The 56251-nt window shown below is 69.4% G+C and carries 55 protein-coding genes, 1 tRNA gene and 7 pseudogenes (1 of these 63 only partly in view); 39 read left to right on the top strand and 24 right to left on the bottom strand.

The genetic code is table 11. The annotated features are described in order from the left end of the window. A protein-coding gene (locus AC07FA_RS18155; RefSeq protein WP_362433804.1) for a hypothetical protein crosses the window boundary here: on the bottom strand, positions 1-242 show its 5' portion. The gene continues 148 nt to the left of window position 1, outside the view; only the first 242 of its 390 coding nucleotides appear in the window; the start codon lies at positions 240-242; the stop codon falls past the left edge of the window. Positions 243-686: 444 nt separating this feature from the next. On the opposite strand from AC07FA_RS18155, the gene AC07FA_RS18150 reads away from it, so the two are divergent. The 6 genes from AC07FA_RS18150 to AC07FA_RS18125 all read left to right on the top strand — a co-directional run bounded on the left by AC07FA_RS18150 (position 687) and on the right by AC07FA_RS18125 (position 11227). After that, positions 687-2057, top strand: coding sequence for a Wadjet anti-phage system protein JetD domain-containing protein (locus tag AC07FA_RS18150; RefSeq protein ID WP_479076556.1), 1371 nt, complete (start codon positions 687-689; stop codon positions 2055-2057). Then, the gene (locus AC07FA_RS18145) at positions 2050-3330 is read left to right on the top strand and encodes a hypothetical protein (RefSeq protein WP_479076555.1); all 1281 of its coding nucleotides are present in this window, start codon (positions 2050-2052) and stop codon (positions 3328-3330) included. Before AC07FA_RS18150 ends, AC07FA_RS18145 begins: the two co-directional genes overlap by 8 nt. Then, entirely contained in the window at positions 3320-4597 is a 1278-nt protein-coding gene (locus tag AC07FA_RS18140; RefSeq protein WP_479076554.1) for a hypothetical protein, read from the top strand. The genes AC07FA_RS18145 and AC07FA_RS18140 overlap by 11 nt, the downstream gene beginning before the upstream one ends. Beyond that, positions 4594-7746, top strand: coding sequence for a hypothetical protein (locus AC07FA_RS18135; protein WP_398147313.1), 3153 nt, complete (start codon positions 4594-4596; stop codon positions 7744-7746). Before AC07FA_RS18140 ends, AC07FA_RS18135 begins: the two co-directional genes overlap by 4 nt. 438 nt (positions 7747-8184) lie before the next feature. Further along, positions 8185-9426, top strand: coding sequence for a hypothetical protein (locus AC07FA_RS18130; RefSeq protein ID WP_479076552.1), 1242 nt, complete (start codon positions 8185-8187; stop codon positions 9424-9426). Between the two features lie 823 nt (positions 9427-10249). After that, positions 10250-11227 (top strand): hypothetical protein, encoded by a 978-nt coding sequence (locus tag AC07FA_RS18125; protein WP_479076551.1) that lies wholly within the window; start codon positions 10250-10252, stop codon positions 11225-11227. A 135-nt stretch (positions 11228-11362) separates the two neighbouring features. Here AC07FA_RS18125 and AC07FA_RS18120 read toward each other — a convergent pair whose 3' ends face one another. The 4 genes from AC07FA_RS18120 to AC07FA_RS18105 form a co-directional block, all read right to left on the bottom strand. Then, positions 11363-11575 (bottom strand): LexA family protein, encoded by a 213-nt coding sequence (locus AC07FA_RS18120; RefSeq protein WP_479076549.1) that lies wholly within the window; start codon positions 11573-11575, stop codon positions 11363-11365. A gap of 469 nt (positions 11576-12044) precedes the next feature. Further along, positions 12045-12578 (bottom strand): hypothetical protein, encoded by a 534-nt coding sequence (locus AC07FA_RS18115; RefSeq protein WP_479076547.1) that lies wholly within the window; start codon positions 12576-12578, stop codon positions 12045-12047. Beyond that, on the bottom strand, positions 12575-13264 hold the full coding sequence (locus AC07FA_RS18110; protein WP_479076546.1) for a hypothetical protein: 690 nt from the start codon (positions 13262-13264) through the stop codon (positions 12575-12577). Before AC07FA_RS18110 ends, AC07FA_RS18115 begins: the two co-directional genes overlap by 4 nt. Further along, the gene (locus tag AC07FA_RS18105) at positions 13261-14196 is read right to left on the bottom strand and encodes a hypothetical protein (RefSeq protein ID WP_479076545.1); all 936 of its coding nucleotides are present in this window, start codon (positions 14194-14196) and stop codon (positions 13261-13263) included. Before AC07FA_RS18105 ends, AC07FA_RS18110 begins: the two co-directional genes overlap by 4 nt. A 467-nt stretch (positions 14197-14663) precedes the next feature. On the opposite strand from AC07FA_RS18105, the gene AC07FA_RS18100 reads away from it, so the two are divergent. Then, positions 14664-15089: a hypothetical protein gene (locus tag AC07FA_RS18100; protein WP_479076543.1), complete on the top strand. Its 426-nt coding sequence runs from the start codon at positions 14664-14666 to the stop codon at positions 15087-15089. Here the strand turns inward: AC07FA_RS18100 and AC07FA_RS18095 are convergent. The 8 genes and pseudogenes from AC07FA_RS18095 to AC07FA_RS18060 all read right to left on the bottom strand — a co-directional run bounded on the left by AC07FA_RS18095 (position 15050) and on the right by AC07FA_RS18060 (position 20625). Beyond that, positions 15050-15506, bottom strand: a pseudogene (locus tag AC07FA_RS18095) (DUF6415 family natural product biosynthesis protein). The gene AC07FA_RS18100 and the pseudogene AC07FA_RS18095 overlap by 40 nt on opposite strands. A gap of 44 nt (positions 15507-15550) precedes the next feature. After that, entirely contained in the window at positions 15551-15784 is a 234-nt protein-coding gene (locus AC07FA_RS18090) for a hypothetical protein (protein ID WP_479076541.1), read from the bottom strand. Positions 15785-15828: 44 nt separating this feature from the next. Further along, entirely contained in the window at positions 15829-16680 is an 852-nt protein-coding gene (locus AC07FA_RS18085) for a helix-turn-helix domain-containing protein (protein ID WP_479076539.1), read from the bottom strand. A gap of 25 nt (positions 16681-16705) precedes the next feature. Continuing rightward, positions 16706-17233: a DUF6879 family protein gene (locus AC07FA_RS18080; RefSeq protein WP_479076537.1), complete on the bottom strand. Its 528-nt coding sequence runs from the start codon at positions 17231-17233 to the stop codon at positions 16706-16708. After that, a complete protein-coding gene (locus AC07FA_RS18075) occupies positions 17202-17456 on the bottom strand; it encodes a hypothetical protein (RefSeq protein WP_479076535.1) in 255 nt (84 codons plus the stop codon). Before AC07FA_RS18075 ends, AC07FA_RS18080 begins: the two co-directional genes overlap by 32 nt. Positions 17457-17587: 131 nt before the next feature. Continuing rightward, positions 17588-18550 carry a hypothetical protein gene (locus AC07FA_RS18070; protein ID WP_479076534.1) on the bottom strand — a complete coding sequence of 321 codons (963 nt, stop codon included), beginning with the start codon at positions 18548-18550 and terminating at the stop codon, positions 17588-17590. Between the two features lie 253 nt (positions 18551-18803). Further along, complete coding sequence (locus tag AC07FA_RS18065) at positions 18804-19271, bottom strand: hypothetical protein (protein WP_479076533.1); 468 nt, start codon at positions 19269-19271, stop codon at positions 18804-18806. A 154-nt stretch (positions 19272-19425) separates the two neighbouring features. After that, the gene (locus AC07FA_RS18060; protein ID WP_479076616.1) at positions 19426-20625 is read right to left on the bottom strand and encodes a replication-relaxation family protein; all 1200 of its coding nucleotides are present in this window, start codon (positions 20623-20625) and stop codon (positions 19426-19428) included. A 609-nt stretch (positions 20626-21234) separates the two neighbouring features. Here AC07FA_RS18060 and AC07FA_RS18055 point away from each other — a divergent pair. Beyond that, positions 21235-21510: pseudogene (locus AC07FA_RS18055) on the top strand (short chain dehydrogenase); the annotation flags it as partial. Positions 21511-21794: 284 nt separating this feature from the next. On the opposite strand, the gene AC07FA_RS18050 reads toward AC07FA_RS18055, so the two are convergent. Next, positions 21795-22334, bottom strand: a complete 540-nt coding sequence (locus AC07FA_RS18050) for a MarR family winged helix-turn-helix transcriptional regulator (RefSeq protein ID WP_479076531.1) — start codon at positions 22332-22334, stop codon at positions 21795-21797. Positions 22335-22421: 87 nt separating this feature from the next. On the opposite strand from AC07FA_RS18050, the gene AC07FA_RS18045 reads away from it, so the two are divergent. The 4 genes and pseudogenes from AC07FA_RS18045 to istB all read left to right on the top strand — a co-directional run bounded on the left by AC07FA_RS18045 (position 22422) and on the right by istB (position 25518). Beyond that, entirely contained in the window at positions 22422-23057 is a 636-nt protein-coding gene (locus AC07FA_RS18045) for an FMN-dependent NADH-azoreductase (protein ID WP_479076529.1), read from the top strand. A 44-nt stretch (positions 23058-23101) separates the two neighbouring features. Then, entirely contained in the window at positions 23102-24541 is a 1440-nt protein-coding gene (locus tag AC07FA_RS18040; protein ID WP_479076527.1) for an FAD-binding oxidoreductase, read from the top strand. Beyond that, positions 24538-24714: pseudogene (locus tag AC07FA_RS18035) on the top strand (LLM class flavin-dependent oxidoreductase); the annotation flags it as partial. The gene AC07FA_RS18040 and the pseudogene AC07FA_RS18035, both read left to right, overlap by 4 nt. Positions 24715-24741: 27 nt before the next feature. Continuing rightward, positions 24742-25518: an IS21-like element helper ATPase IstB gene (istB, locus tag AC07FA_RS18030; protein WP_479076615.1), complete on the top strand. Its 777-nt coding sequence runs from the start codon at positions 24742-24744 to the stop codon at positions 25516-25518. Positions 25519-25598: 80 nt separating this feature from the next. On the opposite strand, the gene AC07FA_RS18025 is transcribed toward istB, so the two are convergent. Beyond that, positions 25599-25964, bottom strand: a complete 366-nt coding sequence (locus AC07FA_RS18025; RefSeq protein ID WP_479076525.1) for a nuclear transport factor 2 family protein — start codon at positions 25962-25964, stop codon at positions 25599-25601. 164 nt (positions 25965-26128) lie between these two features. Between AC07FA_RS18025 and AC07FA_RS18020 the strand changes: the two are divergent. The 7 genes and pseudogenes from AC07FA_RS18020 to AC07FA_RS17990 form a co-directional block, all read left to right on the top strand. Continuing rightward, positions 26129-26902 (top strand): annotated as a pseudogene (locus AC07FA_RS18020) (MBL fold metallo-hydrolase); the annotation flags it as partial. A gap of 186 nt (positions 26903-27088) precedes the next feature. Continuing rightward, entirely contained in the window at positions 27089-27400 is a 312-nt protein-coding gene (locus tag AC07FA_RS18015; protein WP_479076523.1) for a hypothetical protein, read from the top strand. 414 nt (positions 27401-27814) lie between these two features. Next, entirely contained in the window at positions 27815-28249 is a 435-nt protein-coding gene (locus tag AC07FA_RS18010) for a DUF8189 domain-containing protein (RefSeq protein ID WP_125516029.1), read from the top strand. 521 nt (positions 28250-28770) lie between these two features. After that, the gene (locus tag AC07FA_RS18005) at positions 28771-29091 is read left to right on the top strand and encodes a hypothetical protein (RefSeq protein WP_479076521.1); all 321 of its coding nucleotides are present in this window, start codon (positions 28771-28773) and stop codon (positions 29089-29091) included. Continuing rightward, on the top strand, positions 29092-29307 hold the full coding sequence (locus AC07FA_RS18000; protein ID WP_479076520.1) for a hypothetical protein: 216 nt from the start codon (positions 29092-29094) through the stop codon (positions 29305-29307). Between the two features lie 26 nt (positions 29308-29333). Next, entirely contained in the window at positions 29334-30011 is a 678-nt protein-coding gene (locus AC07FA_RS17995) for an NUDIX hydrolase (RefSeq protein WP_479076518.1), read from the top strand. After that, entirely contained in the window at positions 30008-30247 is a 240-nt protein-coding gene (locus AC07FA_RS17990) for a hypothetical protein (RefSeq protein ID WP_479076516.1), read from the top strand. Before AC07FA_RS17995 ends, AC07FA_RS17990 begins: the two co-directional genes overlap by 4 nt. A gap of 15 nt (positions 30248-30262) precedes the next feature. On the opposite strand, the gene AC07FA_RS17985 is transcribed toward AC07FA_RS17990, so the two are convergent. From AC07FA_RS17985 to AC07FA_RS17970, 4 genes are all read right to left on the bottom strand, one after another. Beyond that, positions 30263-30403, bottom strand: coding sequence for a hypothetical protein (locus tag AC07FA_RS17985; RefSeq protein WP_479076514.1), 141 nt, complete (start codon positions 30401-30403; stop codon positions 30263-30265). 547 nt (positions 30404-30950) lie between these two features. After that, positions 30951-31775 (bottom strand): DUF1173 family protein, encoded by an 825-nt coding sequence (locus tag AC07FA_RS17980; protein WP_479076512.1) that lies wholly within the window; start codon positions 31773-31775, stop codon positions 30951-30953. A 168-nt stretch (positions 31776-31943) separates the two neighbouring features. Next, positions 31944-33557, bottom strand: coding sequence for a transposase (locus AC07FA_RS17975; RefSeq protein WP_479076613.1), 1614 nt, complete (start codon positions 33555-33557; stop codon positions 31944-31946). A gap of 221 nt (positions 33558-33778) precedes the next feature. Beyond that, entirely contained in the window at positions 33779-34345 is a 567-nt protein-coding gene (locus AC07FA_RS17970) for an AAA family ATPase (protein ID WP_479076510.1), read from the bottom strand. A gap of 1244 nt (positions 34346-35589) precedes the next feature. Between AC07FA_RS17970 and AC07FA_RS17965 the strand changes: the two are divergent. The 4 genes and pseudogenes from AC07FA_RS17965 to AC07FA_RS17950 all read left to right on the top strand — a co-directional run. Then, positions 35590-35880, top strand: a pseudogene (locus AC07FA_RS17965) (MerR family transcriptional regulator); the annotation flags it as partial. A 371-nt stretch (positions 35881-36251) separates the two neighbouring features. Continuing rightward, complete coding sequence (locus AC07FA_RS17960) at positions 36252-37880, top strand: bifunctional phosphatase PAP2/diacylglycerol kinase family protein (protein ID WP_479076509.1); 1629 nt, start codon at positions 36252-36254, stop codon at positions 37878-37880. Position 37881: 1 nt separating this feature from the next. Continuing rightward, positions 37882-38835: a YihY/virulence factor BrkB family protein gene (locus tag AC07FA_RS17955; protein ID WP_479076507.1), complete on the top strand. Its 954-nt coding sequence runs from the start codon at positions 37882-37884 to the stop codon at positions 38833-38835. After that, a complete protein-coding gene (locus AC07FA_RS17950) occupies positions 38836-39627 on the top strand; it encodes a phosphatase PAP2 family protein (RefSeq protein ID WP_479076506.1) in 792 nt (263 codons plus the stop codon). 9 nt (positions 39628-39636) lie between these two features. Here the strand turns inward: AC07FA_RS17950 and AC07FA_RS17945 are convergent, their stop codons facing one another. The 3 genes and pseudogenes from AC07FA_RS17945 to AC07FA_RS17935 form a co-directional block, all read right to left on the bottom strand. Continuing rightward, on the bottom strand, positions 39637-39795 hold the full coding sequence (locus tag AC07FA_RS17945) for a LexA family protein (protein ID WP_479076612.1): 159 nt from the start codon (positions 39793-39795) through the stop codon (positions 39637-39639). Between the two features lie 59 nt (positions 39796-39854). After that, positions 39855-40046 (bottom strand): hypothetical protein, encoded by a 192-nt coding sequence (locus tag AC07FA_RS17940; RefSeq protein ID WP_479076504.1) that lies wholly within the window; start codon positions 40044-40046, stop codon positions 39855-39857. A 106-nt stretch (positions 40047-40152) separates the two neighbouring features. Next, a pseudogene (locus AC07FA_RS17935) lies at positions 40153-40584 on the bottom strand (transposase); the annotation flags it as partial. 44 nt (positions 40585-40628) lie between these two features. Here AC07FA_RS17935 and AC07FA_RS17930 point away from each other — a divergent pair. The 3 genes and pseudogenes from AC07FA_RS17930 to AC07FA_RS17920 form a co-directional block, all read left to right on the top strand. After that, a pseudogene (locus tag AC07FA_RS17930) lies at positions 40629-41145 on the top strand (transposase); the annotation flags it as partial. 728 nt (positions 41146-41873) lie between these two features. After that, entirely contained in the window at positions 41874-42245 is a 372-nt protein-coding gene (locus AC07FA_RS17925; protein ID WP_479076502.1) for a hypothetical protein, read from the top strand. Between the two features lie 85 nt (positions 42246-42330). Next, positions 42331-42606: a hypothetical protein gene (locus tag AC07FA_RS17920; protein ID WP_479076501.1), complete on the top strand. Its 276-nt coding sequence runs from the start codon at positions 42331-42333 to the stop codon at positions 42604-42606. Between the two features lie 12 nt (positions 42607-42618). On the opposite strand, the gene AC07FA_RS17915 is transcribed toward AC07FA_RS17920, so the two are convergent. Next, entirely contained in the window at positions 42619-42828 is a 210-nt protein-coding gene (locus AC07FA_RS17915) for a hypothetical protein (protein WP_479076500.1), read from the bottom strand. Between the two features lie 784 nt (positions 42829-43612). Between AC07FA_RS17915 and AC07FA_RS17910 the strand changes: the two genes are divergently transcribed. From AC07FA_RS17910 to AC07FA_RS17870, 9 genes are all read left to right on the top strand, one after another. Then, positions 43613-44314, top strand: coding sequence for a hypothetical protein (locus AC07FA_RS17910; RefSeq protein ID WP_479076499.1), 702 nt, complete (start codon positions 43613-43615; stop codon positions 44312-44314). 7 nt (positions 44315-44321) lie between these two features. Next, positions 44322-44906, top strand: a complete 585-nt coding sequence (locus tag AC07FA_RS17905) for a MauE/DoxX family redox-associated membrane protein (RefSeq protein ID WP_479076498.1) — start codon at positions 44322-44324, stop codon at positions 44904-44906. Beyond that, the gene (locus AC07FA_RS17900) at positions 44882-45472 is read left to right on the top strand and encodes a hypothetical protein (protein WP_479076496.1); all 591 of its coding nucleotides are present in this window, start codon (positions 44882-44884) and stop codon (positions 45470-45472) included. Before AC07FA_RS17905 ends, AC07FA_RS17900 begins: the two co-directional genes overlap by 25 nt. After that, on the top strand, positions 45469-46386 hold the full coding sequence (locus AC07FA_RS17895) for a peptidoglycan-binding domain-containing protein (RefSeq protein ID WP_479076495.1): 918 nt from the start codon (positions 45469-45471) through the stop codon (positions 46384-46386). The genes AC07FA_RS17900 and AC07FA_RS17895 overlap by 4 nt, the downstream gene beginning before the upstream one ends. A 39-nt stretch (positions 46387-46425) precedes the next feature. Next, positions 46426-46575: a hypothetical protein gene (locus tag AC07FA_RS17890; RefSeq protein ID WP_479076493.1), complete on the top strand. Its 150-nt coding sequence runs from the start codon at positions 46426-46428 to the stop codon at positions 46573-46575. 60 nt (positions 46576-46635) lie between these two features. Then, positions 46636-47151, top strand: a complete 516-nt coding sequence (locus AC07FA_RS17885) for a hypothetical protein (protein WP_479076492.1) — start codon at positions 46636-46638, stop codon at positions 47149-47151. Positions 47152-47440: 289 nt separating this feature from the next. Next, entirely contained in the window at positions 47441-48175 is a 735-nt protein-coding gene (locus tag AC07FA_RS17880) for a D-Ala-D-Ala carboxypeptidase family metallohydrolase (protein ID WP_479076491.1), read from the top strand. A gap of 185 nt (positions 48176-48360) precedes the next feature. Further along, complete coding sequence (locus tag AC07FA_RS17875) at positions 48361-50106, top strand: glycoside hydrolase domain-containing protein (protein ID WP_479076490.1); 1746 nt, start codon at positions 48361-48363, stop codon at positions 50104-50106. Between the two features lie 34 nt (positions 50107-50140). Continuing rightward, a complete protein-coding gene (locus tag AC07FA_RS17870) occupies positions 50141-51079 on the top strand; it encodes a peptidoglycan-binding domain-containing protein (protein ID WP_479076489.1) in 939 nt (312 codons plus the stop codon). Between the two features lie 56 nt (positions 51080-51135). Here the strand turns inward: AC07FA_RS17870 and selD are convergent, their stop codons facing one another. Then, positions 51136-52176, bottom strand: a complete 1041-nt coding sequence (selD, locus tag AC07FA_RS17865) for a selenide, water dikinase SelD (protein ID WP_479076488.1) — start codon at positions 52174-52176, stop codon at positions 51136-51138. Positions 52177-52231: 55 nt separating this feature from the next. On the opposite strand from selD, the gene AC07FA_RS17860 reads away from it, so the two are divergent. From AC07FA_RS17860 to AC07FA_RS17845, 4 genes are all read left to right on the top strand, one after another. Further along, a tRNA-Sec gene (locus AC07FA_RS17860) sits at positions 52232-52325 on the top strand. Positions 52326-52348: 23 nt separating this feature from the next. Further along, positions 52349-53668, top strand: a complete 1320-nt coding sequence (selA, locus tag AC07FA_RS17855; protein WP_479076487.1) for an L-seryl-tRNA(Sec) selenium transferase — start codon at positions 52349-52351, stop codon at positions 53666-53668. 2 nt (positions 53669-53670) lie between these two features. Then, the gene (gene selB / locus AC07FA_RS17850; RefSeq protein ID WP_479076486.1) at positions 53671-55428 is read left to right on the top strand and encodes a selenocysteine-specific translation elongation factor; all 1758 of its coding nucleotides are present in this window, start codon (positions 53671-53673) and stop codon (positions 55426-55428) included. Beyond that, a complete protein-coding gene (locus tag AC07FA_RS17845; protein WP_479076485.1) occupies positions 55425-55628 on the top strand; it encodes an SDR family NAD(P)-dependent oxidoreductase in 204 nt (67 codons plus the stop codon). Before selB ends, AC07FA_RS17845 begins: the two co-directional genes overlap by 4 nt. The last annotated feature ends 623 nt before the right edge of the window (positions 55629-56251 follow it).

Raw genomic sequence — 56251 nt, 5'->3', positions numbered from 1 at the left:
GTCTGGAGCTCCTCGTGCTCTTCTTGAAGCCCCTTGTACTTCCAGGTGAGGACCCCGATGGTGGTGGCGGCCAGAACGCTGGCGCCGACCTTAACCGCGACCCTGGCTTTGCCGGACTTACCTCCCGCTGGCCCGGCACTGTCCTTGCCGATGCAAAGGTGGCCCGTCTGGTGCGAGTGCTGTTGAGCCTCGCCGAGATGGTCGCTCTGATACGAGCACGATCCGCATTGGTAACGGGTCATCAGTCGTTCCTCTCCCCCAGGGAGATGAGCTTGCCACAGGTCACGTGCATCAGGCGGCCACTTGGTCATCCTCCGTACACCCCACCGACGCTGAGGGAAGGACGCGCACCTGCACGGGCGGCGCGCCCCTGGTTGTGGGCTATGCCGTCAACAGTCCCAGGAGGGCGCATGGCGCGCCACGGGTAGCTCGTTCAGGTCTCTGGCGAGCGGGATGCGTCGATTCCACAGCGTCGATGCTCCTCGCGGGCCGTCTGTGAAGTCAGAGGTAATAACAGGTGACGGTACGTCACTGTGCCTACTTTGGATTAGTGTTGAATTGAACTCACTTTGTCTGTTTGTGGGGCGCAAGAGGCTTTGTGTATGCCTTCCTGACAGAGTGGATCTGCCTGGGTCCAAGGTCCGATGTGTCTCTGGGGAGGGCATGTGAGTGCCGGGGCGGGCGCTATGGCCCTGTTGTTCAGTGAAGCGGAAGGCCGCATCCGGGTATCGCTGGCTGAAGTGCCGGAGGGCACACATGCTCTGTCCGTGCCGGTACGTCGTGAGGGGATGAACCGCGCACCGCGTAATCGCCGGGGCTTGCTGCGCATTCGGGAAGTCGACCTGGTGACTGCGCGGGAGCAGCCAGCCTATGAACCTCCGGAGACTTTGGATAGTCGGCATCTGGTGTGGGCGCTCTCGGCGCAGCGGCGCTCTTGGGCCACGGTGGAGTCCCGTTTCGGAGACAGGGCGTGGGATGTAGCTCTGGCGCTGGTGCGGTGCGGAGGTGTGGTTCTGCGTTGCGCGGTTGATGACGATCTCGAGGTCGCCGGTCCGTTGGCATGGCGCCTGTCTCATTCCTGGGCATTGCAGGCGGATGAGCTGTTGCAGGAGCTGCGCGGATGGCGGGATCCCGATGAGGTACGCAAGGAACTGCTTGCATTGATGGCGCCGATACCGGAGTTGGAGCGGGAGCAGGTGCTGCTGGATACCTGTCCGGCGGGTTCGCCGCTGAGGGTGCCGCAGGACAGTGCGGTCGCGACCGAGGCGTGGACTGCCTATGAGGCGGCGGTGCGCGCGGCGTCTGTGTGGTGGCCGGCGCACCGGAACGGGGAGCGGTTGTCCGCCAAGGAGTTGGCTGGCCTTGCGTTGAGAGGGTCGAAGAAGTGGACCCCTCCACGGCAGGCGGCTTTCGAGAACCTGGTCGGGATGAGCTTTGACCTGGCGCTCGATGAGGCTGATGTCGATATTCGGGTGCGGGGGCCTTTGCGGTGGCGGGTGGGGTCGGTGGCTGCAGACGCTGCGGTGGCCAAGCCGTGGATCGCTCTGCCTGCTGGCGCTCTGCGGCTGGTGGGGGAAGTCGAGCACGGCGGGCGGGGCGTCTTCTTGGTTGAGAACTCCGACACATTTGAACGCGTGTGCGCGATCCCGGAGGTCACGTCGCAGTGGCTGTGCATCTGGGGCAAGGGGTACGTCACCAACAAGCTTGTTGCCCTGCTGGAGTGGATGCGTCCGGAGCGGATGGCCATTTGGGGAGACCTGGATGCCGATGGGATTGCCATCATCGATGATCTGTCCCGGCGCTTGGACCGCAAGGTGCATCCGGTGGGGATGGAAGTGGAGATGTGGCGTGCCGGCCCCTACCGGGATCAGGAGCCGGAGCAGTATCCGAAAGCGCGCGCGCTGGCGGAGAGGATGGCGGCGGAGGGGCCGGTGGAGCTGCGGGCCCTGGCGGCGGAGATCGCGGTCTCGGGCGAATCGTGTGAGCAGGAGCCGTTGCACCGGAAGGTGCTGCCTCGCTTGGTTGGGCTGTTGGAGGCGGTGCCGGCCGGTGGGTGAACAGCTCGCGTTCGGGGACGGCGATCGGGAGGATCTGGCGGCGGTTGTTCAGTTGGCCAACTGGCGGGCGTTCATGGCTCCCGTTGCTGAGGATGCTGGTGCTGTGGCGCAGCACCCGGAGGTGGCGCGGGTGGCGCTTGCGATCCTGAAAGTGTTTGCCGAGCATGCCGGGGCGCACGGGCTGTCGAAGGCTGAGGTCGTGCAGGCATTGAAGGTCAATCCTTCGGGGTGGCCGGAGGAGCTGATCGATCGCCGTTTGGCTGTCCTGATCCGGCTGGGGTTCCTTGAGCCCTATCTTCTGAAGTCCCATCAGGACCGGTATGTCGTGCGGCCTGCAGGGCTGGCGGGTGCTTTGGCGGCTGAACGGCTGGCGGAGCACGGGGGTGTTGATGAGTTGATCTTGCTGTTGGATCGGGCGAGGGCGGTGTTCGATCGCAGCAATCCCGACCCCGAGGCGGCTCTGGACTATCTGGTGTCGTGCCGGAACGCGCTGCGGGTTTTCGCTCTGGATTTGCAGCGGCAGATCGCTACCGGCACGACGGCCGAGTTGATGGAGTCCCATCGACAGCATGATCATCAGGGGTTCACGCGCCAGGTGAAGGAATTGAACAAGCTGGTCACGGACCGGTTCAGTGGTGACTGGGCGCTGGAGGAAGCTGGTTCGGCTCTGATCGAGGCGGAGCAGTTCTACCGTCTGCAGGTCATGGCCGCCGCGGACAAAGTGCTTGAGCAGGGCGGCGGCAGTCTGAACTTTGACGTGCTGACCGTGAAGGAGTACGACCACGCCGCGGTCCAGGGTGACGTCGGGCTGCTGTCGCAGGTGGGTACGGCACTGGTCGCCGACGTGCCGGCAGTGTGGATCGAGCCGGCTCAGCTTCTGGAGACAGTGGAGGGGTTCGCCCCGCGCTCGCGGGCACGCGTGCGGCCTCTCGTGGTCGAGGGCGACGACGAGGATGAGGACGATCCTTTGCAGTGGGCCGAGGATGCACACGCGCATCTACGGGAGCGGCGTCGGCTGCGGGCCGATGAGTTGTTGGCGGCAGACGAGGAAGTCGATCTCACTCAGGCGCTGTACGAAGCGGGATGGCCTGCGGCTGCTTCGATCATCACCGATGTGCTGGCGCTGAGTGCCGATCCTGACGAGCCCTATACGGTCGTGGTGGAGGACGGTTTGCTAGCCGATCCGGAGGCCTCCGTCACCTATCTGCATCCCCTGCGTCTTCGGCGTCAGAATGTGGCTCAGAGGTCCGATGGGGGTTTGGGTGGCTTCTGAACAGGACGCCATCCGTGAGGCGGATGAGGACAGAGCGTTTCAAGCAGCCTTGCTTCTGGGGCGGTTGCGGGCCGCTGGAGTGACGTCGGCCGAGACGACCGGTCCCGTGGCGGTTGCCGCTGCGGCCGCGGCCGCCCGAATCGGACGCCGGGTGATCCGCGTGCACGGGGTGGGCCAGCTGGCTGATGTGCTGGTCTTGGGGTGGGACGGTGAGACGGCACCGGCTGCTGGCCTGGCGCCGGCGCTCCGGATTGGTTTGTCGCCGGTGCCGACCCTGGTGTGGGCGGCCTGCCTGCGCGCGGCGTGGCCGCGGCCTGAGCGCGCGCCGTTTCCGGGCGGGCCGTTTAGGCGTGCCGCCATTGTGGCGTTGTGTTCTCAACTGGGCGCGGACCGCGAAGCGGTGGAGCGGGCACTCGAGCGGACCTTGCCAGAGGCCGGCCTGATCTCCGTGGACGGGGACGAACTGCGGCTGGGGGCAGCCGTTGCGGCGTTTCCTGCTGTGGTGGTGGAGGGCCTGCGCCGCGGACACCATCTGCTGCCGGCTCCCGGGGCGGATGAGCAGGCGAGCGGGGAGCCGGATTCGGCGGTGCCGCCGCATGAGGTCCGGGCCGATGCCGAAACGGCGCTTGAGATGTCCGACGGATATGTGGTGCGATCAGTGATCGCCACACTGGAGACGGCTCGTCGGCCGGTGCCCCGGGGTGAGCTGCCGATGCTGGCTGATCCGGCGATACGGGCCGCGGTGGATCAGGCATTGCTGCCGTGCGGGCGGCAACTGCTGCAGACAGCGGAGGGCAACTGGGTCACCGGGTTTTGTGACCCGCTCGCCGACGCCCTGGTAACCGAGGAGGTCGGGACCCTCGCCGCGGTGGACCGGGCCGTGCTGGCCCTGGTCCTGTTGCACACAGTGGCGATTCCGAGAGCTCGGGGGCGGCACCGGCACAACCGTTGGACGGGGGAAGCCCACACCGTCACCCTGGCGGAGCTCGCCTCCAACCGGCGGATCTCCAAGGCCGCGATGAGAACGGCGCTGCGCAGGCTGCGGGCGGCGGGCATGGTCGCTGAGACCACCACGGGCCGTTACCTGCCCGGCCCTGCGCTGGAGCGCATGAGCGAGGCCCGCAGCAACCTGCTCTGGGAGGACCTGATCCTGGTCGGTCGGCCCGGCGGGCAGCTGGCCGCCGCCATCCGCCGGCGGCGTGGCCTCGAAGACCCCGAGTCTCGCGGCGAGTTATCTGAGATCCCCACAGAAACGGACCGCATGTGAGTCAGCAGATCCCCAGTGCACGTGGCAAGCGGGGAGTGATCGGCACCCGTCAGCTGGTCGCTGTCCAGACGTTCTCCATTGCCCGTCTGACCTCCCACCCGGTGGCGATCGTCCCCGGCACATTCGTCGCGGTGACCGGGCGGGGGCCAAAGGACTCCAATGAGTCGGGAAAGACCAGCTTCCTGTCTGCCCTGGCCCTCTTGCTGGGAGACCCGGAATGGCGCATGACGGGCGGTGGCTCCGTGCACGCACCCAAGCTGCTGTTCGAGCCCGTCACCGCCGGCGCATCGCCAGAGGTGAACGAGGCCGCCTCGATCGGCTATGTGGTGGGCGTCTTCGCCGAACCCGAGGATCCGCTGGGCAGCGCACACACCGTGTGGCTGCAGGTATCGGCCAAGTCACCGCACATCGAGGTACGGCACAAGGAAGGGGTGCACCTTCTGCTCAGCGGAGACGATCGCACCCAGCACGAGCTGGCTCCGGGGTTCTTCCGCGCCCTCGGTGGTAAACCCCTGGGGGCCACGGACTACGCGGAGGTCCTCTACGGCCGCGCCCCGCGTCTGCTGGCCTACATCATCAGCCGCGGCGGCATGCGGTCGCGGCCCTCTTTGCTGAAGCTGGATGCGGGCACCTTCACTCCCGTGCAGATCGGGGAGGCGCTGCTCGATCTCACCGGCAAGGCCGGCATGCTCGCCACGGACGTACAGGCCCGCAAGGATCTGGCCAGGACGCAGAAGAACCTGGCCGACAAACTGGCCGATGCCGAGAAGTCCTGGCACGAAGAGGAAATCATCCTTCACTCTGTCGAAACCCGACAGCGGGCCCGGGTGGAGGCCGGCCGGGCTCAGCTCTTCTGGCGACTGGCATCGGCACGCGCCGCCCTTGATGCCGTCGTCTACGAGCGCCGGATCGGCAGCAGCCTCGCCCGTGTCGAGGATGATCTGGCAGCTCTGGCTGCGCGGCATGATGCAGTGCAGGGCCAGCTCACCAAAGCCCGCGACATCGGCCAGCTCCGGCAATCGGCCCGTTCCGCACAGTTGCGCAGCGACGAGCATCAGCGGGAGGTGGAGGAGGCCAACGAGAAGGTGGGACTGCTTCGAGGCGACTTGAAGCGGGCGCAGCAGGATCACCGCCAGGCGCGGCAGCAGGCCGAGGACTACGCCGGCCCCTCCCCCACCGAGCTCGCCCAGCACGTCAGCGACCAGGAGGCGCGTCAGCTCGAGGTAAAGGCGGAACTCCTGCTGGCCGAGGAACGTGTCAGGGCGCTGGAAGGAGAGCTCGCCGAGGCCCGGGAGGGGCGCACCGGCCAGGCGGGGGCGGCGTTGCGGGCCCTGGAGGGGGCAACGTCCCACCGGAGGGTGGGGCTTATGGCCACCACTCGCGTCCGTCCTGAGGCGCGGTCCCAGTGGGAGGCCCGCCTGGCGCCGTGGAGGGAGTCGGTGTGTGTCGCCTCCGATGCCCTGGAGGATGCCAGCCGTGCGGTGAGCACTCTGCCCGGGACCATCCTCATCTGCGGGCCGTCGAGCGAACCGGAAGCGGCAGGTTCCGGCGCCCCGGATGGCTTGCCCGAGGGCATCTTGGACGCCGATCCCCTGGCGGTGCCGTTCCTGCATGCCCTGGCCGATGCCACGGAGGTGACGGTTCCTCCGCATGCCTGGCTGTCTGGGCTGGGGGTCCGCGTCATCGGAGGCTTCGAGAAGCCGATCGCTGGCCAAGAAGACATCTGCGCCCACCTTGAAGGGCAGCGGGACCAGGCCCGGGCCCAGTGCGCTGCACTGGAGACCGCAGCCGACCTGCACCGTCGCCGGATCGCCGAACTGCGCCGGGACATCAAACGGGCCGAGGCCCAAGAGCTCGCACAGCGGCTCGTTCCCAAGATCCGCGACCTCGAGGACACACACGCCCAGTGCGTTGCCGCGCTGCCTGGGCTGCGTACGTTGGCCAAAGAGGCAAGCGAGACAGCGCATGAGGCCCAGATGGCGTTCCGCACGGCGAAGGAGCGCGCAGACAAGCTCGAGGGCGAACTGCGGAAGCTGAAGGACGACAGGGCGCAGGCGACGCGGAGGAAGGAGAAGCTGGAGGAGCTCCGCAGGGGGTCAAGCACCGACCGGGCACGGATGATCTGGACGGGCTCTGAGGAGGAGGCTTTGGAGGAGCTCAACTGGAGCTGCCTGCCCGAGGATGAGCCCGGCGCGGAGCCAGCCGACGGCATCAACTCCTACGCCGTCGTATCGCGAGACACCGAGCGCCCGCCCGAGGTCCGCACCTGTGCGGACCTTCGCAGCGAGAGCCGGTCCCGGCTGACGGCGGCGCTGACGAGGCTCGCCGCAGACACGGCAACCACCGGTGTGGCCACCGTGGAGATCGCCGACGCCCTGCACCATCACGAGGCCCACACCCACGATCCGCACGACATCATCTTCCGTAACTCGCTGACCGCGATGAAGACGTGGCTGGACGAGTACGAGGAGCGGGACGCAGGAGCTCGGGAGCAGGTGGAGGTGAAAAGACGGGAGCGGGAGGACGAACAGAGCTACCTCCACGACCTCGTCGAGGAGTCACGCCAGGCCCTCGAAGAAACCCAGGAGTCCATCAAGGAACGCGTGCACAGTGCGCTGGACCGCATCAGCAACCAGCTCAACCTACTGCACAAAAAGGAGGGGTACGCAGCCGACCTGCTCTACAGCGTAAGCGCGCCGGACAGCGCCGAGGACCAGTGGATCTGCCATGTCGTGCCCCGGTGGCAGCGCAACCCCGGCGGCTCCTTGCTGGCCTACGATGCGCCCACCAACACCGCCCAGGAGAAGCTGTTCTCCATCCATCTCGTCCTGGCCGCCCTGCTGGCCGCACCCGACGCGCGGGGCCGCGTCCTCATCCTCGACGAACTCGGTGACTCACTCGGCGCGGAGCACCGTCGCGAAGTGATCGCCGCACTGCGTGACGCCGCCCTGGAACACGGCATCACCGTGTTGGCCACCTGCCAGGACGGCCTGATGGCGGACGTGGGGCCGATGTGTGGCCAGGTACTGCAGTTCCGCTACTACTCGAAATCCGACCCCTTGAACCGGCCCACTGCCATGTACGGCTTCGACACCAACCGGCGCCGCGTCAAGCTCACCTTGAATGATCTCGTGGTCAGCCGATCCTGAACGACGTGTGCGTATCCGCCGACGGCCGTTGGCCCGACCTCGGCACCCGCAGCCGGAACACGGCTCTCGTCGCCGTCTTCGTCCTTCCACCCCTCGTCACCCGTCATCAGTGTCCTCGAAGTCGTACAGCACCGTGAAATGCCAGTGACCGTATGCACTGCAACCAGACTAGATCGACTGGGAGTTCACCGCGGATGCGTCAGATCGCCATCGCTCCCTTCAAGCCGGGGCGGGGTGGGCAACCGCACAAACGCCACCGCCGCCGCGAACTGTGCCGGGTCGTCACGCGCTTCACGCTGGCCGGGGCGGTCTGTGACGGCTGTATTGAGTGGCGTCCCTCTGGACACAAACGGGACGATGGCCTTGATCGTGGGACGTTGAGGTCCTGGCAGCTGTGGCCAGCGAACCTCGACGTCGTCGAAGCGGCTGGAGGCCAGCATGTGGGAACAGAGCATCGGGACCTTCCCCGTGGACTTCACCGAGCATGGCAACGAGTGGGCCCACCACCTTGGGAACGCCATGGGCGGAGGGTTTCGCCGCGTCAGCGGCACTGACAGTCACGGTGGCGCGGTGGAAATGGGGCCGCCCCTCGACGACTCCATGACGAGCATCCTGCGCGTCCACCCTCACCCCGACGGCATCAGCTGCACGGTCGTCGGCGACGTCGGCACCCCGTCCGCGGACCAGGTAGACCCCTGGCGGACTGGCGCGCGGAAGGCCGTGGACGAGATTGGGCACCACCAGCGGACTCACGTATGGGATGCGCTTGTTGGGGTCAGCCCGTCCGCTGTACAGGGATTTCACCCCTTGGGGCAGATCAGGGCGACAGACGTAGGGCCGCTGGCCCTCGCCCCCGGTGGTGTCCACATGCGCGAATTCCGAGGGCAGGACCGAGTCGACTCGCAGTTCATCACGATCTGCCGCAGCTTCCCCGTCGTCGTCACCGGCCAGGTCGAGACGTACCACTGGGACCCCGTTGTCCCTGTCGCTCAGGCGCAGTTGCGTCGGCTCTGCGCTCTCCTGACGCTGCACCGGAGGCAGCTGTGGGAGCCCCGGACGCTCCCCTGGCCTCAGGGCCCCGACGGGTCGGTTCTGAAGATCCCGACTTCGGTCGGTCCCGAATTCCCGAGCCCGCACGGGGAGGAGTGGACCGGGGAGGTCCCTCCGGGGACAGGAAACTGGAGGCTGCCGCTGTGGGTGCTTGGGGCATGGGAGAGGCTGGACGGCGACCCCGAACTGGAGACCGCGCTCAGCGCGTACTACGAGGCCGTACGCCTGGGGAGACGTCATCCGTCGCTCTCGCTGCTCACCTTCGTAGCCGCGATCGAGGGCGTCGGTATGAGGTCCGTCCCAGACTCTATGTGCGACTGCCATCCCGAGTGCAAGCATCGCAAGGGAGTGGCCGAGAAGCGGTTCCGGAAAGCACTCAAGACCGTGCTGACGCAGAAGCAGGTGAAGGAGCTAGCGGGCCCGCTGTACGACCAGCGCTCGCATACGGGGCACCGAGGGACGCTGTTCGGATCGGAGCAGGTCCTCGGCTACGGCGGCAACGCGGGGCCGTTCCAGGCCAACCCGTACTTCCAGTTCGAGGCGGTGCAGCTTGGCCGACTGGCGCAGGTCGCCAATGCCGTTCTGGTCAAGGTGTTGAGTGAGCCAGCAGTGGACCCGGGCCATAGCTGACTGAATCGGACCTCGCTCACCCACGTAGAGAAGAAGGAAGAGGAATCTGCATGGCGACCTGCGGAACATGCCGTCATCCGGGCTCGCACGCATCCGTTCGGCCCTCCAACTCAACAAAGCGACCGACTAGCCCTGAACCAGGGCAAACCTACCGATCCTAGCCGGGCAGCCATAACCAAATCCTGCAACGATCACCACAATCCGAAACGATCACTACACTCGCAGGTCAGTCGATCCCCCTAGCACCTTTACCAGACAAATGCCCCGTTCAAGGCAACGTCACGCCGTGGCACAGCATCCCGAAACGATCACTACATTCACAGGCCCAGGCCACTGTCAACTCAGTGATCAACAGCGTATTTGTCACACGAGGCGATCGGCCTCGGGTCGGAGTTTCTCGATCCGGGCATCGATCTTCTGCGCCGCCGCCAGCCACTGTGCGGGTGATCCCTCGTTCATCCGCCTAGTGTGACAACCAGGTCCGACAAGCGAGACGGATTTTCGGTCCGCCCTCAGTCCAGGGTCTCTCCGCAGCCGCAGTTGGCTGCCATACGGCGCCAGATACGCGGGCTCGGGAGAGCACTCGCGGGCGCCGCCCTGCTGGACGATCCGGCATCGGCCGTGAGCCGGGGGAGGCCGAGCGCCGCCAGGCATCGGCCGTGAGTCAAGCCAGAATCACTGAGGCGAACAGCCCACGGGCCGCGCTCGCGAAAGGCGGTGGCCCGGAGCGCTTCTTCGGGTCGCAATCTGCGGCGACACCGTCTCGGTCGCTGCTTTCGCCTACGCACTGCCGTGGCGTGTGCTTGGTCTGCATGATGGCGGGATGAACTTGCCGTCCGGAGTGCCAGTGTTCAAACTGCGGGATGCCATCGCGGAGGCCTTGTGGGGTCACGTCAAGGCCAACCGACTTGCCGCGGTTTGTGAGTACCTGGGGCTCGCCCCGCAGGGCGCGGACGAGGATCCGTACAACAGCAAGAGGGGCTACGTTCTGGCTCGGCTGGAGGACAAGTCGCTCCCGGATCTGATGGAGATAGCTCGTCGCGTGATCGAGGAGTACGGCGATGACGACCTACAGCAGTTACTGGCTCAGCTGGGCCTGCAGGGCGTCTCCGGAGAGCTGAAGAACCTCATCTTTGCCGCCGACGGCCCCAAGCCGCAGATCGTCCTGCCGGACTCCATCAGCAACACCATCCGCATCGTCAAGAACGAGCAGTACTGCCTGGTGTATGACCAGCCATTGGAGGGCCGTGGGCTGAGCTGGCAGGACTTGGTCACTTGGTGGGTTCGCCAGCACCCTGAGTACGCGGGCGATCCGACACAGGCACGGATCTCTCTATGGGACCGGTTGCGGCGCTCCCTCGGTGACAACGGTGCTGAGCTCCTGGTGTTCGACACCTATGTCAAGCTCGGCTTTGACCTTCCGGCGCTCATCCCTCAGGTCTATCTCCATTACGACCCTTACAGCATGAGCGAGTTGGGCGGGGTCAGACGCCTTGCCCGCCAGCGGATGGACTTTCTGCTGCTCATGAGCCATCGCACCCGCGCGGTCATCGAGATCGACGGCATCCAGCACTACGCCCGCCCCGTCGGCCGCGCCGCCGCGCAGCGTTCTGACGCCGACTGGCTCCCCGACCCTGCGCGCTACGCCTCGATGGTGGCGGAAGATCGCGAGCTCACGCTCCAAGGCTACGAGGTCTACCGCATCGGCGGCCACGAACTGTGCGATAACGCGGCTCCCGAGATGCTCACTGACTTCTTCGAACGACTTCTGCGCCGGCACGACCACACCGGCTCGAGCTGACGGATCAGTCTCGGTCTGGCTGCCATCGAAAGCTGGTGTATCTGAGATGCCCGCTGCCGGCGGTCATAGCGAACGACTGGCTCTCCCCGCTTCACAGATTGGCGACAGGCCGGGTGCTGCCTCCCTCCTCACGGTTCAGGTGCCGAGGTGGCGGGAGTGCCAACGGCGCCCGGTGCGGCTGATCAGTCCAAGGTCTTCCAGGCGACCGAGTTGGTAGGCGACCGAGCTGGTGCTGGACAGGCCAACCTGTTCTCCGATCTGGCGGATCGAGGGCCCTTCGCCGTGGTCCGCGATCCAGTTTCTGATCACTCGCAGAATCTGGGCATGCTGATCGGTCGGGGCGTCCACCCTCATGCCGCCCTCGCTGCGCGACGGTCGCCGCGGGCCTGGCGGCGCAACTCGGTCCGGTCTGCCGGCCTGCCGGGCGGTCGGGTGTTCCAGAAGGGGTGCCACCAGATGCGGGCGGACAGGAGGAGCAGGCGGCGCAGTGCGGTGTTGCCGTGCTGGCGGGGTGCTGCGAGGGCGTCGTACGTGCGTTGAGGTCGCGCTGGGCCTGGACCAGGTCGGCGGGGAAGGTGGGGGTATTGTTCGATTTTCGAAGACACCGTCTCCGGGAACCCCGCCTACGGTGACATCTCCGTCGCCGCGGCACCACTAGGACGAATGTGCCAACGCCTCCTACGAGGGCGGCACGTGCACTTGCGACCTCATCGAGGAGTACGGGCCGCCGTCCGGGCGCGACGACTAGGGACCGCACCCGCACCAGACCGGGCCTTGGATCTCTGGCCCGGGAAGCCCGGTCTGGTGGATGGTCGTGCTAGGCGACTGCCGCGGTGAGTTTCACCGACGGGATGCCGCACTCTTCACGAAGCTCGGCAAGGGGATGGCGAGGAAGGCCGGAGACGATCCACATCCGCATGGTGTCGTGGGTGACCAGTTGGCCGGAGCCCGTTCCGTCCTCGTTGAGGACGTCGACCTTCAGCAGCATCCGTTGCCCGGATTCCCCAAGCGTCCAGAGGTCCAGGAAGCACGGGCGCCGGCACGTACGGAGGTTGCGGCGCTGGTTCTTCCACCGGAAGCTCACGATGCCGTCTGCGAAGGCGGTCAGTGAGAGGGCACCGGAGGCGTAGACCGAGCGGCCGTCCCAGATCCACACCATGTGGCCGTGGTCCAGTTCGCGTCCCATGATCTTCGTCGGGGACATGCTCGCGTGCTGGATCTCCACCACGCATCCGTCGGCCGCGACCACATCGGCGATGTGGCTTCCTCGGCGCTGTTCGCGCTGGGTCGCCGGCACCATGGTCTTCCAGTAGTCGTGCCACTGGATCGAGGAGTAGGGAAGGCTGTTCATACCGCTCCCGCCAGGGCCACCAGGTCGGCGTCGCTCATGCCGAGTTCCGCGGCGCCGATGCCCAGGGCGGCCAACGCGTCCAGCCCGATCTCCGGGTTTTCCTTGAGGCGCTCCTGCGCCCGCCGGAGGGCGCGGAGCTGGGTTTCCAGCTCCGCGTACTGCCCGTCGAGGAGCTTGCGGAACGCCCGGCTGTCCTTCTCCTGCTCGCGCAAGTGCTTCTGGTTGGCCTTGATGGCGAGGAGCTGTTTGGTCACCTCTACGATGCGGGCGTGGACCAGGTCGGCGGGCAGGAAGGAGCGCTGGCCGGGGATGGTGATCCCCCGGTCAATCCCAGTGCCGCATCCGCCCGGAGCGGGCCCGGGGGATGTCCCGCCGTTTCCAAGACCGGGGATCGGCGGTGTCGTGCCGCCTTCCGTCCCCGGCCCTGCGAGCGGCGGTGTCTCGGTGCCGCTGTGCGCGAAGCGGACCATCAGGTCGTGGTCCAGCGCACCCAGGACGGGGCCGAGGACGACCTTGAAGTACTCGATCGCCGGCAGCTCGCCCGCCTGGATCCCGTCGATCATGACGTCCATGAACTCGCCGGTCCGCCGGTTCTTGTCAGCGTGCTGGGCGAACAGCGGGCCGTAGTTGTCCGTGATCCACTGCCGGGTCGCAGCGGACGAGGATGTGTAGCGTGAGGCGGTCACCGCACACCCGCCTTTCCGCCGGCGCGGACCGAGTGCAGGCGTTGTGCCCAGTGCACCACGCCCTCACAGGCCTTCTCCAGGTCGTTGAGCATGGCCTCGTCGGCGATGTTGATGATCTGCTCGGGGTGCATCTCGACCAGGCCGTGGAGCAGGTTCACCCGGCGCCGGAATTGCAGGACGAGCCGGTCGTCGTCGGTCTCCTCGGGAGCAGAGGTGCTTTCCCTGGTGCTGGTGACCTGGGTGACCTGGGCGAGGCTGTCGCGGATCTTGAGCTCCGCCATGGGATCGGCCTCGAACGCCTCTACGAGGAACGCCGGTTCCATCACGCTCGCCAGGACTGCGGACCTGATGTCGGGGCGGTCGAGCTGTTCCACGATCTTCTCGGCGGTCATCGCGGAGGCCGAGTTCGGGATCGGCCGCGCGCCGATCGCTTCGCGGAACTCCTGCGCCGTCACACGTCGGCGGCCTGGCTCCTGCAACATCCGCAGCAGGATCTCCCAGCGATCCTGGCGCCGACGCTCACGGTCCGCCTTTGCCAGAGCCTTCTCAGCCTCCCGGCTCTCCTTCGGCAGGGAGAACCCCAGTGCGGCCTCGCGGACGACCGAGTAGGACACGGTGACGTCGGACTCGGCCAGCACCTTCCTGAGTGCGCTGTCGCAGCCTGCGGACACACCCCGGTACTCACGGGCCATACCGGCGGTCATGCCGATGTCTGCGGCAAACGCCCTGATCACCTCGTTGGAGGCGTTGGTGGTCTTGTCGGTGTCCATCGGCGCGACTGCCAGCAGGAGATCTCCGATCTCCAGGCGCGTCCGCTGCTTCTCGCCCGTCAGGAGATCATCGCGAGCTACGAGCTTCCGGCCGAGTTCCACCTGCTCGGAGGAGTAGGCCGGTTCTGTTTCACGAGCACAGGGCTCGATCCAATCGGTCATGGCCCGGAACGTAGGGCGGCCCACTGACAATTCCGGGGGCCGCAGAACACGAATGGTCTAACCGGTCACCCGTGGTGCTGAAGAAGTCGCACCGAACGGGTTGCGCAGCCGGTATCGAGTGGACGCCGCCGGGGAGCGGAATCACCGCCGCCCGGGCCGAGGTTCACCCAGGTCAGAGGCACAACGCGGCTTCCGTCCCACTCGCACTTCTTCTGGGTCGCTTTTCAGTCCGGCGTCCGGTCCGTGCCTGGCCGCCCCGCCGGGCACGGACCGGCCGGGCGCAGCGCGGAGCGGGCGGCTGGAACCGAAGGGCGGTCTCCCAGCAGGGGTGCCACCACAGCGTGGTCGGCCTCATGATCGGGTCCCGGACGCCTTGCGCGGAAGCGGGCTCGTTCGTGGTCTGCGTCGGCTATACCGGGATGGATCCGACCACCTCGCCCGCCGTAGTCGAAGGAGTCCACTGCCTCATGACCGACGCCGCGAACGCTGCCTCCGCCACCCGTGCCAGCCGCGTGATCTCGATCGCGGCTGTCGTCATCGGCCTTGCCTTCACCGGCTTATGGTCCTTCATCTCCATCCCTCAGCTCATGGACTTCATCGGTGACCGGGACATCACCGCGCCGCTGTTCCTGGCCGTGGCGGTCCTTGCCGGTCCCGCCTTGTTCTGGGCCTTCATCGGTCTCGGCATCGGGATGAGCGCGCTGGGCTGGGCTGCCGGGCTCGCCACCACTGGCATCTTCATCAGCCTCACCTGCGGGTCCCTCGTCGCCGCCTCCGACGGCCACGGCTTCTCCTACTGGCTGTTCATCGCTCTGCTCGTCGCCTGCAACATCGCCGCCTTCTGCGTGACTCCTTACGTCCTCGTCCGCGGCGCGGTCGGGCGCCGCCGTTGACCCGTCGGCCCCGGAGCGGGCGCTGTGACCGGAAGCCCGGTCGCGGCCTCCAGGCGGTCCAGACGTTCGTAGAGGGCGCGCACGAGACGGGCGCGGTTCTGGGCGCAGCGGACGGTGCCCTCCAGGGCGACGGACAGCCGGCCTTCTGCTTCGCGCAGGACGACGTCGGCGAGCGCTTTTGGGTCCGCTGTCCTTGGGCAGGTGTTCGGCGCGGCGGCGGACGTGGGCGGCGACGGCGCGGGCGTGGCCGGTGAGCTGGAGGGCGATCTGCTCCAGGTCGCGGGTGGTGAGCGTGTCCTCGCCGTTCCATGCGAGGACGGCCGTGACGAGGCACGCGTATGGTTCGCGGTCGAGCGGGAGCTCGGCTTCGATCTGGCCGTCGGGGTCGTGCAGGAGAGTGTGGGTGCTGGTGTGCATGGCGGGCCTCGATGCCGGGAGCGTCGTGTGCGGGTGGCCGGTGGTCACCGCTGGGGGCCCTCGCTGCTGTCGGCACCGTCGTCCTGGTCCTCGCTGTGCTGACCGAGGAACCGGGTGAAGCCGCGGTCGGCGCGGGCCAGCAGGGCCGGGGAGGGGACGCCGTAGGCGGGCGGCTGGAGGCCGCGGCCCTCCGGGGCCGGGGCGGTGGAGTCGGTGTGCGCGCGCAAGGGGCCCGCCTCTCCGGCTGGTGGTCCGTCGATGTCGTCGACGCTACGCACCCACAGTCCGCGCTCTCAACGAAGTTGCGGAGAATTGCGGAAGTTCAGTCCAGGGCGTCGATCGCGGCATGGATGAGGGCGCGGGCGGCGTCGCCGTAGACGGCCATCTCCGTGAGGCCGGCGAACGCCCGCGCGTAGTCGGTGAGCTCGCGCGGCTGCGTCACCTTGATCTCCGCAGTCAGCGTCTCCACCACGGCCATGGTGTCGTCATGGACGTAGAACGATTCCAGCGGCCACACGGTGCGCTGCGCGGTGAACGGGATGATCCCCAGCGAGACGGAGGCGAGGGGCATCACGGCCAGGAGGTGGCGCAGTTGCCCGCGCATCGCTTCGGGGTCGGCGGTGCGGAAGCGCAGGACGGATTCCTCCAGGAGGACGACGTAGCGGTGTCCGCCCTCGTAGAGGAACCGGGAACGGGCGACGCGGGCGGCGACGGCTTCGGCGACGTCGTCGGGGGTGCCCTGGAAGCGGGTGATCTGGGTGAGGAGGGCGGTGGCGAACGCCGGTGTCTGGAGGAAGCCGGGCGGCACGTTGGAGAGGTAGACGCGGCAGTGGCGGGTCTGCTCGTGGAGGGCGAGCCAGTCCTCCTGTACTTGGCGCATGCCGCCCTGGTGCAGGCGGCGCCACTCCATGTACATCGAGTCGACCGCGCGGGCGGTGGCGATGAGGTCTTCGGCCTGGTCATCGGCGCCGCACGCCGCACACCACGTGCGGATGTCGGTGTCCGAGGGTGCGGCCGCACCTTTTTGGATGCGGGTGGTTTTGGCGGGGTGCCAGCCGCACCGGGCGGAGAGGTCCTTCCCGGTGAGGCCGGCGTCCTTGCGCAGGTGAGAGAGCCGGACGGCGAGCGCCTCGCGGGCCGACTGGGCGCTGGACGATGGAGAGGCGGTCGTCATGTGGCGGCCTTTGGCTGTGCGTCGGTCAGATGCGGTAGTCGGCGTGCTCGGTGGCCAGGTCCCACACCGTACGGAACGCCTCCACGCACAGCTTGACCGCGTGTGGGTCTTCGGTGTGGTCGGGCTCGAGGGCCTGGCCGTCGCCGGAGAACAGGTTCCAGCGCACGAGCCGGTCGTCGACGAGCCAGAAGTCGTTGCCGGGCAGGGCGAGGGTGGAGGCGCGGCAGCGGGGCAGCCAGCGGACCTGTTCGCCGGCGCGGAGGTTGGCGTCGGTGATGGCGTACTCGAAGCGGATGTAGTCGGTGACGGGCTCGGACACGATCCGGGCCCGCAGGACCTTCACCCCGCGGGCGACGGTCCGCTCCACCAGCGGCAGCCACCCGCCCCAGAACTCCGAGTCGTCCGCAGGCACGCTCCCGTCCCGCAGGAACGCCTCCAGGACCTCCTGCTCCTCCCCCACGGCATAGACGTCGCGGAGCTCCAGGTGCAGGGCGCGCCGTTGGGCGGAGTCGAGCAGGTCCTCAAAGCTGGGTGCCGGCGGCTTCTGCGGCATCGCATGCCTTCCTGATCTGGTCGACCATCCGCACCGGGAGCCGGATGACTCCCTCGTCATCCGCCGACGGGCTGTCCTGGCTGCACGCGGCCCGGATCTCCGCGTCGGCGAACTTGCCCTGCAGAACCAGTTCCGGCCCCTCGGCGGCCTCGGTGTCCACCCACACCGCCGGGCAGTTCCCTCCGCCCGAGTTCGGGTCCGTGCCGAAGAAAAGTAACGCCATGATCGCCTCCGGAGAAAGCCAGTTGCGGGTTGTTGCGCACCGACCGTCCCTCAGCACGGAGAGCCGGTCAAGAGGACCGGGGACGTCGGAAGGCCAGCCCACGCGTCGCGGGGCGGGCCAGCCCTCCGAGGTCAGCTCCTGTCGGCAGGGCGGGTGCCCAGCGCCGTACGCAGGCGCCGCGCGATGGCCTGGTACGGCTGGACGAAGTCGGGGTCCTTCAGCTGGTCGGGCTCGGGCAGCTGCTTGCGCGGGTCAGACCGGCACTGCCCGGCGAGCGACCAGCCCAAGGGACGCAGTCCGGCACGGTCCATGTCCCGGTCGACTCCCGCCAGGTAGTCCGCGTCGACGGGCAGCTCCCAGTTCGACTGCCAGATCACCCCGGCCAGGGCGATGGGGAGGTGCGGGAATCCGAAGAGGAAGCCCAGACAGCGCTCGCGCAGCACTGCCGCGCTCTGCTCGGGGCTCAGCGGGACGCCCTTCTCTTCGCCCCCAGGGCCGGGGAGTGCGGTCCTGCAGTCGGTGTCGGGGAAGATGTCGATCTCCCCGATCACGACGTGCGCCGTTGCGTTCTCACGGTCGGGGTAGGACCAGTGCTTCGGCACAAGGACGATCACGTCGTAGGTGCCGAGAGCGCCGGCCACCGCCGCCGCGAGCGGGCTGCGGTCGGTGCGCGGCAAGCCGCGGTCGCTCTCCTGCGAGGCGTGGCGGACCTGCCACATGCAGGTGTGGCGGGTCAGAAGGCCGGGGCCGTCCGGCGAAGCCCACAGGGTGCTGGTCGTCGGCTCCGGCAGGGTGGCCGGCTCGATCTCTTTCTTGCGGCGGCTCCGGCCGCGACCCACGTTGCTCATGCTCCAGTGCCAGTAGTCCTCGGCTTCCTCGAGGAGCAGGACCCGCTGTCCGCTGTATGCCCAGGCTGCCGCGATCCCGCCGACCAGGTAGTAGAGGTTCCCTGAGCGCTCCGCCAGGAACCGCAGGACATGCGGTGCGTGCGGCGTATCGCCGGTCCCCGCGCCGCGAAGGGCCTCGGTGTACTTGGCCCCGCTCCGGCTCGCCCTGCGGGCTGTCTGCGCGGCGGTGGACTGGTTCTTCGGCATGACGTACTCCTCTGCCGGACCGGGCCACGCCCCCGGGACCGGCTCGTACGACTGCCGTGGACACGACGGAACGCAGAACGGGAAGGAGCGGGCCCCGCAGGACCTTGGCCCCCGCGTCCGGCGGCGTGGCTCCGGAGGCGGCGATCGGCAGTACGCACTAGCCGGGCAGGATGCTAACCGGCGCGACCGCACATGCCGAAGCCACAAGCCGCCGTTTCCCCCGAACGGGCGAGGTCTGCGTCGGCTGTGCCACTCAGGCTTGCCCGGCTGCCGGCTCCCACAGCGGGCGGGCGCGCCCGGTCCCGTCGCAGTGGAAGCACCGGCCGCCCCCGGGCGTACTGCGAGCCCAGATGGTGTCGGCGGCGTCCCGGAAGAGCTGGGTGAGGCCGGTGGTGTGCGCCGCGTGGATCGGGAGTTCCTGCCGCCTGCTGAGCGTGACCTCCAGGGCGACGCCGGGGCCGGTGAAGTGGGCATGGGGGAGGTCGCCGGTCATCGCACGGAGCGTCTCGTTCACCTGGCGCATCGTCTCGGCGCCGGTCAGCTGCACCCGGGCCGCGAGGATGGTGTCGGCGGCCGCGGTGAAGGACAGCAGCCCGGCCGGACGGGCGAGCGGCCCGACGCGGCCCACCGCGTCGGGATGGGTGTGCTGGAGCTGGGCCAGGGCATGCCACAGGTCACCCGGCAGGTCTTGGGGCGCGGTCTCTTCTCTGCTGCGTCTCATGAGACCTGTCTAGATCCTGGCACCGGCGTACGACCGGGTTCGGCCTCTCCCTCCCGTACGGCGACGCCGCGACTTCGCGGGCCGTCCCGCCGGGCGGGCGGTCACGCCCGGCCGGCGGGCGGCCAAGCCCAAGCTCCCCTCGGGCTTGGCCGGGTCAGGTTCGCCGGCGAAACCAGCCGCGGCCCCGGTCCGGCTCGGAGTCGTCCTCCGGCTCCGGCGGCGCGGCGGCCTGGAGGCGGGCGGCTTCGGCGGCGGCTTCCTTTCGGGCGACGTCGTCGGCGTGGCAGGTGCCGCACACGGACGCGTCCCCGGCCGTCCAGGGGCCACCGCGCGCGGTGGTCTCCTCCCAGCGCTGGTCGGTGAACTTCTCCCCGCACCGCTTGCACACGGGCCGCTGCGCCTCCCGCTCAGCAGCACGGCGCCGCTCCTCCGCCGCTTCGGCGCGGGCCTCCTGGTCGCGGAAGAGGACGTCGCCGTCAGGGTTGTCGAGCGCGGCCGTCAGCTTCTGCTCGCCCGTTCGTCCCAGCCGCCGCCACACCGCCGCATCCGCGCCGTGCTCCGCCAGCTGCTCCAGGGTGGTGACGACAACGGGCACCGCCTGGCCGTAGTCCTTCGCGGTGATCCCCCGGTGGTAGGTCTCGTACCGGCGCGGCGCCCAGTAGGCGCGGCCGGCCTCCTCCAGCACGGCAACCGTGTTGTCGACCTTCGCCTTGGTGGTGTCCGCGAACACGAACGCGAGGGGCACCAGGCCCTCCCGGCCGGTCGGCGGGTAGAACCGACGCCACAGCCGCTGCTCGTGATCGACGTGCTCGATCGCGTCCGGCCGCGAACGGACCCGGTCCACAGTGCGCTTGTCCGCGTCCTTCGGCAGCAGCCGGCCCCACTCCCAGTACCGCCGCAGCTTGGCCACCAGCTCGTGCGCGTCCTCGGTGCGGCGGTCGATCTCCAGCAGCATCACCGGCACCCCGGCCTCCGGCGCCCGCACCACCAGGTCCGCCCGCTGCACGAGGCTGCTGCCGAGCCGGTGCCCGATCTCGGTCTGGAAGCCGAGCCGGTGGCCGATCCCGGCACGGTGGAGTTCGGCGGCCGTCGAGGTGACCGCCGCGGCGTGGTCGTCGTAGCCGGTACCGAGCAGTTCCCCGGTGTCCGGGTCGTACTCCTTCTTGCGCAGCACCGAGACCCGTATGCCCTTCGGCTCCAGCAGCTGCTTCGCCTCAGCATGTCCTCGCTTCGTCAGCACCCACACCTGCCGCTGGTCCTCCTGCACCGACTCGATCCTCACCAGGTGGTGGTCCTCCAGATCCAGGAGGTTGTCCCGCGTCAGCCGGTCGTGCTGGTTGTCAGGGCGGGTCAGCTTCCACAGCTGATCGGGCGTAGCCCTCTGGAAGATTCCCAGCGCTTGCAGCAGCTCCCGACGTCGAGGCTCGGTCGAAGTCCTCCTGTGCTTTGGCTTCCTAAATACAAGAGGGCTGTCGGCGCTGCGACGGCCCCCCTTCCGGCGTGCCTGACCTGCGGAAACGCCCGGTCCTTGGCGTCGAGGCGCGGAGGGGGTGATGGAGGGGTCTACGGAGGGGGCCTCTCCGGCCTGGACAAGGGGCTGCTCGGGGCCGTCGGCGGTGTTCGCCACAGGGTGCTCCTGGAGGTGGGGCGGGCCTGTCCCGCCGTTCACCTTCTACAGGTGTCGTCCCCGGCGAGTTTGTGACGCCGATCTTGAAAAACCTCTCCGCCGTGACCGCATCGTGATCATCCCGAGTGTGACCGAGAGTTCTAGTTGGCGAATCACGATTTAGACCATGCAGGTCAGAGATGCGCCGAGGACTCTTGTTGGCGGATCTTGAGTGAGCTAGTTGGCGGATCACGGACGGTGGCAGTCGCTCTGCGTGAGCGTTGGCCTATTCGTTGACCCGTGATGATCTGGCAGTGCCCGCGTCGATGTCCCGGGCGAACTGGTGGGCATACTCGACGGAACAAGGACACCCTGGGCGTCCGCCTGATCCGTGCCATGTCCGCCCGCGGCATCCTCGTCGGCACGGTGGAGACAGCGGAGCTTCCCGCCCTGTATGCCGCTACTTCTCCAGATGCCAAGGGCGGCGGGTTCTACGGGCCCAGCGGGCCCGGTCACCTGGGCGGCCCGCCCGCCGAGCAGAAGCTCTACAGCCAACTGGCCAGTACTGAGGAGGCGCAACGCGTGTGGCAGGTCTCCGAACAACTCACCGGCGTTCCCTTCCCTCGCAGTTGAGACGTTCGCCTCCGCAAGCGACTCCGCAGCCTCCTCCGGGCCGATGACTGGCGCCACGCCACTCGAGGCCGATCGCCGACGCCGCGATCGGCCTCGCCGTGACGGTCCCAATCGACGCCTTGAGGCCAGTGAGGTTCTCGGTGGCGACTCAGGGCCTCTGGCCGCAACGGGGCGGAACATCCCGCCTTCTGACGGGAAACGCGTCTGGGTTCGCCGGCCCGGTGAACGCGCTCTGGTGAGTGACACCGTTCGGGATGCCCGACTCCCTGGGGAAGAGAGCAGGCTCAGGTGTCCTGGGGCAGGCCCGGTGCGTCGCCGTGTCCGTCCGGCGGCAGTGGGACCTGGTCGATGAGGTCCAGCGCCTGGGGGCGGGTCACCGATAGGAGCTTGCGGCAGATGTGCCGCAGCTGCCCCAGCTCCTGTGGGCTGAGCACGTCGATGACTGTCCTGCGTACTTCGCGTACATGGCCGGGTGCCGTCTCCGCCACCTTGGTCATGCCGGAGTCGGTGAGTACCGCCTCGACGGCACGGCTCTCGATGGGGCAGGCGCGTCGCTGCACCCATCCGAGCTGCTCCAGCCGCCGGACGGCGTGCGAGAGGCGGGACTGTGAGCCGTTCGCGAGCTGGGCCAGCAAGTGCATCTGACGGGTCCGGCCGGGGCTCATGGAGAGCTCGGCAAGGATCGAGTACTCGAAGAAGTTGAGGCCCGCGTCCCGTTTGAGCTGGGCGTCGATCGCAGGCGGCAGCGCCATGAGCGCTCCGGCCAGGTGGGCCCAGCTTTGGGTCTCCTCGTCGGTCAGCCACGGAGTGTCGTCGTCGGTCACGACTCCGAGCCTACCCTGATTGAACATTCAATTCAAATGTGTCACCATTTGGATTGAACATTCAATCCATCTCTTGAGGAGTTCCCCATGAGCCTTCTGCGCATCGACGCCAGCATTCTCGGTCCCGCTTCCGCCAGCTCAGAGCTGGTGGACCTCGTCGTGGACGCGTGGGCCGCCCAGCACCCGCAGGAGCGGATCGTCGCCCGCCACCTGGGCGCGAACCCGCTCCCCGCGGAGGCCTGGGCCAGCGCGGTCAGCGCCGGACACGCGCCTGAGGACCAGCGCACGGACGGCCAGAAGGCGGCCGTGGCTCTGGCCGCCGAACTCCGCGCCGAACTGACCGCAGCTGACCAGGTCGTCCTGGCCGCCCCCTTCTACAACTACGGCGTCTCCCAGCACGTGAAGACCTGGATCGACCTGGTCATAGCCAGTGGCGGCGCGGCCGACCGGCTCCTGGAGGGCAAGCAGGTCGTCCTGGTCGTCACGCGCGGGGGCGCCTACGGGCCCGGCACGCCGCGCGAGGGCTGGGACCACATGACCGACTACGTGCGCCGCATCCTCGTGGACGTCTGGGGCGGCGACGTGACGGTGGTGGAGCGGGAGTTCGCCCTCGTCGGCGTGAACCCGGCCCTTGATCAGTTCAAGGACCTCGGCGCCGAGCTGAAGGAGAACGCCCGCGAGGGCGCCCGCGAGGCCGGTAAGGCCCTCGCTGCCGCGCACTGAGCTAACCGTTCTAGAGACCGTCTTCCAGCGTTTCGGAGGCTGGCATGGATGTCGACGTGGAGCGGCTGGCGAAGCTGCGCGGCGCGGAGCACGCACTGCGCCCCGAGTCCGTGCGGAGCCAACGGATGCCGGGGATGGACTACGACGGGGTGCCCGACGTGCTCGCCGCGGGCGCAGTCGAGCCTGGAGACCGCGCGTACCGCAGCCTGTCGTCGACGTATACGCGAGGCGGCGCGCCGGGCCTCGTCCTTCGGCCGCGCACTGTGGAGGAGGTCTCCGAGGCGATCGCGTTCGCGCGCCGGCACACCGATCTGCCGCTCGGCGTGCGCAGCGGGGGACACGGGTTCAGCGGCCGCTCCACGAACCATGGTGGCCTGGTCATCAATGTCGGCGGGATGAACGGCATCGAGGTCATCGACGCGCAGCGCAGGCTGCTGCGGGTTGGACCGGGCGCGCTGTGGAAACAGGTGGCGGCGGCTCTGTACCCGTACGGCTGGGCGATCGGTTCCGGCGACGCGGGCGGTGTCGGCGTCGGCGGGCTTGCCACAGCGGGCGGCATCGGCTTCCTGTCCCGCAAGCAGGGCCTGACGATCGACCGGCTGCGCGCCGTCGAGCTGGTACTCGCCGATGGCACACCCGTCCGAGCAAGCGAAGAGGAGAACCCCGACCTGTTTTGGGCCATGCGCGGTGCGGGGGCCAATTTCGGCATCGCCACCGCGTTCGAGCTGCAGGCGGAGCCCATCGGCGACGTTGGCCACGCGCATCTCACGCTCGTCGTCGACGACGTCGCGGAGGCGCTCGAGCGCTACGGACAGGTCGCGAGCGCGGCCCCACGCGACACCACCCTGTTCATGATGATCGGGGCGGCGCGGGGCGGCCCGTCCGTCATGCAGCTGTACGGCGTGGTCGACGACCCAGACCCCAAGACCATCAGAAGCCGGCTCACCCCGTTCATTCAGATCGGGCCGCTCGCGCAGCAGCGGGTCGTGCTCGCCAGTTACCCCGATCTGATGGAGACACCCGACGTCGGACCGCAGGGGCATACGGGCTTCGGCGAACCGGTTGCGCGCTCCACCCTCGTGCGCGAGTTCACCCCAGAAGTCTCCCGGCAGGCCGCTGAGGCGCTGGCCAGCGGGGCCGTGGGGATCCTCTCCGTACGACCGATGGGCGGCGCGATCGCCGACCTGCCCGAAGGTTCGACGGCCTTTTCCCACCGCGACGCCGGCTTCGCGATCTCCGCGATGGGGTCGAGCACGCAGCGCATCGACGCCGCCTGGGACCCGGTGCGGAAGCTGGGCGTCGGCTCGTACCTGAGCTTCGAGACCGATCGGCGCCCTGAGCGCCTGGGTGATGTCTTTCCTGCGCCGGTGCTCGAGCGACTGCGCGAGCTGAAGCGGCGTTACGACCCCGGCAATCTCTTCCGCGACAACTTCCCCATCACCCCACAGCCCGCGGATGCGCACCTCACGGAGGCCACACGATGACCGACTACGGCCATGACCTGATCTTCGGCACCTTCGTCACCCCCACCGCGCACAACGCGAGGGAGGTGGTCGACTTGGCAGTCGTCGCCGACCGCTCCGGCATCGACCTGGTCACCTTCCAGGACCACCCCTACCAGGCGAACTTCCTCGACACCTCTACGCTGCTCGCGTTCGTGGCCGCCCGCACGCAGCACATCCGCGTGGCAGCCAACGTCACCAACCGCTTGACCGAGCAGGCTGCCGACGCCGCCATCGACAGCGCCTGTCGGCTTCTGCGGCTGCCGTCGATCCGCAACGAGTTCTCCGACATCGCCGACCGGGCTATGAGGGACCAGATGACCTACCGGGGCTTCCTCGCCGAGCTGCTGATGACCGAGTGCGACGACCGGTCCCGTCGCCGCTCGGAAAGGCGGATCAAGGCAGCCGGCTTCCCGCGCGAGAAGTCGCTGCGGGCCTTCGACTTCGACGCGAACCCCAACATCGACGCCGCCACTATCCACACCCTCGCCAGCTGCGAATGGATCAAGAAGAGCCAGCCACTCTGCCTGATCGGGGACTCCGGCACCGGCAAGTCCCACATGTTCATCGCCCTGGGCACCGAGGCCGCCATGAAGGGCTACCGCGTCCGCTACACCCTCGCCACGAAGCTCGTGAACGAGCTGGTCGAAGCGGCCGACGAGAAGCAGCTGAACAAGACCATCGCCCGCTACGGCCGCGTCGATCTTCTCTGCATCGACGAGCTCGGCTACATGGAACTCGACCGCCGAGGCGCCGAACTCCTTTTCCAGGTGCTGACCGAACGCGAGGAGAAGAACAGCGTCGCCATTGCCTCGAACGAGTCATTCGGCGGCTGGACCAAGACCTTCACCGACCCTCGCCTCTGCGCGGCCATCGTCGACCGCCTTACCTTCAACGGCACCATCATCGAGACTGGCACAGACTCCTACCGCCTCGCCAGCACACGAGCCCCGAGCTGAGGAGCCCGTCAAGGCCGGCTGACTTCTGCCGCCGTCTCGGTTGTCGGCCCGCCGTCCTGACAGGTGGCGGGCCCAATCGCTCAACTCGCCAAAGTCCCCTGGTGGAAGTACATCCGCCAGCCCGTTTCCGTCAGACGCCACAAAGAGCTTCGCCACGCACGACGTCCTCTGTTGTCGGCGAGGTACGTCAGATGAACAACGCCGGGAGCGAGTACAACCCCTACCATCTCGCTGACCATCACCGGGGACTCCGGGACCACCGAACCAGCACTCGTCACCGTGAGAATCGACGTTGCGTCCCAGCGTCGTCCCGAAGCTCCGATCTCGGTGAACTCCGGGTCCAAAAGCTCCGAGACCAGAGCTCGCGAACCACGCACGTCGGGGTCGAGAAGCCGCATCTCCGCAGCAATCGCCGCCTGAACGAACCGCTCGGTCTCGTCTGCCATGCACGCACCCTACGGACATCTCTGGTCTCGTCACAGCGAATAGTCGACGGCGCGGGCAGCGACCGGCAGTGCCGTCATTTCGCGTCAACATTCCTGGATGCGTTGATCACCAACTGCCGTCGGAACTCATGCACAAGTGCTGTCACTAGACATCAACGAAGCCACTCACCCTGCTGACCGATCCCAACTTCCTGCACCGGGGCAGCTTCGCCTACCTGGGAAACGGACTCTTCTCCCGCCGCTTGACCGAGCCGGCCATCGGGGTCCGCGACCTGCCACCCGACCTGGACGCCGTGATCCTGTCGCACCTGCACGGGGACCACTGGGACCGGCTCGCCCGCCGGGGTCTGGACCACGGGCTGCCGATCATCACGACTCCGCACGCCTCCCGGCGCCTCCAAGGACTGCACGGTTTCTCGCGGGCCACCGGCCTGCGTACCTGGCAGTCTCAGACGCTCTCCCGCGACCGGTCCCAGGTGCGCGTCACAGCGCTGCCGGGCCGCCATGGTCCCGGGCTCGCCCAGGCGTTGCTCCCGCCCGTCATGGGCAGTCTGCTGGAGTTCGGCCCCCAGGGCGCGACGCCGGAACTGCGCCTCTACATCACGGGGGACACGCTGATGTTCCCCGGCATCAGGGAGATCGCCCGGCGCCACCCGGATCTCCATCTGGCCGTTCTGCACCTGGGCGGCACGACGCTCCCGGGCGGCCTGCTGGTGACCATGGACGCGCGCCAGGGAGCCGACCTCGTCCGGCTCCTGCGCCCGCGCCGCACGCTGCCCGTGCACTACGAGGAGTACGGGGTCATGCGCAGTCCGGTGTCCGACTTCTTCGCCGAGGCGGAGCGCGGGGGCTTCGCGGCCGATGTCGTGCGCTGCGGCAGGGGCGAACGCGTGCTGGTCGGTCCGGGGGCCGGTGAGGTGAGGCGCCTGCCCGCGTAGCTCACCGTTCGGTGGCGGCTCACCGGGACAGGCGGCCCGACGCCTGGGATCGCCCCGGTCGAGGCAGGTCCGATAATGGTGGGTGTCGCGTCCCAAGAGGTGCTGTCGCCGCTCCCGAGGAGGCAAGGAACCATGGTTGCAGGTGCGACATCAACGCATCCGGCTTCGACGAGCCGACAGGTGCTGATGCACGGATGGCGCGAGCAGATCATCAGCGGACTCATGCTCGTCATCGGTATCGCCTTGTGCGTCGCCCCGTGGGTCGGCGGTGACGGGCCGGACGCCGCCAAGGACATCCACCGCAACGAGATCGGCGTCGCCATCCTGGTGCTCGCGGTGGCGATAGCCCGGCTGAGCCGGCATGTCGGAACCTGGTCGGACATGATCATGCTGCTTGCGGTGGGTGGCTGGTCGCCTCCCCATGGCTGCTTGGTCTGCGGAACACCGCTGTCTTCGACGGGGCCCAGGTCTTCGACGTCGCCGCAGGGGCTGTGCTGATCGCCCTGGCAGCGGCGTCCATGGCCTTGCGCGCGCTTCTGCGCCGCGAGGAACCCGACGCTCGTCACGGTTGAGGCCGCTCGTCGATGTGCACCCCGGGTCCCGGCCCGGGGTGCACCTATGAGTGCGCGTGAGGCTCGTGCCCGGCCGACCCGCCCTCTTCCGTCCAGCGACCCCCGGCGATGAACGTCCGGTCCGGCTTCGCTTGGGGGTGCCGGCCCGGCTCCCGCCTGTCCCGCCCCGACTCATCGGGCGGGTCGGCCGGTGCGGCAGGCCGCCCTCCATCTCGAGGACGTAAGCGAAGCGCCAGTGGGACGTTAGAGGAGAGGGCGAGGATATCCACGTCGGGTGGCAGGGGGGTTGGTTCTTCCCGCTCCCCGACATGACCACGCCACTCGGCAAAGGAATATGGACATGCGCGGATTCAAGAGTGCCCTCGCGACAGTCGCGGCTTTGGCCGCTTTCGCGGGGGTGGGGGTCGCGGCGTCGCCGGCACAGGCGGCGACCTACTGCTCGACCAAGGGGCAGACATACATCTGTGAGTACGGCGTCTCGACCATGAGATTCGCCAACGGGACGAAGGAGGAGTTCGTCGTCGGTGCCGATCACGCGGTGTGGACGAACTGGACCAGGTCCGACGGATCCTGGAACGGCTGGATGTCCATGGGCGGGTGGGTCCAGAGCCGCATCTACGCGACCCCTGAGCAGGAGAACAGCACTTCGCTCCTCTACATCATCGCCACCGGCTCGGACGGCAACGACTGGGCCCGTGTGCGCCACTCCAACGGCTACTGGACCAGCTGGCAGCCCCGCTGCTTCGCCATCCCGGAGGGCCATAACTGCGCGTAACCGGCGGGGCGAGCGGTACTCGCCCCGACCACCGCACGCGGTCCACGGGGTGTCACTGGCGGCGGACCGCACACCGGCGCGGCGCGTAGCACGGATCATCGAGGAGCCTTTCGAGGAATGTGGCGCGGAAGTGGCCTGGCAGGGTCGAAGCTGCGCATCTGGTCGCGGCCGGTGATCGGCTCGGCCGCCCGGCTCCCGCGGCCTGCAACGGCAACTTGGGGTGCCGGTCCGCAGAGCGGGAACAGCAGTGCCGGGGCCTGCAGGTGGCCGCGGTCCCACCTTCTGGCTCCGCGACTTGCCCCCGCCCTCCCCGCAGGCGGAATCGGCCGGGAGGCGGCCGGTGCCCGGCGTGGCGGCACTGCCCGGGGCCGCCCAGTCCGTGGGGCGGGAGGCGCAGCCTGGTTGTGCGCCGCATCCTCCCGCCCCACGGCGTCCTCGGCGGCCGGGGGCCCGAGGCGGCTGTGGGCGGGCGTAGATGGGGTGGCACCTGTTGCCCGAGCGACCCGTATGGAGCCGATGACGTGAGCCCCCGCACCGCCCCGAACCTGCCCGATGAGGGCCTGGCCATCGGCTTCCAGCCGTCTCCGCCCGCGGTCGACACCCGAAAGCTGCATCGGCTGTACCGCGCCCTGGACCGGGACGAGCTTGCGTTCCTGGGCTTTCCGGGCCACCTGGGCCAGGTGATGGCAGAACTCGCCCCGCTGCTGAGCATGTTCCTCGATCAGCCGAACGGCCCGTACTCCCCCACCGTGCTCGACGCCGGCACCGGAGAGTACGAGGAGGCGGTGCTCACCTACTTCGCCGCGCTCGCCGGCGCCTCACCCGAGGAGGCGCACGGCTAAGTGGCGGCCTCACCGCGCGAGGCGCTCCTGCACGGTCTGGTCATGGGCTCCCTGACCGTCACCTTCGACCGGCCACCGGACTGGGTGGTCGAAAAGTGGCGCCTTGAGTGCTTCGAGGACCTGGCGCGGATCAGCACCACCGGGCCCATGACGCACACCGCCGTCGATGAGCTCGCCGCCGACCCGTCCGCCGCCCGCCTGGGAGCTGTCGCGTGACCCCCGCCGTACCACTGCCCTAATCCTTGCTCACTCTGGCCGCCGAAGTCGGTGATCTGATGGACCACACCCCCGAGTCCGCGTACGCGCACCTGCGCGACACTCCCCCCGCCTGGTTTCTCACCCCGCCCGGGGACGGTGCGATCAGCATCATGCGCAGGCCGATGACCGAAGGACAGGTCATCTACCGCGACAAGTGGTGGATGCTGCTCCAGGACCCGGTCGTCTTCCCGGACGGCCAGCAGGGCCGCTACCTGCGCATGGTCTCTCCGCAGGTAGAGCCGGGGGTGGCCGTACTGCCCCTACTGGGCGGCGACGTCGTCCTCATCGAGCACTTCCGGCACGCAACAAGGGCCTGGCACTGGGAAATCCCGCGGGGCGGCGCCACCGCCGGACCTGCACACGCCGACAACGCGGCCAAGGAGCTGCGGGAGGAGATCGGCGCTCCGGCGGCCGAGTTCATCGACCTCGGAACAGTGCATCCCGACACCGGAATCCTGGCGGACGCAGTCCAGTTGTACGCAGCGCGGATCGACACCGTCGGCGAGCTCGAACGCGGGGAGGGCATCCGCCGGGCCCGCACCATTCCCTTCGCCGAGGCCGAGAAGATGGCCCTGACCGGCGAGGTCACCGACGCCTTCACCATCACCGCGCTGTTCCGGGCTCGCCAGGCCGGGCTGTGCGAGGAGAGTCTGGTCGCGTGACGGGAAGGCAAGGGCGCGACCGGCTGACCGCTGTCGTGGAGCGTGCCATCGAACAGCATCTGCCCGGTGGCACGGTCGGGGTGGACATCTCGAGCATGGCCCACGAGGTCGTACGGCAGGTCCGCCGGCAGTTGGCGATCGAGCTGTTGCAGGAGACTGCCGCGATGCTCGCCGAGACACTCGACGGGGCTGCCCCGGCCCGCGGGCAGGAAGTGTCCGCGGAAGACAGCGCCTGAGTCAGGCCGTGGGTGTCACGGGGTGCGGTCGTCGCCTGCGTCGAGCCCCAGGGCGCGCAGGGCGTCCTCCCATACCGGTCCTCCTGCGGGAACTCCGGAGGGCGGCGGGCCGTCGACGAAGATCGGGGTGTACGCCTGCGGGAGATCGCCCAGCATGTGAACGTCCAGCGCCTGCGCCGCGCGCTCCAGGGTGCCGAAGGCCTCGATGACGCGGCGCTGGGTCTGCGCGGCCGCGACCGGGGCGAGCGTCTCGGGCAGGTCGCGGAGGCCGGGGCGGGAAAGGCCAGGCGGCCGAGCGCATCGTGCATGAGGTGCAGTTGGCCCTCGCGCGCGGCCAAATAGGAGGTCTCGGCGTGCAGCAGTTCGGGGTCGGCGAATCGGTGCTGTCCTCGGCCGTGGTCGCGGCGCGTTGCGACTCCTCGACCGGCTGGAGCGGCCTACCGCCCCCGCACCGAGCTGATCGAAGCATCAGCTCAAGCGTCACGTGAGACGGGACGGTGCGGTCGGCGATGTCCCAGCGGGAGGAAGGAGGCTCTTCTTCACCCGCGCTGGAGGAGACCGCGCGCCAGTTCCTGGTCCGTCTAGACGCGCCGTTGGTGGACAAGCCGATGCCTTGAGTCCACCGCGCCCACCGTTGCTGTGGCTGGTGTCAGTCGTTCGGTCCGGAGCCGCGCTGGCCGGAACGCGCGAGTGCGGGGAGCGGCTAGGCGACATCCCACTCGATGAGCCGGCCCCCTTGGCGCTGGTAGAACTCCCGTTTCTCGGCCTTGCGCCGGTCGTAGGTTTCCCGGCCGTGGATGCCGTAGACCTCGACGTATGCCGCGGGTGCCACGTCGGTGAGGACGAAGTCGGGCAGGACAGCGTCGGCGGTGTCGTAGCGGAGGGGCTTGATGAAGGCGCGGCGGCAAGCGGCGAGGGCGTCGGCCATGACCACCTCGTAGGAGGAATCGGCGGGAATGTAGGTGCCGGTGGTGAGCATCGCGGCCAGGTCGACGGCGATGAGGTGTCCCTTGGGGCTGCGTTCGGCGACGAACAGGGCAATCCGTGTGGCGCCGTGCTCGGCGGCCATCTTGCCGAGGGCATGCCGGTAGGAGCGGATGGCCCTCGCGTGCAGGGCCGCGCGGGCATAGAGCGGGGTGCGCTGGTGGGCGAGTTGGTAGGCGACGCCGTGCGGGGTGGGTGCCACCTCCTTGATCTGTCCGAGGATCAGGGCGCGCCGTTCGGTCATGCCGTGGCGCCCCAGGCGTGCGCGGAAGGCGTCCAGTGCGGCGGCGTTGGCGTCGGCCGCAGCGGGGGTGAAGGGCGGAACGATGTAGAGCGCCTCGTCCATGCCCTGGCCGTTGATGGTGGTCTCACGCATTGGTTGGCGCAACCGGGCGTGGCACGTGCGCCAGGTGAGGCGCCCGGCCTGCGGGTGCGAGACGTTGAGTTGGGCCTGTTCCCAGAGCCAGTGCGTAGCGCACCGCTCGGGCGGTGGGACGAGCCCGGAAGGTGATCTTGCGAACGTCCTCGCCGGGTTCGAGTTCACGCAAGCAGGTGTTGACGGCGAGCGTCTTGCCGAAGCCGGCGCCGCCGTGGATACACATCATCGCGCGGGCGGCGACCGTATCGCCGATGGTCTCCCGCGCGGTGAGCAGGGCGCGGGTGGTGACCACAGAGGCGTCGGGCAGGTCGACGTACTGATAGGTCGCCGCGGTCACGAGGGGTCTCCGTCTTCGTCGGGGGTGGAAGGTGCGCCCCGCCCGGCCGGGCCGTCCGGGACTGCAGGGGCGGAGTCACGGCTGGACGGGAGCGGGGCGGGCCGGCCCGCCGTGGCCAGCGCAGCCAGGGAAGCAGGGGTGCGCCAATCGGCCGGGGGTGCGGCGGGCGGGATGACGTCCGGCAGCGCAAGCTGCGACAGGCTGGTGCCGGCACTCCGGGCGAGTTCGGCGTCGGCCTGTGCACCGGTCAGTGCGCCGAGCCGTCGAGGGGGCTCGGCATGGGTGGCGGCGGCGTAGCGCTGGCGCTGGGAAGCTTCGAGGTCCTTCTTCAGGCGGCGGCTGCGGGCGGCCCGTGCCCGCCGTACAGCGCTGACCTGTTCCTCGGTGGCTTGGTCGGCCAGGTCCGCGGGACCGAGGTAGCGGCCGGTGGCCGCGTGATAGACCTCGATGCGGTGGTCATGGTGGGGCATGAAGCGGATCCGGACCTGGATCCCGGACTGACCGGTCATCCACGGCCCCACATAGTCACGTTTCCTGAAGCGGATACCGCGGGTCGTCAGCGTGCGGGTGCCGGCGTCCTCCAGGGTGAACGTCCACAGATCCGCCGCGGCCACGTCTCGTAGCGGGGTGGGATCGTCCTGCCACGCCTCAACCGGGGTCCTGCCCCGCAACGGCGCGGGCTGGTGTTCGGTGTTCCACCACCGTGTCCAGTCCAGCAGCCGGGCTGTGAAGTCCTCGAAGCCGAGCAGCACCTCGTCCTTCGGCCGGGAAGGGCGTTTGCCGGGGCGCGGCTGGCGGGCATAGCCGGGCAGCGCAACCAGGAACATGCTCTCCACCGCCCGGTTCAGACCCTCCACAGTGCCCTTGAGGTGCGGGGTGTAGGCGGGCAGGTCCTCCACCGTCACGTCCAGCAGATCGAACGCGGCGGTCACCGTCCTGGACAGGAAGTCCTTGCCACGGTCCACCCGTACCTTCTCCGGCAGGCCGCCGAACGGGCCATAGGGGTCCTCGCGCAGGACCGCGGAGCGCAGCGCGGCCAGCACCGACTCCCGCGACGGATGCACCGGCGTCACGGCGACACCGGTGATCGCGTTGGTGGCGCAGTCGGTGAACCAGGTGATCCACGGCTTGCGGGCCCTGCCCTCGACATCGACCAGCACCGGCGCCTGCACGTGGTCGGTCTCCCACACCTGGTTGCGCCACCCCCGCGGCCGGGCCAGGAACACATCGTGCTTGCGCGCCGCGCGTTCACCACCGGCGAGTCCGGCCCGCTCCCCCGGCGTCAGGTCCCGCTGGATCGCCCGGTGCAGCGTCGGGATCGAGGGAGGCGGATCCCCCTCGCCCCTGGCCGCGCGAGCGGTCAGCTCACGATGAACTGCCGCGACGTTGCCCTTCCACAAGGCCAGCAGACGGCGCACTTCCGGGGTGACGGAGAAGCGGTCTTTGCTCTGAGCTCGCGCCCCGGGCTCCGCGGCCGCTGACTCGTCACGCTCGGCAGCGGCCAGCCACCGCCACACCGTGCGCTCGGTCACTTCCAACGACTGAGCCATCAGCCGCACATGCTGCGTTGTCAGTTGCTGGTCCTGCCGCAGGGCGAGCAGCCTGCGCACGGCAGGGCCGCGCAGCGCCGACAGGGAGGAAGAAGGCAGACCTCCCCGCACGCCCGGGCCGTCCCCGTGCGCGCCGGAGCGGGAAGCGTCCTCTGCCGGCCCTGCCGCGCCGGTCACAGCGGTCCCATGAGCCGTGCGCAGGCCCGCTCCGGCATCCGGCGGTCCACCACTGCCCGGCTCTTGCCGTAGGTCTCGGCGGTCAGGTGCGAGGTCAGCTTCGCTCAGGTCCGGAAATTGCCATGCCCCACATGCTCGTCCACCCACGCGACATCGTCCTCGCTGACGTCCTCCCACAGCGGGTGGAAGGCAGCCATCACGGTGGCCACCTCCCGCTGGCTGAGGCGCGGCACCAACTCCCAGGTCAGTACCCGAGAGGCCAGCGCAGGCACGCGGCGCAGCGCCCGTTCGCTGCCCGCGCCCGCGAGCACGAGGGCCGTGTCCGTGTCCGGGTGGTCCCACAGCCCGCGCAGAAACTCCAGCGCCGGCCCCGGAAGGCGCTGTGCCTCGTCCAAGTCCAGCACGCGGGGCTGTCGGAGCGCGTTCACCAGCGTCAGGTCGGCCTCCCCCGCCCCGCGCGGCAGACGCCTGCCCAGCTCGAGGGCGTCCGCGAGCACCCGGCGCAGTTCGGGAACCGTCGGGTGCACGCCGACGTGGACCCGGCGGACCCGGGCCGGGTGCGGCAGCTGGGACAGCGCGGACTGCAGCGCGACGGTCTTGCCCTGGCCGGCGTCGCCGTACAAGCACACCACCGCCCCGACCGCGGCCGCGTGCGCGACCGTCCGCAGCACCGACCGAACGGCAGGTGTGCACCACCTGGGCATCCGGGACCAAAACCGGGACCTGCGCCAGGTGCTTCTGCTCCCGCAGGAACACCTGCCCACCGACGCCTTTCTCGGCCACCGCGTTCAGGCCCAGCTCACTGAGGGGATCCTGCCGGCGCGTCCCGGCCACCTCAGGCTCCCGCCCGGTCAGCAAGGCCCGCCCCGCCCGACGGTCCCTACGGATCAGCCGGCACAACGTCGACATCGACGGAACCGGGGCCTCACCACCGGCAGCCACCAGCCGACGCCTCAACTCCGAAACATTGCCCCCTGCCTCACCCAGCAGCTCCCACACCTCGTCCGACACCGCATATCCCTGCCGGACCGGCGCCTCCGCCCGCCCGGTCGCCTTCGCGTGCTCCAGCCAGCGCCAGACCGTACGCTCCGAAACACCCACCGTCTCAGCGACCGCACGTACATGCCGCGTGGCCAGCTCCCCCGCCTGCTGCCGCTCCAGCAGACGACGCACCACCAACCCCCGGGGCAGCACAGGCCCACGACCGGCCCTTACCTCGTGATCCACGCCCCGATCACACTGGCCGGGCCCACCTCACCGCATAAGAACTCACGAACCTGAGACAACATCAGGCGTCATGCGATAAAGCCCCACGACAGCGATCCCACCCATCAACCTCTCACCTCATGACAGCGCCCCCCACCCGTAAACACCCACTGACCAGCCCCGAAACACCAGCCCCGGACCAGCACGACCCACTCTCACCACCACCGACACCAACCCGAGAGATCGCAACATCCCGCCTTGCGTGGTGAGGTAGGGGTGCAGTCCGCGGACATCTCCGCCTTCATGCAGTGCTTGCGCGACCGCGTGGAGAAGGCTCGCCAGATCAGGCCAGGAATCGGTGAAGTCGCCACCGCCGCTGTGGCCTGCCCAGCCGAGATGCTGGGCCTCTGGGCCAGGACGCAGGTCGATCACCTGCGCCGCGCCATCGGCGCTCTCAGCCCAGGGAACCCAGAGTGGGTGCCACCAAGGCTCGTCGTCCCAGGGGCGAGCGGTCAGGCCGTCGTTCTCCGATCCGCCACGCGTAACGGATTCTCGGCACTCGGCTGCCCGGTGATCTCGCTGAGTCTCTGCAATGCTGCCAGTGTTCCACGATGCCGCTCACTGCAAGCGGGGACTGCTCCGGTAGGACCGATGTCCAGGTGCTCACACCGTTGTGGGCCAGGACTCCGACGGGGGCAGGATCTGCTGGGGCCCGCACCGCGACATCGCCGCCGCCGTCCGTGACCAGGCCGGCCCGGCCCTGGCCGCCGGCATCGACCCGGCCTCGCCCCAGGCCGATCCGATCGTCGCGGCGTTCACGGCGCACTACGCGCACCTCCTGGCCCGCCCCGACGACGTCGAGCTTCGCCGCAGGCTGGCGGCTCGGGAGAGCGTGAACGACCCCCGCAGGGAGCGGTACCTCCAGCTGCTTGCCGTGGTCAATCTGGCTCCGGTGCTGGACTGGTCCGTCCAGGCTCTGCCCGTCCGGATACAGCGTTAACGGCGCCGTCGCAAGGCGCCATGGGCGGGACGCGTCAGCCATCGGTCGAGGTGAGCCGGGATCCCGCATTGCGCCCGCGGGCGGATAACGGTCCCCGTCGGGAGGTCTGGAGGAGCGAGAAGGGGGAACACGGCGAAACGCCGGGTGAGCCCCGGTTCCACCCACAGCCCGAGGGCCACTGAGACGACGGGAACGCCATGCCGACCGACACACCGGAAAGACGCACCGCCCTCCCCGGTGGGCACGTGTCCGCCACGCCGCCCCCTGTCGGCGAGTGCGTTCCGGGCCAGTCGTCCCGGCTTTCCCGGCCGTCCCGGCCTTCCCGGGCGGATGCGGAGCGCTCGCACCCTGCCCCGGAGACCGCCGGGGGCATGGGCCGGGCCGCGGGAATCATCGCTTCGGCGGCGGTCTGCCAGGCGGCCCTGATGGTGGGTTTCGGACTCCTGATCACCGGACCCGCGGCCCGCGTATGGCCACTGACGACCGAGGACGGGGTCACCGACGCGCTGGAGCGTGCCCGTACCGGCGCGCTCGACACCGTGTCCCTCGTAGTCTCCGAGGCGGGCAACACGGCCACGGTCATCGCGGGCACCCTCCTGGCCTGCCTCGTCCTCCTCGTGGTCCCGCGGCTTCCCAGGTGGCGGGACGCGCTCTTCCTGGCGGTCGCCGTCTCGCTCCAGTCCCTGGTCTTCCTGGTCATCACCGAAGCCGTGGACCGCACCCGGCCGGACGTCGAACGGCTCGACGCCTCGCCCCCCACTTCCAGTTACACCTCCGGACACACCGGCGCGGCGACAGCCCTGTACGCCGGCATCGCGATCCTGGTCCTGCACCGGACGAAGGGGCCGTGGCGCAGAGTCGTGGCGGTACTGCTGCTCCTCGTGCCCTTGCTGGTGGGGATCGCCAGGGCGTACCGGGGCATGCACCATCCGACGGACATCGCGGGCGGCCTGCTCAACGGCGGACTGTCCCTGTTCATCGTCGGCCGCGCCCTGCTGACCGGACCGCACGTGCCCGCCCCCGCGCCTGCCGACGCGGCGGCCCGTAAGGCACCGGCCCCCAGGGCGTCGACGGAGCAGGCTCACGGCCGCACAACGGTGGTCTTCAATCCCACCGTCACCGACGAGGCGGCCTGTGCCGACCTGCGACGGGTTCTCGAGGACCACGGCCACTACGGGGCGGACTTCGTACCGACCACAGCCGACGACACGGGGGAGGGTCAGACGGCGCGCGCGGTACGGGACGGTGCGTCACTCGTCGTGGTCTGCGGCGGCGACGGGACGGTCCGGGCAGCGGCGGAGGCGCTGGCCGGTACGGGCATACCGCTCGCGGTGGTGCCCTGCGGCACGGGCAACCTCCTCGCCCGCAACCTGGGGCTCCCGGTGAAACCGGCGGAGGCGCTGGCCGTCGCGCTGCGCGGCGCTCCGCACCGCATCGACCTCGGGCGGATCGAGGGCGACGGCATGGCGCCCGCGCACTTCACGGTGATGTCCGGGGCCGGGCTCGACGCCGCGATGCTGGAGAGCACCAGCGACCGCGCCAAGGCCGTGCTCGGCTGGCCCGCCTATGTGCTGGCGGGCCTGCGGGAACTGCGCGCGCCCCGGATGCGCCTGACGGTCGGCCTCGACGGGGCGCGGCCCCTGCGCCGCACCGCCCGGATGGTGCTCGTCGCCAACACCGGCAAGGTGCAGGGCGGCGCCGCGCTGGTCCCGGCGGCCCGGCCCGACGACGGCGTGCTCGACCTCATGATCCTCGACCCGCGCGGACCGATGGGCTGGGTGGGCGCCGTCGTCTCGCTGGTACGCCGCAGGCCGGAGAGGGAGATCGGCCACACAGGCCGGTCGCCCGTGGAGTACTTCACCTTCCGTCACGCGGACATCCGCTTCGAGGCACCGCAGCCACGCGAGCTGGACGGCGACCCCGTGGCCCCGGGCAGGCGCGTCACCGCGCAGGTCCGGCCCGGCGCGCTGACCGTGCTCATGCCTGAGCGGGGGGAGTGAGATGGGCACCGCAACCCGGGTCCCGCAGACCCGTGACATGGTCGGCAGCGAACTCTCCGGCGACGAGGCGCTGGCCGCCCTGCGGCGCTACGGCCGATGGCCGCTGCTGCGCGACTCCTTCGTCCGCTTCCGGTACGCCGACGGCTTCAGCCACTCCAGGGCGCTCGCCCTGCAGACCGTGCTGGCCGTGGTGCCGCTGGTCATCGCCTTCGTCGGGCTGTCGACGGCCCTGCACACGGAAAACCTGGGCAGGGTGGCGGAACTGACGATCCACCGGATCACGGCGGGGCCGAGCGCCGCGGTGGTCGACGACGCGCTGGACCGCAGTCGGCGGACGGCCGACGAGGGGGCCCAGCTCGCCCTGTGGTTCGGACTGGTCTTCTCCCTGACCAACACCACGACGGCGATGTGCCAGATAGAGCGCGGTGCCAACCGCATATACGGGGTCGAGCGGGACCGGGTCTTCCATCTGAAGTACCTGCGGGGGCTGGTGATGTCGTTGACCGCCGGAATCCCGCTCGGCATCGGCTTCGTCACCATGGTCGCCGGAGGCGACCTGGTGCCGGCCGTCGTCGAGGTGTACGACCTCGGTGCCGGCGCCCGGTCCACATGCGAACTGCTGCGCTGGCCCGCCGGGGTGGTCCTCGTGGTCATTTCGGCGAGCGCGATCTTCCGCCGTTCGCCGAGGCGCCAGCAACCGGGCTACACCTGGCTCGCCTTCGGTGCCGCCGTGTACCTGGTGCTCTGGACCACGCTGACCTGGCTACTCAGCCTCTACCTCGAGGTCAGCGGCTCGTTCGACACCGTGTACGGCCCGCTCACGGCCTTCATGTCCCTGCTGCTCTGGGCCTACCTCACCTCCATCGCGCTCTTCCTCGGAATCTCCTTCGCCGCCCAGCTGGAGGCGGTGCGGGCCAAGCGGCCCGGTCCCGTACAACCCGATCCAGGAGCCTGAATGACTGCCCGACCCGCTGCCCCGGCCCGACGACGGATCCGCCGGGACGCCGACCGCAGATTCGGGATCCGGCTGTTCGGTTCCGCGGCCGTCGCCGCGGTCGCAGCCGTCCTCTTCGGCCTCCTGTTCGTCCTCGTGGAGAGCGGCTGGGGTCCGCTGCGGCGCCTCGACGCGGGCGCGGCCAGGTGGCTGAACCGGACCGCCCTCGACCATCCGGCGTGGACCGGCACCCTGCGCTTCTTCTCCGACGTGGTGTGGGACCCGGTGACCCTGCGCGCGGCGGTCGCGGTGCTCACCCTGTGGCTGGTGCACCGGCGTGCCTGGCGCCTGGCCACGTGGTCGGCCTTCACCGCCGTGGCGGGAGGGCTGACGGGGCTGCTCGTCAAGATGGTCGTCGAGCGGGCGAGGCCGGACCTGCCGGACCCGGTGGCGCACGCCCCCGGCTTCTCCTTCCCCTCCGGCCACGCGATGACGGCCACGACCTCGTTCGCGATCCTGCTGCTCGTTCTCCTGCCCCTGGTGCGCCCCGGCCTCCGCCCCCTGTGCTGGGCCGTCGCGGCCTTCTCCGTACTGGGTGTCGGCTTCACCCGCATCGCGCTGGGCGTCCACTGGTTCAGTGATGTGGTCGGCGGCTGGACGCTCGGGCTCGCCGTGGTGGCGGTGACCGGCTGGTCCTTCGAGGCATGGCGCGCCGACGCGGGCCTCGGCCGGACCGAGATGGCGGAGGGCCTGGAACCGGAACTGGGCGACGACGACCCGGAGTCGGACGACCCCGCCCCTCGCCGTGACTGACCAACTCCCTCAGGAGCCAAGACGACAGGAGCGCCAGCGTGCACCGGTGCGGCTGACGTAGCCGGGGGCTTCCAGCCGTCCGAGCTGGTAGGCCACGGAGCTGCTGCTGGACAGGCCGACTCGGTGTCCTATCTGCCGGATTGAGGGGCCCTCGCCGTACTCGAGGATCTAGTCGCGAATCGCGCGCAGAATCGCTGCCTGCCTGACGGACAGCGTCTCCGGGCGGTTCACGCTGCGCTCCGCTCGCGCTGCTCCTGGCGGCGGGCGACGCGGCGGAGCTCCACCCGGGCCGCCGGCGTCCGGCCCGCTGGGGTGGACCAGAACGGATGCCAGAGCACCTGGCCCGACAGGGCCAGCAGCCGGCGGCGCAGCGTGGTGGTGCGGTTCGGGCGAGGGGCGGCGAGCTCCCGGTATGTCACGAGCCATGCCCGCTGCGCCTGCACAAGATCGTCGGGGAAAGGGAAGTGCTTTATAACTTCGATTAGAGCACTCGTTCGAATCTCGAGGCCACTCTAAGACCGTGTCCTACATGGTCAGCTTGAGGAACCGTTTGTAGCAGCAGAGAGCGGCTGCGAGTCCGAGAAAGGCCAGGTAGTTGCGGGGTTGGCGTTCGTAGCGGTGGTTGAGTCTGCGGTAGCCGGTCAGCCAGGACATGGTGCGTTCGATGACCCATCTGCGTCGGCCGAGTCGTTCGCTGGAGTCGATGCCCTTGCGTGCGATGCGGACCCCGATGTGTTTGCCCCAGAGCCATCGCCGCAGGTGAGGGATGTTCTACGCCTTGTCGGCGTGCAGGCGGACCGGTTTGGATTCGGTCGCGTGGGATTCGTGTCCCATGCGGAAATGGGACAGCATCGGCTTCAGAGCCTGGCTGTCATAGGTGTTGGCCGCGGAGAGCCCGACGCGTAGGGGCAGTCCGTCCGCGTCAGACAGGACGTGCATCTTGGAACCTGGCTTACCCCCTTGGGTTCTAGCGGTCGTTGCAACACCTCTCCGTGAGGTGTGTGATGTTCGAGATCCGCAAGAATCGCACTCGGGCTCTGGGCGTCCGCCGTCAACTGGTCCGCGAGCGGGAGGAATACTTCCGGCTCGTGGACCTGGGCTATGGCAATACGGAGGCCTGCCGGCTGGTGGGCATCAACGATCGAAGCGGTCGTGAATGGCGCAATGGCCGGACGGCGAAAGAGCGATTTCGTCCGCCGGCACGTCCAGCTCTGCTACCCGCTGCTCCTGGCCGCTATCTGAGCCAGGACGATCGGCTGCACATAGCAGACCGGCTGCGCGAGAAGGCAACGGTCAGGGCGATCGCCGCTGAACTGGGCCGCAGCCCGTCCACCATCAGCCGGGAGATACAACGCAACGGCATCCCACTTCGTGGCGACACCTCACGCTCGGCCTACCGGCCCTACGCGGCTCAATCCCGTGCCGATGCCCGCCGGCCACGGCCGCAGCAGGGAAAGATCACGCCTGCGGGACTACATCCAGGAGCGTCTGGTACGACGCTGGAGCCCTGAACAGATAGCCGGCCAGCCGCCCCGCGACTGCTGCCTCATCACCCAACGACAATTCGGTTCAGGGTGTTAGCCGCTGTAAACCGGCAGCATTCTGGTGATGCCCGTGACCGTCCCGGTTGAGCAACTGGCGCGCGCCGAGATCAGCTCGGGCCTGGCCTAACAAATCGGAGGCGAGGCATTGCTCTGCGTCACTTCACCTGAATGGGTGCATCCGGATGCCCTTCACCTGAGACGGCTCCATAGTGGCGGGTAAATGGGCCTATCGCAAAGTCCCAAAACGCCCAGACTTCCTGGGGCAACGCAGGCGTAGATGCCGGCTATCGCGAGATGGAAGGTGCACATATGTGGCGGAACTGCTCGGACTGTCAAGGACTTTTTTACGCTGGCTACTATGGCGACCATGAGGATTACGACATGGGGAAGTGCCCGCAGGGTGGGATGCATCAACCCGCAGGGCCGCAGTTCACCCTAAGTGAGACATCGGTGCCGCTTATTCCCTCCCAGGCGGATTGGCGGCGATGCACCTACTGTTACGTTCTCTACTTTTCTGGCCACCCGGACCGTCCGCCGAGTTACGGGGAGGATGGCGTCTGTCCGGCACGCCCCGGCCACGGGCACGTTCACGGTGACCCCGCGCCCAACTACACACTGATTTACGGTCTAGGTGAGGGTGATCACCTTCAGAATAATTGGCGTAATTGCTGGAAATGCCAGGCGCTATTCTTTGGTGGCTTCATGTCCAACTCGGTCTGCCCGGCGGACGGAGGGGATCATTACAGTCCCGTAAGTGTCGACAGTACGCCTAATTTCTGTCTTCCCTATCCGATGAAACCACGCATTACTGGAGAGAACCTCGGCAGCTCCAATATTCGGATCCGTGGAATGGATTTCACCATGGAGGGGGGTGTGCGTATTGCGTGGGCAATCTTCAGAAACCCTGCCGATTCGGTGTTGTACCGCGAAGATAGTATCGGGATTGCTCGCGGAATGTCCTCATTCGAATATGCGTTCCACATACCGGAAGCGCACTGGGAGTATGTCAACGTGCGCGCTTGGGATTCGAACAGTGGTGAAACGTCGGCCAATCCGCTGTCGATCAATCACTGAGCAGGTCATTCTGTCAGGGCCTCATAAGCATCCCGGTGAGGTCTGCGGCTACCATCGAACATATGAGCGATAGCCTGCGGATGCGGTGGAGCGCCGGCCCTGGCGCGCGGAGGACGGGTCCGAGCCTGTCGTGCGTTGCTGGCGCCCGGCAGGCCGCCCGGCGCTCTACGTGCGGTTCTGCGGCCGCTGGCGCTACGCCTCCGTGCAGGCCCGGCAGGACCATGCCGACGGGAGCAGGGTCTATCAGGTCGCCGTGGACCTGCGTGGCGACACCACGGTCACCGTCCGGCTCTACCACTGGCCGCAGCCCGGACTCCGCGCGGCCCATGGGGCACCGCTGCAACCGGGCGCCGGCCGCTGAGAAGGGTGGGCCCTACACCTCGATGTAGGCGACCACCACGACGGTCCGCAGCGCGGTCACCCAGTACAGGAGGCGCACCCGCTCGATGTCGTCGGTGTACTGGCGCAGCCGGGGGCCGGCGGTGTCTGCGGGGATCAGTTCACCGACGTCGGGGTCGACGGAGACGACGACCAGGGCGCGGTCCAGGGCGTGGATCTTCGCCTCGCTGGTCAGGTTCTCCATCTGCTTCGCCGCGGAGTCGGAGAACGCGATCCGGGCGCGGCGTGTGCCGCGGGGTCATCAGGCGACGGCCGGGCACTGGGCGGCGAGGCGGGCGAAGTGGGTCTCGCGCAGCTCCTCCCACGGTGTGCAGCCGTCCACGGGCAGGCCGTTGGCGGCGATGTCCTCCAGGACGGCGGCGTGCAGGTCCGCCTCGGGTACACGCCGTCGGGCAGACCGTCGAAGCAGTACTCGTACACACCCTCCGTCGCGGTGGAGTACAGCACCTGCTCCTCCGTGCCTACGACAGCCCTGTTAGTTCGCAGCGTTCTGGCCTTCCCGAGGTACCCGTACGAGCCCTCCGTGTACGCGCGGTCGCCGCCCCACTTCTCGCCGAGCCGGTCCGTGGCGGGGGTGCCGGGCCCTGCGTCGAGCGCGGTCCGGTAGGCGGGCAGCGACATCGTCACCGGGACCTCGATGACCGGGTCCCGCCCGCTGTCGGAGGCCACCTGGACGGTGCCGCGGAGGACCGAGCCCGGCTCGGCGCCGGCCGCGTCGAAGGTCAGCTCTCGACATCCTCCGCCGCACCGGTGTCGAGGCTGCCGGAAGGTGTTCCGGTGACGGGTGTGCGACAGGGGGCGGTTGACGTAGATGCGCCAAACTCCCCTTCGCCCAGTTGCGGCCTGCGCGGCGGGCGCGTGGTCGGCCGCTCCGGCGGCGAGCGACTCATTGACAGGGACATGACCACTGTCTAGTTTGCTGTGCGGCTGCGGTGTCACCTGGACCCCCCGCCCTCGGGAGGATGCACATGGTCGCATCGTTCGTCACGCATCGCGCCCTCGACGGTGGGACGTATCACCTGGAGGGGGACATCGACCTTCAGGAGCCGTGCACCTCGACCGTCGAGGTGGTGGCAGGCGGCCGACTGGTCGAATTCACCGCAGGGCCGGCCTCTCTGGGTGACGCTGTCGCCGCCTCCCTGGGTATCGGGTCAGCCGACTCCGAACTCACCTTCCAAAAGGGCATGTTGCGCATCTTCCGCTCGATGGAGCGGGAGCCGCGTTCAGGGCTTGTGGAGCGGCCGTTGCTCGTCGTGTGGCAGGGCGAGAACCACGCACTGGTGACCCGGTTGTACGGCCTGAGCGTGACCGAGGTGCTCGGGCTGCTGCGGTCGGTGCGCGTCACCGAAAGCGAGTACGGCCTCACGCTGCGGCCGGACACGTCGGCCGGAAGCGCCTTCGCGCGGCCCGCGACGGTGATCAAGGAGCTACCAGGTCTGGGGTTGCTGGAGCTGTCCCGGAGGACGAAGGAGCACACTGCTCAGCTGCCACCCTGGAAGGGTGTGGCGGTCGCGTCCGGTGAGCTGTTCCGCGACGCGCTCTCCGACGGAAGCCCGTTCTTCGTGCTCTCCTCCACCGATATCTGGGCCACCCTGGTTCCGCTGGGATCCACTGCCGTCGAGCGCGTGCCCGAACTCGTCGGGCGGCTCACGCTGCGGCACACCCGGTGATCCGGCGGTGATCGCCTTCTGCGGTGGACTGACCGCCTCCATCGTCGTACTGACTCTCCTCATGGGCGCCGGCTCCCATGCCGCACGCCCAGCCGCTCTGGGTGAGGCGCTGCGGAAGCACGGTGTGCTCGGCCCCCGGTTCCGCCGCTTCGCGGCCGTCGCCGTGCCCTTCCTGGAGCTCGCGCTGGGGCTGGTCGGCGGGTTCGCCCTGCTGACGGGTCACCAGAGAGGACTGCAGGCCGTACTTGCCGCGACCGCCGTCCTCTTCGGGCTCTACGCCGGCTATGCGAGGCACGCCCTTGCCCTCGGACGGGGCGGGCCGTGCGGCTGTTCGGGCGAGGATGTGCCTCTGAGCCACTGGGTGACACGCCGAGCCGCTGCCCTCGCCGTACTCGCGTCTGCCGCCACGGCCGTCGCAGCCATCACGGAGGGTACCCCCGCACCGCTCTCCGCTGCGGAACTGACCACGGTGGCACTCGCAGCACCTGCCTGCGCCCTGCTGCTGTGGTCCCTGCCCGCTGCCATGCACGAGCCGACCGAAGCAACTGCCGAAGGAGTGTCGACGCGATGGACTTCACCACCAGCGCTGTGATCGCCTCGTGGGCAGCGATCGCGCTGCTCGCGCTGGTCGTCTCGGGACTGATCAGGCAGGTGCACCAGCTGTCACGGGCACAGCCGCACCGTCCCGGGCGGGTGGGTATCGCCCCCGGCGCCCCGGCCCCAGGCCTCGATGCGGGCGGCCTCGACGGCGGCCTCGATGCGGGCAGGCTCGATGCGGGCGGCCTCGAACCGGCCGCGCCGGGCAGCCTCCTGACGCCGGGCCGCACCGCGCTGCTGCTCTTCCTCGACGCCGACTGCCGAACCTGCGGCCAGGTGCTCGACGAGGCCGGCGCCTGGACGATCCGCCAGGAGGACGCCACCGCCCCGCAGGTGCTCGGGCTGTACGCGGGCGCCGGACCGCAGGCCGACGGAGGTGCCGTCCCGGTCCGGGATCACCGCCCGGAGCTGTTCACGGCCTACGACATCCCCGCCACTCCCTACGCGGTGGTCATCGATCCACAGGGCCGGATCGCGCGCTCGGAGCCGCTCGGATCACCCACCGCCCTGCTGCGACTGCTCGGCGACATCCAGCCCGCGACGCCGAGGAGCCTGTCGTGAACACACTGGACGACATACCCATGCTGCGCAGTTCCGAGAGCGGTGGCCGCCGCTCCCGGACCAGGCGCGAGGCACTGCCCTCCTTCGCGCCGTCGAGACGCACCGTGCTGCAGGCGGCGACCGCTGCAGGTTTCGCCGCTCTGGGGGTGTTCTCCGCCGCCCGACAGGCCTACGCGGACGGTTACGACATCTGGACCGGTGCGTGCCCGAGTTACGCCGCGGACCACAACTGCTCCCCTGGCTGCGGACCCAGCACCATCTACGCCGACGCGTGCGTGACATCCGGGACGAACACGGGTTTCCACCGGACGGACGGTGTCACCTGGACGCTGCGGCCCAACCAGTGCTACGCCGGTACCTACGACGGCTGGCTGTGGCGGTACAGCGCGGCCTGCGGAAGCTGCGGCTGCGGCATCGAGCGGCGCTGCCACGACGGGTACCGCAACACCGGCTCCGGCTGGGTGAAGTCCATCTGCCGCTGGACCACCGGCTGCGACTGCCCGGGCTCCGTCACCTGGCCGACCATCGGACGCGGCGCCACCGGACCCGACGTACACACCATCCAGCACCTGCTTGCCTTCCGCGGTCACCCGACCGACGCCGACGGAATTTTCGGTCCGGACACCGAGACGCAGGTCGAGGTGTTCCAGTCGGCGAACGGGCTGAGCCCCACCGGCAGTGTCGGTCCGGCCACCTGGCCGGTCCTCGTCGTCACCGTGCGCCAAGGCGACGTGAACGACGGCGTACGCGGCGCGCAGAGGCAGCTCAACAAGCACGGCTCCGCACTGACGGTCGACGGCAACTTCGGTTCGCTCACGAGGCAGGCCGTCCTCTCGTTCCAGTCGTTGCACGGCCTGACCGCCGACGGCGTGGTCGGCCAGAACACCTGGCTCAAGCTCACCGGGACCGTCTAGATGAGCGAATCCGGCCGCCCGACGGCACGGAGGAGCGGCGTGCGCGCCTCACGGGCACTGCTCACCGACCCGGCCCTCCACGCGGCAGCCCTCGGGATCGCCGCGATCACCGCCGCGCTGCACGCCCCCATGCTGACGTGGGCGATCACCGGCGGCCTGGCAGGCTACTCGCTCTCCGGCTCCGTTTGAACGCGCAACAGCGCTTTCGCGCTGGCCTCGCCAGGTTGGCGGGCAACGTACAGACAGGCAGTGATCCTCGGCGTGTTCACCGGCGGCCTGCTGGTCGGCGGGGTGTTGACGGCGGGGGTGCTGTGGCTCCTGTCCGGCCTCTTCACGCCGCTTCCGGTAGGCGTGCGGCAAGGGCTGATCGTGACCGTCGCGCTCCTTGCCGCGCTGCGCGACGCGGGCAGGCTGCCGCTACGGCTGCCGCAGAACGCCCGGCAGATCCCGCAGGACGTTCTGCGGCGCCATCTGGCCGGCGGCGCCCTGCAGTTCGGCTTCGAGCTCGGCACGGGGGTGCGCACCTACGTCTCGGCGAGCGCACCGTACGCGATGGCGGTCGCGGTGCTGCTGTCCGGAGGCTCCTTCGTGCCCGCCCTGGCCGCCGGACTCGGCTTCGGAGCGGGCAGAGCGCTCACTCCGTCTCTGCGCAGGCTGTCCGGGCACGGCGAGCGCTGGGACGGCGCGCTTGTACGGCGACTGACCGGCATGACCGTCCTGTGCTCCTCGCTGATCGCCGCTGCCGCCTGCGGAGTCGTCCAGTAGTGGCGGTACACGATGCGATGGCGGGGGTGGAGGCGGTGCGAGTCCGCCTCACCGTCGTGGTGTCGTGACGGCGGTGGCGGTGCCCCTCGACGCACCGACTGCGCGGGCCCCCTGGCCCGGGCCGTGGATGATGCGCCATCCGACACAACTTCTGCTGCACACACGCTAGTTGTTCCGGAGGTCTGGTCCTGTGGCAGATGGTGACGGTGTGGACACGCGACTGCCGGGGAGGCCAAACTCGCCTCAGCCCTCTAGCGGGGAACCGGCAATGACTCATCACGGAGGCGCGATGTTGAGACGTGTGATCCGACTCGCTCTAGCGTTTGTCATGCCCATGATAATAGCTGTGGGTGGAATGCTCACCACGGCAGCCCCGGCTCAGGCCGACGAGTGCTACACCTGGGGCCGCACCCTCTCCGAGGGCATGTCGGGCTCCGATGTGACCCAGCTGCAGATCCGGGTGGCCGGGCATGTCGACTACGGCGAAATCCTCACCGTCGACGGCAACTTCGGTGCGCGGACCAAGGCCGCTGTCGCCAAGTTCCAGCAGGCTTACGGGCTGGGAGCCGACGGCATCGCGGGTTCCCAGACGTTCAGCAAGATCTACGCACTGCAGGATCCGGACTGCACTCCCATCCACTTCACCTACGCCGAACTGAACACATGCAACTCCGACTGGTCGGGTGGTGCGGTCAGCGCCGCGACGGCCAAGTCCAACGGGCTGCGCACGATGTGGAAGCTCGAGGCCATGCGGCGAGTCATGGGAGATGTCCCGATCTCCGTGAGCAGCGGATTCCGTTCGGTGGCCTGCAACAACGCGGTGGGCGGAGCCTCGAACAGCCGGCACCTGTACGGTGACGCGGCCGATCTGGTCGGCAGCCCGTCGCTGTGCCAGCTCGCCCAGCGTGCCCGCTCCCACGGCTTCGGCGGCATCTTCGGCCCCGGCTACCCCGCACACGACGACCACACCCACGTGGACGGCCGTACAAGCCGCGCCTGGTCCGCACCCAACTGCGGCGTCTGACCGGCGATTGCGTACGCGTACAGCCCTCCGCCCCTCCCCCGGGCCGGCCTCCGGCCGGGGGGAGGGACGGCATCTGATCCAGGTGAAAGGCGCAAACTCCGGGCGGGCGCCACCGCACCCCCCGAAGCCGGGCTACTTTGCCGTGCCGCCCCCTCCATACCCCCGCATCGAGTAGGAGTGCCCTGATGTCGTCCCGCATCCCCTGGCGCGTCCGCACCGGAACGGCCCTGCTGGCGGTGCTCGCCGGCATCGGCGCGCTCGCCGTCCCCGGCCCTGCCGCAGCGGCCCCGCCACCCGAGATCCGGCAGACCGTCACCTACGAGGGTTACAGCATTGAGGTGCCCGCCGACTGGCGGGTGGTCGACCTGGCCGAGAACCCCCGTGCCTGCCTCCGGTTCGACAGACCCGCCGTGTACCTCGGTGTACCGGCCGAACAGAACGACTGCCCGGCCAGTGTCGTCGGCCGTACGGCGGGCATCGTCGTCGAGCCCATCACCGCACGCTCCTCGGGACAGGCGACCGCGGCGACCGCGCGGGCCCGGAGCGGCAAGGCCGTCGCCCCCTCCGCGGTGTCCAGCAACGGCACCATCCAGATCGCGGTCGAGGACGCCGGCGTCCTCGTGACCGCCGCCCACACCCCGGACACCGAAGGCCTGGTGCGTGGGGTTCTCGCCTCGGCGGAACTCACCAGGGGCGCTGAGCGCACCGAGCTGGTCTCGGCCCAGCGGAACGAGGCCGCCCCGATGGCCGCAGCCGGGCCGCAGCCGGGCACTTACCTGGGCAAGGGCTTCGACGCCTGCACAGCGCCCTCGCAAGCGGCCATGAACGCGTGGCAGGCGAGCTCGCCGTACAGCGCGGTCGGCGTCTACATCAGTGGTTCCTTCCGTGGCTGCGCCCAGCCGAATCTGACGGCGAGCTGGGTGACCAGCCAGACCAGCAACGGATGGCGCCTGTTCCCCATCGACGTCGGCCGCCAGGCACCGTGCACCAACTACTCGCTGAAGATGTCAGCCGATCCGGCCACGGCCAAGTCCCAGGGCGTCACCGCGGCGGCCGGCGCCATCACTGCCGCGTCGAACCTCGGCATCCCGGCGGGCAGCGCGATCTACAGTGACATCGAGGCCTACACCTCCACGGCTTCCTGCAAGGCGGCCGTGCTGTCGTACCTCTCCGGCTGGACCGAGCGACTGCACAGCAGCGGCTATCTGTCCGGCTTCTACTCCAGTGCGGCCTCGGGCATCAAGGACGCCGCGAGCGAGTACAACAACGGCGCCTACACGCGGGTCGACCACCTCTTCTACGCGTGGTGGAACGGCGCCGCCGACACCAACACCGGTACCTATGTGCCGTCCACCTACTGGTCCAACCATCAGCGGATCCACCAGTACGTCGGCGAGGTCACCGAGTCCTACGGCGGCTACTCGATCAACATCGACCGCGACTACCTGGACGTGGGCAACGGCACCACGCCCACGCCCACCTGCACCGGGGCGAACCTCAACTTCAGCGCGTACGCCACCGTCCAGAGCGGCTCGACCGGAGACCAGGTCAAGGCGGCCCAGTGCCTGCTCAAGGCAGCCGGCTTCGATCCGGGAACTCCGGACGGGATCTTCGGGCCCGCCACGACCACCGCCGCCCGGAACTTCCAGTCAGCCAAGGGGCTTTCGGTGGACGGTGCGGTCGGCGCGAGGACCTGGACGGCGCTGCTGTCCCGCGGGTCGGCCCCGACGATCCAGAGCGGTTCGACCGGGGAGGCCGTCACCCGGGTGCAGCGCGCCCTGACCGCTGCCCTCGGCCGGACGGTGTCCATCGACGGCGACTTCGGCTCGGGCACCGCCCAGGCCGTACGCGACTACCAGTCCACGCGCGGACTGGACGCCGACGGCATCGTCGGCCCCGCCACCTGGGGAGCCCTCCAGTCGGGTAAGTGAAGCGACAGGCGAACAGAGAAGTGAGGCAGAGAACGTGAGACGACTTGCACGCATCATCACGCTGTTCACCGCCCTGGCGGGCCTGCTCCTAGGACTGGGCGTCCCCGCGCACGCCTTCCCACAGGCGGCGTTCCCGCTGACGAGCAACGGCAACCGAGGCTCCGACGTCGTCGCGCTGCAACACCTGCTCACCGCGCACGGCCGTTCCGTGGCGGCGGACGGTGTCTTCGGCACTGGCACGCGGAGCGCGGTGGTGGGTTTCCAGCAGTCGAAGGGCCTGACCGCGGACGGCGTCGTCGGGCCCGCCACCTGGGGCGCGCTCGCCGTCACCGTACGACAGGGAGACAACGGACCGGCGGTGGCGGCCGTACAGTCACTGCTCAATGCCAAGCGCGGCGCCGGCCTTTCGGCCGACGGGGCCTTCGGCCCGGCGACCGACTCCGCCGTCCGCACCTTCCAGTCCCACGCGGGAATCGGCGCGGACGGCGTCGTCGGCCCGGCCACCTGGCAGAACCTGTTGTGGCACTACGAGAACATCAGCTTCGGCGCGGGCACGATGTGTGCACAGAGCCCGGACGGCAACGCGGGAGCCCACTGGGCGACAGCCGGCGCGGTCGCCCAGCTGGAGGCCGCCGCCGCGGCCTTCGCCGCCACCGGGAACGGCCGACTGCCCGTCGGCGACGCGGGGTTCGAGCACGGCGGCGACATCGCCGGTCACGGGAGCCACGAAGTCGGGATGGACATCGACGTGTGGCCGGCCCGCACCGACTCGGCGCAGTGCACCGCGGGCCGGATCACGTGGCAGTCGAGCACCTACGACCGCGCGGCCACCCGCAGGCTCGTGCAGGAGATCCGGGCGAAGGCGCCCGGCCACGTCCAGCTGATCTTCTTCAACGATCCGCAGCTGATCTCGGAGGGGCTGACCACGAGCTACCCGAACCACGACAACCACCTGCACATCCGTTACAAGTAGCCGACCGGCCGCGGGTCCGGGGCTTCGCTCCCGGACCCGCGGCCGTTCAGCAGCCCTCAGCGGATGACCAGGGTGGTGCCTGCCACGGCCGGCACCAGCTCCCCGATGACCGGATGCCCGGGTATCTCCCCGGCGACCAGCAGCCCGCCGGAGGTCTGCGCGTCGGCGAGCAGGCACAGCTGGTCCTCGCTCGCGCGTCCCGCGTCCAGGTGGGGGCGTACCCAGTCGAGATTGCGCCGGGTGCCGCCGCTGACGTACCCGGCCCGCAGGGACTCCCACGCACCGTCGAGCACAGGGACGGCACCGGCGTCCACCACGGCCGTGACTCCGCTGGCCCGGGCCAGCTTGTGCAGATGGCCGAGCAACCCGAAGCCGGTCACATCGGTGGCGCACACCGCTCCTGCTTTCACGGCGGCAGCACCGGACCTGTCGTTGAGCGCCACCATGCAGGCGACGGCGTGCGCGAAGACCTCACCGGTGCGCTTGTGGCGATTGTTGAGTATCCCTACGCCGAGCGGTTTGGTGAGGGTCAGAGGCACACCCGGCCGTCCGGCGTCGTTGCGCAACAGCCGGTCAGGATCCACGACCCCGGTCACCGCCATGCCGTAGAGCGGCTCAGGACTGTCGATGCTGTGGCCGCCGCCGACGAGGCAACCGGCGCTGCGGGCCACGTCGAGCGCTCCCGCCAGTACCTCACGGGCCAGCTCGGGAGGCAGTACGTCACGGGGCCATCCCAACAGGTTGAGCCCGACGATGGGCCGCCCGCCCATCGCGTACACGTCGGACAGGGCGTTGGCGGCCGCGATCCGCCCCCAGTCACGGGCGTCGTCGACGACCGGCGTGAAGAAGTCGGCCGTCGACACCAGGGCGGTGCCGTCACCGGTGCGCACCACCGCCGCGTCGTCGCCGTCATCGAGTCCGACCAGGAGCCGGTCCTCATCGCCGACCGCGTCGTGTCCGGGGTTCCTGGGCAGCAGCCCGGAGACCATCGACTCCAGTTCCCCCGGAGGGATCTTGCAGGCGCAGCCGCCGCCGCGTGCGTACTGGGTCAGCCGCACCGGCGCGGTCGGTCCGGCCGAGGGGCCAACTGGCTTCATACGGCGATCATTTCACCTCTTGCCCCAGCAGCGTGCGGGGATCACAATCTTGTCCGGAGGCGTTGGGCGGGCTGGTGCCCCTCCCGATCTTCAAAATCGGTGTGGTCCGGAATCCGGGCCAGGCGGGTTCGATTCCCGTCCGCCTCCGCTGACTCGGATCGGGGTGGCACGCATGGCGGCCGAGATGCGGCAGCCGCCGGCAGACCCCCGGCGGCGGGTACCGAGCACCACCGCGCTGCTCGGTGACCCCCGGCTCGACGAGGCATCCACCCGGCTGGGCAGGGGCATCGTCAAGGCCGCGATCGCCACGGCCCAGCAGGCCGTACGCGACGGACGGATCGGCCCGGGTGACGCGGTCCACGCCGCTCTCGCCGGGCTCCCCATGCACGCGGCCGGACTGATCCCCGTACACAACGCCACCGGGGTGGTGCTGCACACCAATCTGGGACGGGCCCCGCTGTCGGGGTCCGCGCTGGAGGCCATGGCGGCGGCAGGCGGATACACGGACGTCGAGTTGGACCTTGGCAGCGGCAGACGGGCGCCCCGAGGCCGCAGTGCCATGGCGGCCCTTCGGGAGGCCGTGCCGGCCGCGGAGGCCGTGCACGTGGTCAACAACGGAGCAGCCGCCCTGGCCCTGGCAGCGGTGACGCTTGCCCCCGGGCGTGAGATCCTGCTCAGCCGGGGCGAGTTCGTGGAGATCGGGGACGGCTTCCGTATACCCGAACTGCTCGCCTCCTGCGGCGCCCGGATACGGGAGGTCGGCACCACCAACCGGACCCGGCTCGGCGACTACGCGGACGCCGCCGGCCCGGACACCGGCTTCATCCTCAAGGTCCACCCCTCCAATTTCACCGTGAGCGGCTTCACCCAGGGTGTGGACACCGGGGAACTGGCCTCGCTGGGTCTGCCCGTGGTGGTCGACATCGGCTCCGGCCTCCTCGCCCCTGATCCGGTACTACCGGACGAGCCGGACGCGGCCACCGCCCTGCGCGCCGGGGCCACGCTGGTCACCGCCAGCGGGGACAAGCTGCTGGGCGGTCCGCAGGCGGGACTGGCCCTCGGCACGGCTGCCGTCGTCGAGCGGATGCGCCGCCATCCACTGGCCCGCGCACTACGCGTGGACAAGTTCACCCTGGCCGCGCTGGAGGCGACACTGCGCGGTCCGAAGCCGCCCGTGTACGAGGCCGTGCACATGCCGCCGGCGCAGCTGCGCACACGTACCCTCCGCCTCGCCGATGACGTGGCCCGCCGGGGTATCGACGCGCGCGTCGTACCCAGCGAGGCGGTGGTCGGAGGGGGCGGAGCCCCCGGGACCGTCCTGCCGTCCTGTGCGCTCAGCCTCCCCGACCACCTGGCGACGCCGCTGCGCACCGGTGCACCGGCCGTGCTCGGCCGCGTGGTGGGAGGCCGGCTGCTGCTGGACCTGCGCTGCGTACCGCAGACGTGCGACGAAGACATCCTCGCCGCGGTGCTGCGCGCGGCAGGACTGTGACCATGCGGGTCGTCGCGACCGCCGGGCACGTCGACCACGGCAAGAGCACACTCATCCAGGCGCTGACGGGCACCCACCCCGACCGGCTGGCGGAGGAGCGGCGGCGCGGCCTGACGATCGACCTGGGCTTCGCGTGGACGGATCTTCCGTCGGGCGAGCGCCTCGCGTTCGTCGACGTCCCAGGACACGAGAAGTTCGTTCCCACCATGCTGGCGGGCGTGGGCCCCGTGCCCGCCGTGCTGTTCGTCGTCGCCGCCGACGAGGGCTGGAAACCACAGTCGGCCGAGCACCTCGCCGCCGTGGACGCTCTTGGCGTACGGCACGGACTGCTGGCCATCACCCGCTGCGATCTGGCCGACCCCGGCCCGGCCACGGCGCAGGCACGCGACCGTATCCGGACCAGCACGCTCGGCGGCATCGAGGCCGTGGCCGTCAGCGCCCGCACCGGCGCGGGCATGGCACACCTGCGCGCCGCTCTCGTCCGACTGGCGACGCGCCTGCCGGACGGGGACGCCGGCGCCCCGGTACGGCTGTGGATCGACCGGTCCTTCAGCGTGCGGGGGAGCGGACTGGTGGTCACCGGCACCCTCGGTGCGGGGCGGATCCGCACGGGCGACGCCCTGGTGACCGCCCGCTCGGGACGTCCGGTGCGCGTCCGGGCGCTGCAGGCCCTCGGCGAGGAGACCGGGCAGGTCCTGGCCACCGCCCGTGTCGCCGTCAACCTCCGAGGCCTCGGCAAGGAGGAGACGGGCCGCGGCGACGCGCTGCTCACCCCCGGCAGCTTCCTCCCGAGCCTGCGCTGCGACGTGCGCGTACACGGCGGATCACCGGCCGCGGAGCTGCCCCGTACCGCCGTCGCCCACATCGGCTCGGCGGCCGTGCCCGTACGCGTACGGCCGCTCGGCGCCGACCTCGTACGGCTCACCCTGCCGGAGCCGCTGCCGCTCCGCATCGGCGACCGGGTGGTGCTGCGCGACCCCGGTCTGCGGCGTGTACTGGCCGGCCTGACGGTGCTCGACCCCCAGCCACCGGAACTGCGGCGCCGTGGCGCCGCGGCACGGCGGACGGCAGAGCTCGTCGACACCCAGGGCGAGGCCGGCGAGCTACGGCGCCGACTGCTCGTAAGGCGCGGGGAGCTGACCGCGATGGGGGTGACTGTCCACGCCGAGCCGGTCGCGGACGACTGGCTTGCCGACCCCGCCCACTGGGCAGGCCTGCGCGCTTCCCTGGCCGAACTGGTCGAGGTCTACCGATCCGAACATCCCACGGAGGAGGGCATACCGGCGGAGGCCGCCCGGCACCGTCTGGGACTGCCTGCCGTCTCCCTCGTGCGGGCACTGGTCGCGCCGCCCTTGCGGATGAGTCGCGGACGCGTGACCTCCGGGTCCGCGGCGCAGCCCGCCGGGATGGCGGAAGCGGTGCGCCGGCTCACCGCTGAGCTCGGCGGGCGGCCCTTCGCCGCCCCTCACGCCCAACGGCTCGCGGAACTCGGCTTCGGCCGCCGAGAGCTCGCCGCGGCGGTCCGCCACGGAGTGGTACTGCGGCTCGCGGAGCACGTGGTCCTGCTGCCGGACGCCCCTCGGCTGGCGGCCGGCCGGCTGAGCGAACTCGACCAGCCGTTCACCGTGGGAACGGCGAGCCGCGCCCTGGATACCACCCGACGCGTCACCGTTCCCCTGCTGGAGCACTGCGACGCCCAGGGCATCACTCAGCTACTCCCCGACAAGCGGCGCCGGTGCGCGCCGGGGGCCGGTAGGTGACTGGTGCCTCGTCGGGGATCGGCAAGGAGACGACCCGTGCCCTCGCCGCGTCGGCCTGCGAGGTGATCGCAACCGCTCGCAACAGCGCGCGAGTCACCGCGTCCGCCAGGGTGACCTGCGTCGACCTCGACGTGACCAGTTCGGAGTTCGACGCTGACCACCCGCCAGGTGGTCACATTGATTCCCTACACCCTCAATAAGGGGAAGGAACGAGGACCTGATGAGTGCCTTCCACCCCGATCTCGGACGAGGTCGCTCCATCCCCGACATGTCGTAGGGACGCCTGTCGTCGCGCCTCGTGCGCAGCGTGAGGTGGCGTACGACCGATCCAGGGCCGGACATCGCGGTCCAGGAGATCGTCGTGCCCGGGCCCGAGGGTGCGCCGCCCGTTTCGCTTCGCGTCTCCTCCCTCGGCGACGCGTCGCGGGCCCGGACGTCTCGCCCTACGCGGCCGCGGCCCGCTGGTTCGGCCGCGCCGACGCGGAGGGGCGGGCGCAGTTCGAGACGACCCGGAGCGTGGACCACGCCTGCGGCCGGCACGACCAGGGCGCCGGTGACCTGCGCAGCCTGCACGTCTACTTCCGGCGCTTCCGCGTGCCGCGCAGTCGGCCGCGCAGGGACCGGCGGACGAGTTCGGAGCCGCCCTCGCCCGGCTCCACGAGGAGCAGATCATCCCCGCCATCGCGCGCGGACTGAGCGCCACCGTCTACACCCAGTTGTCCGATGTCGAGGACGAAATCAACGGCCTGCTGACCTACGACCGGGAGGTACGCAATCTGCCCGAGGAGCAGATCAGGGCCCTGACCGAAAGGATGCGCCTGCC

Source organism: Streptomyces sp. NPDC045968 (genome assembly GCF_056430475.1).
This window is presented reverse-complemented; position numbering and strand designations above follow the sequence as displayed.

Bases quoted from the DNA above. Each gene is read 5' to 3' on its own strand.
- AC07FA_RS18150 (WP_479076556.1), top strand. From the start codon at position 687: ATGGCCCTGTTGTTCAGTGAAGCGGAAGGCCGCATCCGGGTATCGCTG.
- AC07FA_RS18130 (WP_479076552.1), top strand. From the start codon at position 8,185: ATGTGGGAACAGAGCATCGGGACCTTCCCCGTGGACTTCACCGAGCAT.
- AC07FA_RS18125 (WP_479076551.1), top strand. From the start codon at position 10,250: ATGAACTTGCCGTCCGGAGTGCCAGTGTTCAAACTGCGGGATGCCATC.
- AC07FA_RS18115 (WP_479076547.1), bottom strand. From the start codon at position 12,578: ATGAACAGCCTTCCCTACTCCTCGATCCAGTGGCACGACTACTGGAAG.
- AC07FA_RS18105 (WP_479076545.1), bottom strand. From the start codon at position 14,196: ATGACCGATTGGATCGAGCCCTGTGCTCGTGAAACAGAACCGGCCTAC.
- AC07FA_RS18100 (WP_479076543.1), top strand. From the start codon at position 14,664: ATGACCGACGCCGCGAACGCTGCCTCCGCCACCCGTGCCAGCCGCGTG.
- AC07FA_RS18085 (WP_479076539.1), bottom strand. From the start codon at position 16,680: ATGACGACCGCCTCTCCATCGTCCAGCGCCCAGTCGGCCCGCGAGGCG.
- AC07FA_RS18080 (WP_479076537.1), bottom strand. From the start codon at position 17,233: ATGCCGCAGAAGCCGCCGGCACCCAGCTTTGAGGACCTGCTCGACTCC.
- AC07FA_RS18075 (WP_479076535.1), bottom strand. From the start codon at position 17,456: ATGGCGTTACTTTTCTTCGGCACGGACCCGAACTCGGGCGGAGGGAAC.
- AC07FA_RS18070 (WP_479076534.1), bottom strand. From the start codon at position 18,550: ATGCCGAAGAACCAGTCCACCGCCGCGCAGACAGCCCGCAGGGCGAGC.
- AC07FA_RS18065 (WP_479076533.1), bottom strand. From the start codon at position 19,271: ATGAGACGCAGCAGAGAAGAGACCGCGCCCCAAGACCTGCCGGGTGAC.
- AC07FA_RS18045 (WP_479076529.1), top strand. From the start codon at position 22,422: ATGAGCCTTCTGCGCATCGACGCCAGCATTCTCGGTCCCGCTTCCGCC.
- AC07FA_RS18040 (WP_479076527.1), top strand. From the start codon at position 23,102: ATGGATGTCGACGTGGAGCGGCTGGCGAAGCTGCGCGGCGCGGAGCAC.
- AC07FA_RS18025 (WP_479076525.1), bottom strand. From the start codon at position 25,964: ATGGCAGACGAGACCGAGCGGTTCGTTCAGGCGGCGATTGCTGCGGAG.
- AC07FA_RS18015 (WP_479076523.1), top strand. From the start codon at position 27,089: ATGCACGGATGGCGCGAGCAGATCATCAGCGGACTCATGCTCGTCATC.
- AC07FA_RS18010 (WP_125516029.1), top strand. From the start codon at position 27,815: ATGCGCGGATTCAAGAGTGCCCTCGCGACAGTCGCGGCTTTGGCCGCT.
- AC07FA_RS17985 (WP_479076514.1), bottom strand. From the start codon at position 30,403: ATGCTGGGCGATCTCCCGCAGGCGTACACCCCGATCTTCGTCGACGGC.
- AC07FA_RS17960 (WP_479076509.1), top strand. From the start codon at position 36,252: ATGGGCCGGGCCGCGGGAATCATCGCTTCGGCGGCGGTCTGCCAGGCG.
- AC07FA_RS17955 (WP_479076507.1), top strand. From the start codon at position 37,882: ATGGGCACCGCAACCCGGGTCCCGCAGACCCGTGACATGGTCGGCAGC.
- AC07FA_RS17950 (WP_479076506.1), top strand. From the start codon at position 38,836: ATGACTGCCCGACCCGCTGCCCCGGCCCGACGACGGATCCGCCGGGAC.
- AC07FA_RS17925 (WP_479076502.1), top strand. From the start codon at position 41,874: ATGTCCAACTCGGTCTGCCCGGCGGACGGAGGGGATCATTACAGTCCC.
- AC07FA_RS17915 (WP_479076500.1), bottom strand. From the start codon at position 42,828: ATGGAGAACCTGACCAGCGAGGCGAAGATCCACGCCCTGGACCGCGCC.
- AC07FA_RS17910 (WP_479076499.1), top strand. From the start codon at position 43,613: ATGGTCGCATCGTTCGTCACGCATCGCGCCCTCGACGGTGGGACGTAT.
- AC07FA_RS17900 (WP_479076496.1), top strand. From the start codon at position 44,882: ATGGACTTCACCACCAGCGCTGTGATCGCCTCGTGGGCAGCGATCGCG.
- AC07FA_RS17880 (WP_479076491.1), top strand. From the start codon at position 47,441: ATGTTGAGACGTGTGATCCGACTCGCTCTAGCGTTTGTCATGCCCATG.
- AC07FA_RS17875 (WP_479076490.1), top strand. From the start codon at position 48,361: ATGTCGTCCCGCATCCCCTGGCGCGTCCGCACCGGAACGGCCCTGCTG.
- selD (WP_479076488.1), bottom strand. From the start codon at position 52,176: ATGAAGCCAGTTGGCCCCTCGGCCGGACCGACCGCGCCGGTGCGGCTG.
- selA (WP_479076487.1), top strand. From the start codon at position 52,349: ATGGCGGCCGAGATGCGGCAGCCGCCGGCAGACCCCCGGCGGCGGGTA.
- selB (WP_479076486.1), top strand. From the start codon at position 53,671: ATGCGGGTCGTCGCGACCGCCGGGCACGTCGACCACGGCAAGAGCACA.